This is a genomic window from Rhodococcus sp. W8901, assembly GCF_013348805.1.
In the GTDB taxonomy this organism is placed as follows: domain Bacteria; phylum Actinomycetota; class Actinomycetes; order Mycobacteriales; family Mycobacteriaceae; genus Prescottella.
Map to the genome: position 1 here is coordinate 2,396,186 of NZ_CP054690.1, position 55,419 is coordinate 2,451,604.

Below are 55,419 nucleotides of genomic sequence, written 5' to 3' on the forward strand. Positions count from 1 at the left end.
CCGCCCCGCCGGTGCGGCCGCGCTCGGCGACCTGGCATCGCCCGGGCCCACACCGCTCGAGCGAGTCGGCGACGTACGTCTCGGCCCCACCAGCACGCCCGGCGGTCCGGTGCCGGTCGGCGGATCCACCCTCGTCACCGGCGGCGCGGTGAGCGCCGACGGCACCGTCGCCGCGCTGCGCACCTACACCGACGTCTACCTGTACTCGGCACCCGACGGCGATCTGGTGCGGGCGCTCACCGCCACCACACCGGTGCGGGTGGCGTTGCCGAACCAGCCGCAGGGCGAGGCGATCGCGTTCACGCCGGACGGCGACCTGCTCGCGGGTTCCGAGTCGGCCGGTGGCCCGCTGCCCCCGGTTCAGATCCTGAGGGGCGCAACGGAACTGGCGCGCAGCAGCAGCTGGTCCGGTGGCTCGGTGTCACTGTCGGCGTCGGAGGGGCACGGCCAGGACCCGGCCCAGGCCTCCGGTGAGACCACCGAGAAGCCCTCGGCTCCCCGGTGGTCCACGGCGGTCCTCGGCGTCGGCGCGCTGGTCGCGGGACTTGCGACGTTCGCTCTGGTGCGGCGCCGGTCCCGCTCGTAGCGGCCCCGCCGGTCAGGAATTCCTGATCAGGTCGGCGCAGCGTTCGCCGATGAGCATCGTGGTGATGTTCGGGTTCACCGCGACGATCTTCGGCATCACCGAGGCGTCCGCCACCCGCAGGCCCTGCACGCCCTTGACCCGCAACTGAGGGTCGAGCGGAGAGTCCGCGTCGGGCCCCATCCGGACCGTACCCACCGGGTGGTAGACGGTGTTGTGGGTGCGCCGGATGTAGTCGGCGATCTGTTCGTCGGTCTGGACATCGGTGCCGGGGAACAACTCCCGGCCCGCCCATTCGGCCATGGCCGGCTGGGCGACGATCTCCCGGGCCCGGCGGATGCCCTGGATCATGATGTTCATGTCGTAGGGGTCGGTGAAGTACCGCGGATCCACCTTCGGCTTGTCCCGGAAGTCGATGCTGCGCAATCTGACCGTGCCCCGGGATCGGGCGTGGGTGACGTTGGGTGTGAGGCAGAAGGCGTTCTCCGACGTCGGATAGCCCTGCCGCACGGTGTGCATGTCGAACGGGACGCTGCCGTAGTGGAACATCAAATCGGGGCGGTCCAGGTTCTCCTGGGTAGGGGAGAAGATGCCGATCTCCCACCACTGGGTCGATCGGGTCACCATGGGCTGCTTTGCCTCCCACTGGATCACGCCTTCGGGATGGTCCTGCAGGTTGCTGCCCACACCGGGGGGGTCGACGAGCACCTCGATGCCCATCTCCCGTAGGTGCTCGGCGGGGCCGACACCCGAGAGCATCAGCAGCTTGGGGGAGTCGATCGCGCCCGCCGACAGGATCACCTCGCGGCGCGCCGTGATTCGCCGCGAATGGATGCCGTCCTTCAACAGCACATCCACGCCGACGCACCGGCCGTCCTCGATCGGCACCTTCTTCGCCCAGTGATCGGTGAGGACCGTCAGGTTCTCCCGGTCGAGGATCGGGTGCAGGTACGACACCGATGACGACGAACGCACGCCGTCCTCGCGCCCATTGATCTGGAAGAAGTTGGCGCCGTTGACGATCGTCTCGCCCTCGTTGAACGTTGCGCGGGGGATACCGGCCTGCTCGCACGCGTCGAGGATCGCGACACCGCACGGGTCGTTCGGTGGGACGTCGCGCAGCACCGGCCGTCGTGGCCGTGGTGGTCGCCGGGTCGCGAGTTGTTCTCCAGGCGCTTGACGAGTGGGAAGATCGCCTCGGCCTCCCAGCCGGTGCAGCCGAGGTTGCCGGCCCACTCGTCGAGATCCTCGCGCGGCGGCCAGAACGCGATGCACGAATTGTGCGACGAGCACCCACCGAGCACCCGCGCCCGGGCGTGCCGCATGAACGAGTTGCCGTGTTCCTGGGGCTCGATGAGATAGTCCCAGTCGTAACCGGATTCGAGCAGCGCCATCCAGTCCTCGAGGATCAGGATCTCGTCGAGCCCGACGTCGCTGGGCCCCGCCTCGATCAGCGCGACCGTCACCGAGGGGTCCTCGCTCAGCCGCGCCGCGACCGCGGCGCCCGCCGACCCGCCACCGACGACAACGTAGTCGTACTCGTGCTCCTGCTGGGACGTCATGCTCACTCCTTCTCCGATCTCCGATCGCTCCGAGCTCCGGTCCGTGAACCACCCGCTCACCGGGAGCGATGTTCTGATAGACGTGCTTGGCCTCGCGGTACTCGTCGAGGCCCGTGGGTCCGAGTTCGCGGCCGAAGCCGGACTCACCGAAGCCACCCCACTCCGCCTGCGGGAGGTAGGGGTGGAAGTCGTTGATCCACACCGTGCCTGCGCGCATCCGGTTCGCGACCCGCTGCGCCCGGCCGGCGTCCTGCGTCAACACCGCACCGGCCAGGCCGTAACGCGTGTCGTTGGCGATCCGCACCGCGTCCTCCTCGTCGGTGAACGTCTCCACGGTCACGACCGGACCGAAGCCCTCGTCGACGACGACGGACATGCCCTGCCGGACGCCGTCGAGCACGGTCGGCAGGTAGTAGTAGCCGCTCTCCAAATCACCGGAGCCCCACTCGCCGCCGCAGCGCAGCACGGCGCCCTCCTCGACCCCCCCTGCGGACGTATGCGCTGACCTTGTCGCGGTGGGGGTTGGCGGCCACCCACCGTCCGGTGGGTGGCCGCCAACCCTTTCGGCGGTCGACTTGTCGATCGACGGTGGGGAAGAGGCCGGAACCGCTGTAGCCCCTTTTCGCTCGGACCGGGCACTCGGTATGGATGTGATTCGGGTGGCGAGTCCAGGTGCGGTGGTGTATCGGCGCAGGCGGTAGCTCTACTATTGGCCAACTGTGACGAGTACAGAGGACCACGCGCAACGCGCGCCCGAACGGGAAGCCGGCACCGGGATGTTCGGATGGGCGCTGCACGGCGACGGCCGACGGATCAGCGACGGCGCGGTGGTCGCACCGCACGAGCGGCTGTCGTGGCCGCGCACCATCGGCATCGGGATGCAGCATGTGATCGCGATGTTCGGCGCCACCCTGCTGGTGCCGACGATCACCGGCTTCCCGGTCACGACGACGCTGCTGTTCTCCGGCATCGGCACCGCGCTGTTCCTCATCATCACGCGCGGGCGGATCCCGAGTTACCTCGGTTCGTCGTTCGCGTTCATCGCGCCGCTGACCGCGGCCGCCGGTGACGGGCCCGCCGCGCAGCTCGGCGGCGTCCTCGCCGCCGGTGTCGTGCTGATGCTCGTCGGCCTGGCGGTGAAGTTGATCGGCGCCCGCGTGATCGACGCGGTCATGCCGCCGGTGGTGACCGGCGCCGTGGTCGCGCTGATCGGCCTCAACCTGGCGCCCACCGCGGCCGGGTCGTTCCAGGCGCAGCCGTTGATCGCCGCGGTGACGCTCCTCGGCATCCTCCTCGCCACGGTGATCGGGCCGGGCATCATCGGTCGCCTGGGCATCCTCATCGGCGTCGTGATCGGCTGGGTGTTCGCCGCGATCACGGGCGGGCTCGCGGACGACCGCGTGGACGCGCTGCGTGAGGCCGCGTGGTTCGGTGTGCCGCACCTGCGCGGTCCGTCGTTCGATCTGTCCGTCATCCTGCTCGCTCTGCCGGTCGTGATCGTCCTGATCGCCGAGAACGTCGGCCACGTGAAGGCGGTCGCCGCGATGACGGGCCGCTCGCTCGACGACCTGGCCGGGAACGCCCTGTTCGCGGACGGTCTGGCAACCACCCTCGCCGGCGCCGGCGGCGGATCCGGAACCACGACGTACGCCGAGAACATCGGGGTCATGGCCGCGACCCGGGTGTACTCGACCGCGGCGTACTGGGTCGCGGCGGCGACCGCGATCGTCCTGTCCTTCTCGCCCAAGTTCGGCGCGCTCGTGTTCACCGTGCCCGACGGCGTGATCGGCGGCGCCACGATGGTGCTGTACGGCCTCATCGGCGTGCTCGGTGTCCGGATCTGGATGGACGCCAAGGTGGACTTCACCGATCCCGTCAACCTCACCGTCGTGGCGACCGCCCTCGTCGCCGGGATCGGCAACCTCACCCTGTCGATCGGTTCCGTCGAACTCGGTGGCATCGCGTGGGGCTCGGTCGGCATCCTGGTCGCCTACCCGCTGATGCGCCGGCTGAACTCGATGCGCCGCGCATAGAGGTCGCGCACGATTCGTGATCTGCGCCACGCGGTCACGAATCGTGCTCGTCTCGGTCATGGATCGACGTTGATCTTCGCTTTACGGTCATGTCGAGGAAGTAGGTCTGCTGCTGCGTGCCCGCGGCCGCCGGCAGATCGCCGTACATCTCGACATGAGGAGACGCAGTGGAACGCACCCTGTTCGAACCGGAGCACGAACTGTTCCGGGAGTCCTACCGCAAGTTCCTCGATCAGCACGTCGCGCCCTTCCACGATCAGTGGGAGGAGCAGAACATCGTCGACCGATCGGTGTGGATCGAGGCCGGCAAGCAGGGCTTCCTCGGTATGGCGGTGCCCGAGGAGTGCGGCGGCGGGGGAGTCGAGGACTTCCGGTACAACGCGATCGTCACCGAGGAGACCACCCGCGGCGGTTACAGCGGTGTCGGCTTCATGCTCCACAACGACGTCGTCGCGCCGTACCTGATCAAGCTCGCCAACGAGGAACAGAAGCAGCGCTGGCTGCCCGGGTTCTGCTCCGGCGAACTCATCACCGCGATCGCGATGACCGAGCCCGGCACCGGGTCCGACCTGCAGAACATCAAAACCCGCGCCGTCAAGGACGGCGATCACTGGATCCTCAACGGCGCCAAGACCTTCATCACGAACGGCATCAACGCCGACGTCGTGATCGTCGTCGCGTGCACCGATCCCGACAAGGGTGCGCAGGGCTTCTCTTTGCTCGTCGTCGAACGCGGCATGGAGGGCTTCGAGCGGGGACGCAACCTCGACAAGATCGGTCTCAAGGCCCAGGACACCGCGGAACTGAGCTTCACCGACGTCCGGGTGCCGGCCGAGAACCTCCTCGGCGAGGAGGGCATGGGCTTCATCTACCTGATGCAGAACCTGCCGCAGGAGCGCCTGTCGATCGCGGTCGTGGCGGCCGCCGCGATGGAATCCTGCCTCGACATGACGATCCAGTACTGCCGTGACCGCAAGGCGTTCGGCAAGTCGATCGGGAGCTTCCAGAACACGCGGTTCGTGCTCGCCGAACTCGCCACCGAGACGACGGCCGTGCGGATCCTGGTGGACAAGTTCATCGAACAGCTCAACGCGGGCACACTCACCGTCCAGGAAGCCGCAATGGCGAAGTGGTGGACCACGGAGGCGCAGGTCAAGCTGATCGACCGGTGCCTGCAGCTGCACGGCGGCTACGGCTACATGCGCGAGTATCCGATCGCCAAGGCGTACATGGACTCTCGGGTCCAGACGATCTACGGCGGCACCACCGAGATCATGAAGGAGATCATCGGTCGCGGACTGAACCTCGGCTGACCCGCACTTCTCGCTCCTCACGACGACAGGGGCCGCGGCACCCAGTGCCGCGGCCCCTGTCGTCGTAACGGGTCAGAGCTTGCGCATCACGGTGACGACCTTGCCGAGGATCGCGGCGTCGTTGCCGGGAATGGGGTCGAACAGGGGGTTGTGCGGCATGAGCCACACATCCTTGCCGGTGTGCTTGAAGGTCTTGACGGTCGCCTCACCGTCGATCATCGCGGCGACGATGTCGCCGTTCTCCGCGACGTTCTGCTGCCGCACGACCACCCAGTCGCCGTCGCAGATCGCAGCGTCGATCATGGACTCGCCGACCACCTTGAGTAGGAAGAGCGATCCCTGCCCGACCAGTTCGCGGGGTAGCGGGAAGACGTCCTCGACGGCTTCCTCGGCCAGGATCGGGCCGCCGGCCGCGATGCGTCCGAGCACCGGCACGAACGTAGGGGCCGGCAGTTCGTCGGTGGACTTCATGGCCGCGGATGCACTCGGCGTCGACCGCGTGTCGTCCAGGCCGTCGAGCGTGTCCAGTCCCCGGACATCGACCGCACGGGGCCGGTTCGGGTCGCGCCGCAGGAAGCCCTTGCGCTCGAGTGTGCGCAGCTGGTGCGCGACGGACGACGTGGACGTGAGGCCGACCGCGTCGCCGATCTCGCGGATGCTCGGCGGGTAACCGCGCTCGGCGACCGACGTCCGGATGACCTCGAGGACGTTGCGCTGACGGTCGGTGAGCTGGCCGGCGTCGAGTCCCGTGCCCAGCCCGGCGGCGGCCTGGGCGTCGTCGGGCGACGTGCGTCCGGACTTGCCGGAGGAACTCGAGCTGTCGTCCTTCATGGCGCGTGGCCTCCTTCGCGGCTCCAGCGGCTCGCGGGCTGAGTCGGTGAGTGTCTGTGTGTTCTGCCACGAATCTATCCCGATCACCCCACTACTTCAAACATCTGTTCGACCTGTGTCGTCGAAACTACTGACTTTGTCGCAGCCGCGTGGTAGAAATCGAATATGTGTTCTATCGAACGCATGATCGAACACGGTTTGCTCGGATTGCTCGCGACGTGTCCGGAGGAAGCGCCACACGTCCGGTTCGCGCTCTGTCCGACTAGTGAAACGGCTCGACGACTGGCTGGGAGGTTCGGATGGGTATCGCACTTTCGGGGAATGGATCGGTCGGTCGGACGCCGACGGGCCGCCGGGACGTCTACATGCGGGCGGATTCGTCCGGCGTGATCATCGACCGTGGCACCGTGCGGGAGTACCGCCCGGCGCGCATCCGGCCCGTGGACTCGCGGCGTCCGGTTGCCGGTCTCATGCACTACGACGCCGTGCCGCGGTACGGCTCGCGCGGATCTCGGGTCTCGGTCACCTCCCACCCGTCACACGATCAGCGCCGCCCGCGGCCACGATTCGCAGGTCTGTCGGCGATCGTCGCGACCGTCGTCGTCACCGTCGGCATCGTCGTGGGGCTGGATGCGCTCGCGAACTTGGCCGCCGGGGAGTCGGGGGCGACCGACACGGTGCAGGTGCAGGGAACAGAGTCGTTCGTGAGGTGACCGGGCTCCGGTCGCGAATGGAGGAGGCGTTCGATCATGGTGCTGCCGGCACGATCGGATTCGGCGCTGATCCGCCTGGGTACCCGGGAGTCGCTGTCGGTATGGGTGGGGCGGGTATCCTCGAATCCTGTCAGTCACACCACATCGCGTGGTCGCGTCGATATCGTGTCTCCCCTGCGTGAGTCGGTCCTGCTGGAACCGGCATCGGTCGAGAAGCGGCGCAGCGGCCACGATGGCTACGAAGGAATCACCATGCACTGCCCGTTCTGCCGGCATCCCGATTCGCGCGTGGTCGATTCCCGAGAGGCCGACGAGGGCGCGGCGATCCGTCGTCGACGCTCGTGCCCGGAGTGCGGCCGCCGATTCACCACCGTCGAGACGGCCGTGTTGGCCGTAGTCAAGCGAAGTGGCGTCACCGAGCCGTTCAGTCGGGAGAAGGTGGTCCAGGGTGTGCGCCGCGCGTGCCAGGGCCGCCAGGTCGACAACGACGCGTTGAACCTGCTGGCCCAGCAGGTCGAAGACGCAGTCCGCGCGTCAGGGTCGCCCGAGATCCCCAGCCACGAGGTCGGATTGGCCATCCTCGGTCCGCTGCGTGACCTCGACGAGGTGGCGTACCTGCGTTTCGCGTCTGTGTACCGCTCCTTCAGTTCCGCGGAGGACTTCGAGCGCGAGATCAAGGACCTGCGCGCCCACCGCGAAAGCCGCACCGCCGAGCTCGCCGACGCGGAGTCCGTCACCGAGTGACTCCGGCCGGCAGGCCGCCGGGTGAGCGCGCTACCGCCGGATCCCGTCGATCGACTTGAGTACCCGCTTCTCCGACACGGGAATCGCGGTGCCCAGTGACTGTGCGAACAGGCTCACCCGCAACTCCTCGATCTTCCACAGGACCTCGTTGACGTCGTCGTCTCCTCGGCGCTCCTCCGGCAGGGCCGAGAGCATCCGGTCGTAGGCGGAGTACACGCGATCGAGGACATCCATCCCCGCCTGGTCGCGTTGCGCGCTGCCGGGCAGCGACTCGAGCCGCAGCGACGCCGCCGCCAGGTACCGCGGCAGGTCCTTGAGTCGCCGGGAGCCGAGTTCGGTCACGAACCCGGGGAACAGCAACGACTCTCGCTGCTCGCGCACGTCGTCCGCGGCCTCGCCGACGGATCGTTCGAGGATCACCGACAGACGATGTGCCTCTGCGAGCGCAGGAAGCAGCAGGTGAAGCAGCCGCGCGACACGGGTGGCGAGCTGCGCGCGGACCTTCCCGGTCAACGTCTCGAACGCGGCGGGATCGAGCACGGGGCCGCCGTTCTCGGCGATCAGCTCGTCGACCGCGCACGCGCGACAGTCCTCGAGGAGCGCGTCGAAGCTGCCGTCCGGGTTCTGGCCGAGCGCGAGACGGTCGGCGTTGCTCATCCCGTTGGTCACCGACTTGGCCTGCGTCGGAACAGCGTTCAACAGCAGCCGGCGGGTGCCGGCCCGCATGGCGGCGCGCTGCGCGGCCGGCGTGGTGAGCACCCGCACCGCGACGCCGGAGTCCTCCGGCACCAGCGCCGGGTAGCCGGTCACCTTCTGGCCGCCCAGGGTCCGGGTCACCGACGACGGCAGCGTGCCCAGGGTCTGCGCGGTCCAGACCGGTGCCGGGGCCCGTTCTGTGGTCGAGGCGGCCTTGGCGACCTCCACCTCGACCCGCGGTGCCAGGGACCGGCGCAGCGCGGCCAGGCTCTTGTCCTTGCCGAGGACCTTGCCCTTCTCGTCCACCGCCGCGAACGTCATCCGCAGGTGCGGCGGCAGCGACGCTACGTCGAAGTCCGTCGGGTCGATCCGGCACGAACCGAGCCGCGACAGCTCGCGCGCCATCGCGTGGATCAGGGACTCGGATCGCGGTTTGACGGCGGCGAGCGCGGCCGCGGCGAAGTCCGGGGCCGGCACCACCTGGCGGCGGAGTTGTTTCGGCAGCGTCTTGATCAGTGCGGTGACCAGCTCGGTGCGCATGCCGGGCACCAGCCAGTCGAATCCCACCGGGCGCAGGCCCGCGAGCAGCGCCACCGGTATCCGCGCGGTGACGCCGTCGTCCTCGGTGCCGGGCTCGAACTGGTACGTCAAGGGGAACTGGATGTCGCCCTGACGCCACGCGTCGGGGTAGTCGCCCTCGAGTACTGCGGCGGAGTCGGCGTTGACCACCGTGGCGGTGGTGAAGTTCAGCAGATTCGGATCCGAGCGTCGCGCCTGCTTCCACCACGTGTCGAAGTGCTTGGCGGACACCGCCTCCGGACCGACCCGCTGGTCGTAGAACTCGAACAGCGTCTCGTCGTCGACGAGGATGTCGCGTCGTCGGGCCCGGTGTTCGAGTTCCTCGACGTCGTCGAGCAGCGCGCGGTTGGCGTGGAAGAACTTGTTCTGTGTCTGCCACTCGCCCTGCACCAGTGCGTGCCGGATGAACAACTCCCGCGATGCCTCGGGGTCGATCGTGCTGTAGGTGACGGGTCGTCCGGTGACGAGCGGGACGCCGTAGAGGGTGACCCGCTCGTACGCCATCGCACACGCCCGTTTGGTGGACCAGTGCGGCTCCGAGTACGTGCGCTTGACGAGGTGTGGGGCCAGCTTCTCGGCCCACTCGGGTTCGATGCGGGCGGCCATCCGCGCCCACAGTCGCGACGTCTCGACCAGTTCGGACGCCATCACCCAGCGCGGCGGCTTCTTGAACAGGCCGGAGCCGGGGAAGATCGCGAACCGGCTGCCGCGGGCGCCGAGGAAGTCGCGCTTGTCGCCCTCGCGCAGCCCGATGTGCGAGAGCAGGCCCGCGAGCAGCGACTGGTGGATCGACGTCTCGGACGCCGTCGCGGCGTCCGGGCCGCCGGAATCGCCCGGCTCCCAGCCGAGTCCGCGGGTGATCTGACGGAGCTGGCCGTGCAGGTCCTGCCACTCGCGGATCCGCAGCCAGTGGAGGAACTCGTTGCGGCACATCTTCCGGAACTGGTTGGAGCTGAGCTCTTTCCGCTGTTCGCGCAGGTACTCCCACAGCTTGAGGTAGGCGAGGAAGTCGGAGTTCTCGACGGCGAAGCGGGCGTGCTTCTCGTCGGCGGCCTGCTGGAACTCGGCGGGGCGCTCGCGGACGTCCTGGATGGACAGCGCGGACACGATCACCAGCATCTCGCGCAGGCAGCCGTTGCGGTGCGCCTCGACCAGCATGCGCGCCATCCGCGGATCGACCGGCAACTGGGCCAGTTCGCGGCCGGTCGCGGTGAGCTGCGGGCCGACGGGCTTGTCCCGGGCTGTCTCGGCGTCGGTCTCGGTGTCGGCGTCGACGCGGCGCTGACCGGGTCCGGCGATGGCGCCGAGTTCCTCGAGCAGCGCGACGCCGTCACGGATCGCCCGCGGATCCGGTGCCTCGACGAACGGGAACGCCTCGATCTCGCCGAGCCCGAGGGCGGTCATCTGCAGGACCACCGACGCCAGGTTGGTGCGCAGGATCTCCGGCTCGGTGAACGCGGGCCGCGACTCGAAGTCGTCCTCCGCGTAGAGGCGGATGCAGATTCCGTCCGCGACCCGACCGCATCGTCCGGCGCGCTGGCGGGCCGACGCCTGCGAGATCGGTTCGATCGGCAGGCGCTGCACCTTGGTGCGGACCGAATAGCGCGAGATGCGGGCCGTGCCCGGGTCGATGACGTAACGGATGCCGGGCACCGTCAGCGACGTCTCGGCGACGTTGGTGGACAGCACCACGCGCCGCCCGGTGTGCGGGGAGAACACCCGGTGCTGTTCCGCGGCGGACAGCCGGGCGTACAGCGGCAGGATCTCGGTGTTGCGGTACTTGCGGTCCCGCAGGGCGTCCGCGGTGTCGCGGATCTCGCGTTCGCCCGACAGGAAGACCAGGATGTCGCCGTCACCCTCGGCGGCGAGTTCCTCGACGGCCTCGCACACCGCGTCGACGGGGTCGCGGTCGAAGGTCTGCTCGCCCACCTCGACGGTGAGCGGGCGGTAGCGCATCTCCACCGGGAACGTCCGGCCCGACACCTCGACGATGGGTGCCGGCACGCCGTCCACCGCGAAGTGTTCGGCGAACCGCTCCGGGTCGATAGTGGCCGAGGTGATGATCACCTTGAGGTCGGGGCGCCGGGGGAGCAGCTGCTTGAGGTAGCCCAGGATGAAGTCGATGTTGAGGCTGCGCTCGTGGGCCTCGTCGATGATCAGCGTGTCGTACCGGCGCAGCATCCGGTCGCGCTGGATCTCGGCGAGCAGGATGCCGTCGGTCATCAGTTTGACCAGCGTCGAGTCGGACACCTGGTCGGTGAAGCGGACGGTGTAGCCCACGGTGTCGCCCAGTTCGCGTCCCACCTCCTCGGCGATCCGCTCGGCGACCGTGCGGGCGGCCAGGCGGCGAGGCTGGGTGTGCCCGATCATGCCGCGGATGCCGCGGCCCAGTTCCATGCAGATCTTCGGGATCTGGGTGGTCTTGCCGGAACCCGTCTCGCCGGCGACGATCACCACCTGGTGCGATGCGATCGCGGCGGCGATGTCCTCGCGGCGCTGCGTGACCGGCAGCGCTTCCGGGTACGTGATCGGCGGGACCTGCGCCCGGCGGCCCTCGACGCGCAGCTCGGCGGCGGAGATCTCGTCGGCGAGTGCGGCGAGCGCGGACGGGGACTTGGCGCGGTCGAGGCGTCGGCGAAGCCGGTGCTCGTCGCGGAGGGTGAGGGCACCGAGCCGCTTCCTCGCCTCGCGGCGATCGAACCCGGTCTCGGCTGCTGATGGTGTTGTCGACATGCTCCGCACAGCCTATCGAAGCGTGCAACGGCAATTCCGGCTGGAACCGCCCGGGGCGTGCGAACATACGCGCATGACCGCCGTCACACCGGGTCCCGCGATCCGGCGGACCCACCCGATCGTTCGCGTGCTGCGGATCGTGTTCGCCGCCCTCGGCATCGTCGCGCTCGCGTGGATTCCGCTCCGCAACATCGACGAACCGACCTTCTCCGTCGCGAACTACTTCAGCTACTTCACGATCCTGAGCAATGTTCTCGCGGCGATCGTGCTGCTGGTGGGTGCGGTCCGTGACCCGCAGGACACCCGATGGCAGCTGGTTCGCGGCGCGGCGACGGTCTACATGGTGATCACCGGCATCATCTATGCGGTCCTGCTCGCGAACGTCGACGTCATGCTGCAGGACCGGTGGATCAACGACACCCTCCACCGGATCCTGCCGCTGGTGCTGTTCCTCGACTGGATCGTCAACCCGCCGCGGGTCCGGATCACCGATCTGCAGTCGCTGAGCTGGCTCGCGTTCCCCGTCGTCTACGGGGTGTACACCCTGATCCGGGGACCGATCGTGGACTGGTATCCGTACCCGTTCCTCGATCCGCGCGAGCAGGGATATCTCCAGCTCGCCGTCGGCCTGGTCGTGCTGCTCGTGGCGATGACCCTGATGGCGCTCGCGGTCAACGCCGCCGGACGATTGGGCCGGCGGTGGCGCGGTCTCGGCGGCGACGAGCCCGATCCGGTTTCCGTGGCATAGTCGCGGAAAGCGGCACACGACCGGCAAGCACGATCGAAGGGGTAGAGCGCGGATGAGTGGAGCACTGTGGCACGGGTTCGCCGACATGGGGGCGGTACAGCGCGACGGCGCGTTCGTCGTCACCCGCGGTGAGGGCGCGTACATCTGGGACGACGCGGGGACCCGCTACCTCGACGCCACCGCGGGACTGTGGTTCACCAACGTCGGGCACGGCCGCACCGAGATCGCCGACGCCGTCGCCGCGCAGCTGTCGAAGATCGCGCACTTCTCCAACTTCGGCGACTTCACCTCCGACACCACGGTGGCCCTCGCGGAGCGTCTGGCCGCGATCGCGCCGGTCCCCGGTTCCAAGGTGTTCTTCACCTCGGGTGGCTCCGACTCGGTCGACTCCGCCGCGAAACTCGCCCGCCGGTACTGGACCGAGGTCGGCCGGCCGTCCAAGACGCTGATCGTGGGCCGGCAGAAGGCGTACCACGGCATGCACGTCGCGGGCACCGCACTGGCCGGGATCCCGGTCAACCGGGAAGGCTACGGCGACCTCATGGCCGACGCCCGCACCGTGGAGTGGGACGACGCGAAGGGACTGCTCGAGCTGATCGAGCGGGAGGGCGCCGACAAGATCGCGGCGTTCTTCTGTGAGCCGATCATCGGTGCCGGCGGCATCTACCTGCCGCCCGAGGGGTACCTGAGCGAGGTCCGCGAGATCTGCCGCGAACACGACATCCTGTTCGTCGTGGACGAGGTCGTCACCGGCTTCGGCCGGATCGGCGGGTCGTGGTTCGCCTCGACGCGTTTCGACCTGCAGCCGGACATGATCACCACCGCCAAGGGACTCACGTCGGGGTACGTGCCGATGGGTGCGGTGTTCGTCGCGCCGACCGTCGCGGAACCATTCTTTGGTGGGGGAGTGTGGTGGCGGCACGGGTACACCTACGGCGGCCACGCCGGGGCCGCGGCCGCGGCCATGGCCAATCTCGACATCGTCGAGCGCGAGGACCTTCTCGGGGAGTCGAAGCGGCTCGAGGCGTCGCTGCACGAGCATCTCGCCCCGCTCGCGGAACATCCCCGGGTGGCGGAGGTGCGCAGCGGCATCGGTGCCGTCGCTGCGGTCCAGCTGGTCGATCCCGCGGAGGCGTTGCCGTTCGTGAAGACGTTGCGCGAGTTCGGGATCTCCGGCCGCGCGGCCGGTCAGGGTGCGATGCAGTTCTCGCCGTCGTTCGTCATGACCGACGAGCAGGTCGCCGAGATGGCGGCCGGGGTCGCCAAAGCGCTCGGCTGATCCGGCTCAGCGGCGGCGCAGCACCCGCGACAGCCGTTGCCGCAGTGTCGGTTTCGTATCGACGAGTTCCACCACGGTCCGGTCCGCGGCCGCCGACGCCTGTGCGAAACGGGTGTGCAGGCGGTCGCGGACCTCGTCGGGTGTGTATGCGCGGCGCTGTCGTTCGGCTCGTACCGCCAGTGCGCCCGTGGCCGCGACCCCGAGGGCGCCGGCCAGTCCGAGGGCCTTCCACAGATGTCTGCTGTCGATGCGCATCGCTCTAGGCTAGGTGGATGACTCGGCGGATGCATCCATCACAGGTCAGCCTCGACGACGCGGTGGAAGCGACCCGCACGGGCGACATCTGGATCTTCCGCGGTCACACCGGCGCCGACCGCGCGATCCAGACCCTGACGAACAGTCCCGTCAACCACGTCGGCATGTCCGTCGTGCTCGACGACCTCCCGCCGCTGATGTGGCACGCGGAGCTCGGGCACTCGCTGCAGGACATGTGGACCGGGAAGTTCCAGCGCGGTGTCCAATTGCACGACCTGCGTGCCGCCGTTCAGGTGTGGGGTGCGCGCTACGGGCAGCGCGGCTGGCTGCGTCAGCTCGCCGGCCCCGTGACCCGTGAACAGGAGGACGCCCTGCTGCGGACGATCGCCCGCCTGGACGGCACCCCGTTCCCGTCGACGGCGAAGTTGGCGTCGCGTTGGTTCGGCGGCCGGCTGCCGTCGTTGCGGTCGCGCGGCGGCGACCGCGAATCGGGTGCGGGTCTGGAGAGCGCCTACTGCGCGGAGGTGGTGGCGTCGACGTTCGAGGCGATGGGCCTGCTGACCGGCGATCGCAGGACCAATTGGTACGACCCGGGCCGATTCTGGAGCGGCGACCGACTGCCGCTCGCGCACGGTGTCGAACTGGGGGACGAGATCGAGGTGCTACTCAGTGCCGCCGATCTCGCGGCGGGGGACCTCAGCCGCGGCTGATCCGTGTGACCCACGGCACGAATTGACTATGACGGTAATCACATAACGAGTGGATAACGACCGGTCTGCCGAGTTGCGGACACGCCGAGGGGTTCTGCGGAAACGTCGCCGACGGCCTCCGTTACCTGGACGTTCGTACCGAAATTGCGGACCGTGACCTTTTCGTGACCATCCCCTAGCGTCGTGTCCGGCTCGAAACAAACGAGCCACGCCGGTCCGCCGCTGCACGATCCTGCCCCGCGGTCCGGACACCCGAAACCTTCGAGGGGGCAGGGGTGAGGCGGATGGAACTCCGCCCGACACGGTCGGCGCGAGAGCGCCGTCTCACCCGCAGGAGCGGAGAGGATTCACCCGTATGACCAGCTTCACGATCAAGCGCGCCCTGGGCGCAGTCGTTGCCACCGGCGCCGTCGTCGCCATCCCGCTGGCGATCGGAACCGGTACCGCATCGGCTGCCGGCAGCCACGACTGGTCCGGTGTCGCCGAGTGCGAGTCGTCCGGCAACTGGGCGGCCAACACCGGCAACGGCTACTACGGCGGCCTGCAGTTCTCCCAGAGCACCTGGGAGGCATACGGCGGCACCGGTAGCGCCAGCAACGCTAGCCAGGCCGAGCAGATCCGCGTCGCCGAGAACGTTCTCGACGGCCAGGGCGTCGGCGCATGGCCCGTGTGCGGCCAGTACCTCACCGGCGGCAGCACCCCGGGTGGCTCGGTCGAGTCCATCGCTCAGCCCGCCCCGGCTCCGGTCGTGTCGCAGGCCCCCGTCCAGCAGCAGGTGAACGACTGGGCGCAAACCCTGCCCGCCGGTGTCGGCTCCTACGTCGTCCAGCTCGGTGACACGCTGTCGCAGATCGCCGCGAACCACGGTGTCTCGCTGGCGAACCTTGCCGGCCAGGTCGCCAACCCCGATCTGATCTTCCCGGGGCAGACGCTCTCCCTCTGATCGGTCTCGTACCGAACTGCTCACAGAGCTCGCAGCCCCGCCGGTGTCCCCCTCCCGGCGGGGCTGTGTCATGTTGCGGGACTTGCTGGTGCTCGCCACCTCGCTCGGCGCCGGTGCTGCCGACGCGACACCGTGGAAGTTCGGTCCCGTCTATCGAGGCGAGTTCTCGGGGGAGGGGGCTGAGTACCTGTGCAACAAGGCGCTGCTGCTCGAGAAGGCCTACCGGGCGGTCGTCATCGAGCCCTGTGCATACGATCCGGCCGAGGGCGTGTGGTACCGCGTGGTGTTCGCCCCCGAGACGGCCGGCTTCGGTAGCAGCAGCTGATCGCTCGGTCAGGCGTTCGCGTTCGGTGTTCGGCTGAACCACGACACGCTCGCGCCGTTGTCGAACGACGTGAGGTCCGTGCGCGTGAAGGCCGTCGGACGGAACGGGCCCGCGAAGGCCGGTAGTCCGGCGCCGCCCACCACCGGGTAGCTCTTCACGATCAGTTCGTCGATCTCGGGTAGTAACGCGCCGGCGAGTTGACCGCCGCCGGCGAGCCAGATGTCGAGCCCGTCCTCGGCCTTGAGTTTGCGGACTGCCTCGACCGGATCGGTCGACACGAGCTCCACCGCCGGGTCGGGGATCGTCCCGAGCGTCGTCGAGACCACGAGTTGGCGCAGGTGGGCGTACGGACTGGTGATGCCGACGGCGAGCGCGGGCTCGTAGGTGCCGCGCCCCATGATGATCGTGTCGAACGCGCGATTGGGTGCGTCCTGGAGTCCCGCCTGGGGGCGGATGTGTGTCGGCACTGTCTCGGGGTAGCGCTCGTTGATCCACGCGGCCATCGAATCGGAGAGCGGGTAGAAGTCGACCTCGCCGCCGGGCCCGGCGATGTATCCGTCCAGGGAGACCGCGACGTAGTACACGAGCTTACGCATATACAACTCCGTCCGTAGTACTCTGAGTGAAGTGGTGTAAAAGTTAGTACTACAGATGGAGTGGTGTCAAGGTGCGGCGAAATCCGGAGCGGCGAGCGGCGTTGGTCGACGGCGCGATCGAGGTCCTGGCGCGGGAGGGTGCCCGCGGACTCACCTTCCGTGCGGTCGACGCGGAGGCGCAGGTGCCGGCGGGTACCGCGTCGAACTACTTCGCCAACCGGGACGACCTGCTGACCCAGGCGGGGGCGCGGATCTACGAGCGGCTCAAGCCCGACGACGCGACGATGGACCTGAGTCTGCGTGGGGCGCACGACCGCGAGCACCTCACGGCGTTGATGAAGGAGACGGTGGGACGGGTGGCGGCTTTCCGCACCGGGTTTCTCGCGCTGCTCGAACTCCGGTTGGAGGCGACCCGACGGCCCGATCTGCGCGCAGTCCTCACCGAACGCGTCCGTCAGGATCTCGACTTCAACATCGCCAACCACGTCGAGTCGGACATGCCGGGGGACCCGACGACCGTGACGCTGCTCTACATGGCGTTGAACTGGCTGATCGTCGATCGACTCACGTTGCCGGAGTTGTTCTCGGACAAGGAGATCGACGACCTCGTCGATGCCGCCGTCGATCGGGTGCTGCCACGGTGACCGGTGCGCGGCTCAGGCCGTGATCGTGCGTTCGGGTCGTACCCGGCCGCCGACCTCGACCCAGCCGTCGTCGCCGAACGTGGTTCGGATCTGGGAGCCCCGTCCCTGCTTGATGAGAAGTGAGCGACGCAGGTGGGCCGTGATGTGGACTGCGGCCGAGCCGGTGGCCTCGTCCTCGGGCACGCCGAGCCCGGGGGCGAACATCCGGGATCGGATCCGGCCCTCGAATTCGTCCTCCCACGCCCAGACGTAGTGGTGGCCGGCGGCGAAGTCGTGGGCGTGGGCCGCGAGGACGTCCGCGACGTCCGGCATCGGGTACAACGCGAAATCGGGTGCCCAATCGGCCTGCGCGCGTACCCAGGTCGCGCCGTGTCGCTCGCACGTGGCGACCCGGCCGGCGGGCACGTCGAGAGCGTCGACGCCCCGGCCCTGCTCGTCGAGCCACCACGACAGGCCGACGGTGGGATGTCCGGCGAAGGGGAGTTCGGCGGCCGGAGTGAAGATCTGCGCCCGGGCGGCGTCCGCCCCCGGGGCGGGGAGGTCGACGAAGATGGTCTCGCTGAACCCGAGGTGTTTCGCGAGTGCCTGCCGTTCGGAGAGATCCACGGAAGCGGCGTCGACGATGCCCAACGGGTTCCCGTGCTTACCGTCGGGGTCGGTGAAGACGCGGACGACGTGGACCTCGATTGCCATGGGGCCCAGATTAACTCCGGAGACGACGGAAGGCCCGGTACGCGACGTGAGTCGTGTACCGGGCCTTCCGTCGAACGGGGACCGATCAGGCGAGCGTCTCGCTCGCGACGACGGCCTGGGCGACACCCTGGAGAGTCGCGGCGACCTTGACGGCCTCCCAGACCTGCTCCTTGGTGAGGCCTTCCTTGCGCACGACGGCGTCGTGGGCGGCGGTGCAGTCATGGCAGCCGTTGATCGTCGACACGGCCAGCGACCACAGCTCGAAGTCGGCCTTCTCGACACCGGGGTTGCCGATGATGTTCATGCGAAGACCCATGCGCACCTGGGCGAACTCGTCACCGAGGAAGCTCTTGGCGCGGTAGGCGACGTTGTTCATACCCATGATCGATGCGGCACCGAGGGCGGCGTTGTACGCCTCCGCCGACAGCACGTCGGCGGCCTCGTCCGCGATCTCCTTCAGCACGGTCGCCGACTTGGTGGCGGCCGCGCAGGCGAGGAAGGTGCCCCACAGCTGCTGCTCGTTGAGCTCCGTCGAGCGAGCGAGGGAGCTCAGGTTGAGCTTGAGATCCTTGGCGTACTCGGGAAGCGAGTTCTTGAGGTTCTCGACCGACATGGGTCAGACACCCTCGGTCATGAGAGCGCCCGCGTCGATGGTCGGGTCACCCTTCTTCCAGTTGCAGGCGCACAGCTCGTCGGACTGCAGGGCGTCGAGGACGCGCAGGACCTCGTCGACGTTGCGGCCCACGGAACCGGCCGTGACGGACACGAACTGGATCTCGTTGTTCGGGTCGATGATGAAGGTGGCGCGGTCCGCGACGCCGTCGGCGTTCAGGACGCCGGTGGCCTCGGCCAGCTCACGCTTGAGGTCCGAGAGCATCGGGAAGGGGAGGGTCTTGAGGTCTTCGTGCTGTGCACGCCACTGGAAGTGGACGAACTCGTTGTCGACCGAGGCGCCGAGGACCTGGGCGTCGCGGTCCGCGAACTCGTCGTTCAGCTTGCCGAACGCGGCGATCTCGGTGGGGCACACGAACGTGAAGTCCTTGGGCCAGAAGAAGACGACGCGCCACTTGCCGGCGTAGTCGTCGCTGGTGACGGTGGTGAAGTAGTCGTCGGGCTGCTTGGCGTCGACCTTGGACAGATCGCCACCGATCACGGCGGTCAGGTTGTATGCCGGGAACTGGTCGCCGATGGTCAGCAGAGCCATGTGTCGTCCTCCTACTTGATTTGTGAACATCTGTATGCGCAGGCCACGCACCGTGGATCGGTGGTGGGCGCTACCTCGAGCGGGTCTGCGGTGGCTCTCGTTCGAGGCTCCGTGTCCTGCGCTCTTCGGTATGACTCCATAGTGCCCGAAACCTTTCAAAAGGTAAAGGTGATAGGTGGCACTACACTGATAGGTATGGCTGATGGGACTTATCAACCGACACTGTCACAGCTGCGTGCCTTTGTCGCGGTGGCGGAGTATCGCCACTTCGGCACGGCCGCAGCGCGTTTGAGTGTGAGCCAACCCACACTGTCGCAGGCGCTGGCGTCCCTCGAGAACGGTCTCGGAGTTCAGCTGATCGAACGCAGCACCCGGCGTGTCCTGGTGACGGCGGCGGGGGAGCAGTTGCTGACCCAGGCCAAACTGATCCTCGACGCCGCCGACGGATTCGTCGCCGCGGCCGCCGGGGTCGGCGACAAGTTGGTCGGGCCGCTGCGCCTCGGACTGATCCCCACCGTCGCGCCCTACGTGCTGCCGGCGTTGCTGCCGGCGCTCCGCGCGAAGTTCCCGGCCCTGGTGCCGCAGGTGATCGAGGACCAGACGGCGCGACTGCTCGACGCGCTCCGCACCGGCGCCATCGACGTCGCGGTGCTGGCGCTGCCGTCGGAGGCTCCGGGGCTGATCGAGATTCCGTTGTATCGAGAGGATTTCGTCGTCGTGTTGCCGAGGGAACACCCGTTCGCCGGCCGCGACGACCTGCCACTCGACGTCCTCGACGAACTACCGCTGCTACTCCTCGACGAGGGGCACTGCCTGCGCGATCAAACGTTGGATCTGTGCCGGTCCGTCGACGCACACCCGCTGTCCGGCGACACCCGGGCCACCTCGCTCGCGACCGTCGTGCAGTGCGTCGCAGGCGGATTGGGGGTCACCCTGGTCCCGGACTCGGCGGTACCCGTCGAGACCCGGCGCGGCGACCTCGCCACGGCGCGGTTCGCGGCACCGACCCCCGGCCGGACCATCGGACTGGTGTTCCGCGTCTCGAGCGGGCGCGCGGACGGCTACCGGCAGCTCGCCGAGTTGCTTCGGGACGCCGCTCCGGCGGGAGCGGTGACGGCGGCGTCGTGACGCGGGCGGGCCCTCAGCGGCGCTTGCGCCCGCCCGGCTTCGCCTTGCTGCCGGGCTTGCCGCGCCGCGAATCCTTGGCGCGTGCCTTGCCGGACGTGGGCGCGGACTGCTTCGCGGTGCGCGGCGCAGCCGCCCGGGGCGCCTTGTCCTTGGTCCGCGGCGTCTCGTGCGGGTTGGGTCCGCGCGAGCTGTTGGCGGTGCGTCCGCGGACGATGCCGATGAACTCCTCGACCAGTTCGGTCGTGCGGTCGGTGACCCAAGACAGTGCAACCTCCGACTCGGGCGCGCCTGCCACCGGCCGGTACGTCAGATCCTTGCGGTGGTGCAGCCGGGCGAGGGACTGGGGCACGACCAGGACGCCGACGCCCGCGGCGACCAACTCGATCGCGTCGCCGGTCGAGGCGGGACGGTCCAGGGCGGGCCGACCGGGCAGCTGATCCCAGGTGATCGGGGTGTCCAGCGGATCCAGCACCAGTTCCTCGGCGAGGTCGGACAGCGCGATCTCGTCCGCGGCGGTGAACACGTGGTCCTTCGGCACCACCACGACGGGCGTCTCGGCGTACAGCGTGATGGCGCTCAGGCCGTCGCGGTCGATCGGCAGCCGCACGAGCGCCGCATCCGCGCGATCCTCCCGCAGGGCCGCGGTCGACTCGGCGGCGGTCGACGCCACCAGCTCGAGCGGGGTGTCGGTGATGCGTTCGTTCCAGATGCGGACCCACTTGGCGGGGGTGACGCCGGGGACGTACGCGAGCCGGAACGGTCGGGGATCAGTCGCCTCTGTCACTCGGCAAGGCTACCTGCAGCGGTGGGTGCAGCCGCGCAGCGCGTGCTCGTTACCCTTGACGTATGACGTCGCAGAAGACCCCCCAGACGATGAAGCCCGCAACCGCGGCGAAGAAGCTGGGTGTGTACCTCCAGGCCACCCCCGCCGAGTTCCAGGACGGCGTGGTGACCCGCGACGAGCTCAGCGAGTGGCAGACCAACCCGCCGGCATGGCTGACCGAACTGCGCGCCAACGGTCCGCACCCGCGTCCCGTCGTCGCCGCCAAGCTGGGTGTGTCGATCTCCGGCCTCACCCGCGGTGGCATCGAGGACGCCCTCACCACCGAGCAGATCGAGGCGCTCCTGGCCGATCAGCCCGACTGGCTCGTCGCCGAGCGCGCCAACCTCGTCGAGGTCCGCAAGGAAGAGAAGCGGGTCAAGGAACTGCAGGCCGTGCGGCGCGAGGAGTCCAACCGCAAGCCGCGCAGCGCCGGTCCGTTCAAGCCGAACGCGTAGGGCGTCTCGTCGGGCTGTTGCTGCGCTCGCCTCTCGGCGGATGTCGCAGTAACAGCCCGACGTCGTCTTCGGACCGGTCAGGTGTTCGAGGGGACGGACGGTGCGGAGGTGTGGCGCCACTGGTCGCGAAGCGACCGCTCCCGTCCGAGCATCCGGGACTGCGCGACGACGCCGGCGACGACGAGCGCGACGTACATCGCGTACCACCACCAGTCGTCGGAGATGGTCGTCGTGAGTGACGCGTGGTCGAAGTCGGCCGTGTCGACGGCCCCGGCGAGCAGCATCACGCCGCCCACCATTGCGACCGCACCGCCGAGGACGCTGACGACCACGAGCAACACCGCGGGCAGATCGACGGCGAGCGTGAGGACTGCCAGCGCCACACCGAGGATCACGCCCACCAGGACGACAACCCAGTTCCAGGTCACGCCGACCGCCACCATCGCGGCCGTGCCGAGAGCGAATCCGACGGACGCCATCGCCAACGTCACCGCCACCGCGTAGTACAGGTAGGCCAGCACGGCGAAGAGCAGCGCCACCAGGATGCCGACGATCCAACCCAGTGCGGTGGCGAAGTAGCCGTCACCGGTGATCGCGGAGACCAGGCCGGCGCCCAGGTTCAAACCCGCGAACGCACCCCAGAGCGCGATCACGAACCGCATGGCGGCCGTACCGCTGAAACAGAACACCGCACCGACGGCGATGGCCAGGATCCCGATCACGATGTCAGACATGCCGAAACCGTACCGCTGCAGTCTGCTTCGTCGGGCTGTTACTGCGCGCGACACTCGGTCGATGACGCAGTAACCGCCCGGAGTTCGCCCGGATCAGCCCTCCGCGACCTCGAACTCGTCGAAGACCACCTCACCGGCCGCGTCGGATTCGGCGAGGTTGACCTCGGCGAGCAGCGCCCAACCATGGTCGCCCTGCGGGTCTTCGAGGACCTGCCGGACCCGCCACAGTGTCGGTTCGACGGTCACCTGGAACAGCTGGGGGCCGCGTGCCGACGGTCCGGTCCCGATCTCCTCGTACTCGTCGAAGTACAGCTCGAGCAGGTCGGCCCAGTCGTCGGCGTCCAGACCGTCGCCGAGTTCGGCGAGCTGGTCCCAGCGCCGGCGTGACGCCAGTTCGACGCGACGGAACATCGCGTTGCGCACCATGACCTTGAACGCGCGGGTGTTCGCGGTGATGGGGCGCGGGATGTCGGCGCCGAACGCGACCTGCTGGTCGTCGGACTCGGCGCCCGGATTGGTGAGCTGCTCCCACTCGTCGAGGAGGCTCGAATCGACCTGGCGGATCAGCTCACCCAGCCACTCGGTGAGGTCCTCGAGTTCCTCGGTGCGGGCCTCCGCCGGAACCGTCTGCCGCAGCGCGCGATACGCGTCGGCGAGGTACCGCAGGACCAGGCCCTCGGAACGGGCGAGGCCGTAGTGGCTCACCAGTTCGGCGAACGTCATCGACCGTTCCACCATGTCGCGGACGACGGACTTGGGGGAGAGGGCGAATTCGCTCATCCACGGATGACCGGCGCGGTAGATCTCGAAGGCCGGGAACAGCAGATCCGCCAACGGCTTCGGCCAGGTGATCTCCTCGAGCAGCTCCATGCGCTCCTCGTACTCGATCCCGTCGGCCTTCATCTCCGCGACGGCCTCGCCGCGTGCCGCGTGCTGCTGTGCCATCAGGATCTGTCGCGGGTCGTCGAGCGTCGACTCGATGATCGATACGACATCGAGTGCATAGGTGTGCGATTCGACGTCGAGCAGTTCGAGCGATGCGAGCGCGAACGGCGACAGTGGTTGATTGAGGGCGAAGTCGCGCTGCAGATCCACCGTCAGCCGCGCCATCCGGCCGTACTCGTCGGGCTCGTCGAGTTGCTGGACGATCCCGGCCTGCAGCAGGCCGCGGTACAGCGAGATCGTCTTGAGGATGTGTTTGCGCTGCGCCGGCCGCGACTCGTGGTTGTCCTCGAGAAGATGCCGCATCGCCTGGAAACAGTTGCCGGGGCGCGCGATCACGTTCAGGAGCATCGAATTGCTCACCGAGAAGCGAGAACTCAGCGGCTCCGGTGAGGCGACGATCAACTTGTCGAAGGTGCCCTCGCCCCACGACACGAAACCCTCGGGTGCCTTCTTGCGCTGTACCTTCCGACGCTTCTTCGGGTCGTCGCCGGCCTTTGCGAGGGCACGCACGTTCTCGATCTCGTGCTCGGGCGCCTGCACGACGACGGTGCCCATCGTGTCGTAGCCGGCGCGACCGGCGCGACCGGCGATCTGGTGGAACTCGCGGGCCCGCAGCTGGCGGGTGCGGGTGCCGTCGTACTTGGTGAGGCCGGTCAGCAGCACCGTGCGGATGGGCACGTTGATGCCCACGCCGAGTGTGTCGGTGCCGCAGATGACCTTGAGCAGGCCGTCCTGCGCGAGCCGTTCGATGAGCCGGCGGTACTTCGGCAGCATGCCGGCGTGGTGCACGCCGATGCCGTGACGGACCAGCCGCGACAGCGTCTTGCCGAAGCCGGTGGTGAAGCGGAAAGCCCCGATGGCCTCGGCGATCGCGTCCTTCTCGGCGCGCGTGCAGAGGTTCACGCTGGTGAGGGCCTGCGCCCGCTCGAGCGCGGCGGCCTGCGTGAAGTGCACGACGTACACCGGCGCCTGATGGGTCGTGACGAGCTCCTCGATCTCCTCGCCGATCGGCGTCTGCGAGTACGAGAAGTGCAGCGGCACCGGGCGCTCCGAGCCCGACACCTCCGTGGTGGGCCGGCCGGTGCGGCGGGTGAGGTCCGCACACAGGTGGCTCACGTCGCCGAGCGTCGCCGACATAAGCAGGAACTGCGCCTGCGGGAGCTCGATCAGCGGCACCTGCCACGCCCAGCCGCGGTCCGGCTCGGAGTAGAAGTGGAACTCGTCCATCACGACCTGGCCGATGTCCGAGCCCGGTCCCTCACGCAACGCGAGGTTCGCGACGATCTCGGCGGTCGCGCAGATGATCGGCGCCGACGAGTTCACCGACGCGTCGCCGGTCATCATGCCGACGTTGTCGGCCCCGAACACGTCGCACAACGCGAAGAACTTCTCGCTGACCAGCGCCTTGATCGGCGCGGTGTAGAACGTTCGCCGGCCCCCGCCGTTCCGCCATGCAGCGAGCGCGAAGAAGTGGGCACCGAGCGCCACCATCGACTTTCCGGAACCCGTGGGCGTGGCGAGGATGACGTTGGCCCCGGAGACCAACTCCATGAGCGCCTCTTCCTGCGCGGGGTACAGCTGCAGGCCGCGATCGCTCGTCCACGACGTGAACGCGTCGAACAGTGCGTCGGCATCTACGCCGTGGGGGTCGACGGTTTCGGGGAGAAGATCGGGAAGCAGCACCGTTACAGGCTAGAGCCTTGCCGAGCAGTACCGGGCTTCCGGACCCGGGACGCCGCCGCGATCGAGTTTCAGGTGGCGCTGCGTTCGTCGGAGCCCATCGCGTCGAGCACCGCCATGCGGGTCGCGGGAGCGCCGGTGATGGTGCCCTCACCGACGCCGTCGGTCAGCAGGTTCCGCCAGCGGGTCTCGTCGAACTCCAGCGGTGCGGTCGACTCGAGGAAGTTCTCGACCACACCGAGGAAGCGGAGCGGGTCGTCGCGGAACGGGAAGTGACCGGCGTCCTCGAAGATCTCGAGGTGTGAGCCGGGCATCGCGGAATGCGCCAGATGTGCGTGGCTGACGGGGATCACCGAGTCGCGCGCGCCCCAGATCAGTTGCACCGGGAGGTTCTCGGTCAGATAGCACCGGTCGAGCATCGTGACCACCTGACCGCGCCAGTCGACCACCGAGCGCAACGTCCGCAGGTACGCCTCGTACGCCGTCGGATCTGGCAGGGCGCCGAGCACCCGGACCAGGTCGGGGGTGTCGTGCAGCATCGTGCCGGGACGCAGCGGCGACCCGTGGAGGCGGGAGACGACCTCGCCGATCGCGCGGACCGACGTCATCGCACCCGGAATGCGCAGCAGCTTGAGGGCCTCGTTGACCACCGGCATCGAGATCAGGCGCAGCAGCGGATGCACGTCCTTGGTGACACCGCCGGCCGACACCAGCACCAGACGGTCGACCATGTGTGGGAACTGGTAGGAGAACTGCATCGCGACGCCGCCGCCGAGCGAATGACCGACGACGGTGACCTTGTCGATATCCAGCACCGAGAGCAGATCGCGCATGCCGTTCGCGTAGGCGGCCACCGAATAGTCGGCGCGGGGCTTGTCGGAGCGCCCGTGGCCGAGGAGGTCCGGTGCGATCACCGTGTAGTTCTGAGCCAGGTGCGGGATGATCTCGCTCCACGTCGACGAGTTGTCGCCGATGCCGTGCAACAGGAGGACGGCCGGACCCGCGCCGGCCATGCGGAACGCGCGCCTGTACCCGTGGATGGTGCGGAACACGAGCCGCGGCTCGGTGTCCGGCACCGGGCGGAGCATTCGCGTGCGGGAGTCGCTCATATCGCCTCCTGAAGCTGCTGCCCGGCACGCGGGCACCGCTCAGATATCGATCGTCCGAGTATATCCGTGCACCGAGACGCTATGCGCCATATGAGTCGTCAGTGTGACTTCGGATAACGGAAGGGTTTCGTCGTCCACGATACCTGGACGAACGACCAAATGTTGGGTCGATCAAACCTCAGTTCTGATCGTCGTCCCCGGGTGCGTCGTCGTCGAGGCGGGCCTGCTCGGCGAGGAAGCGTTCGAACTCCGCGCCCAGTTCATCACCGCTCGGCAGGTCGTCGTCGCTCGCGAGGAGCGTCGACTGCTGTTCCTGGGCAGCGACGTACGAGTCGTACTGGTTCTCGAGCGCCCGGACCACCGACTGGACCTCCTCGTTCGACGCGATGTGCTCGTCGATCTGCTCGCGGACCCGAGCCGACGCCTCGCCGAGCGCGACGAGTGGCAGTTCGAGGTCGGCGATCTCCATGACGTTCTCGAGTAGCGTCTCCGCGGCGGCCGGATAGTCGGTTTGCGCGAGGTAGTGCGGAACGTGCACCGAGAAGCCCACGGACTCGTGGCCGTGCTGGCTCATCCGCAGTTCCAGCAGCGACGATGCGCTGCCGGGGACCTGGAGTTCGCCGGACCAGCGGTGATGATCCTTGATCAAGTCCTTGTTGGTCGAGTGCGCGGTCACGCTGAGCGGCCGCGTGTGCGGGATGGCCATCGGAATGGCATTGATCCCGACGGTCCGGCGCACGCCCAATTGCTCTGCGAGCAGGCGGACCGCCGTGGTGAACCGTTCCCAGCGCAGATCCGGCTCCATGCCGGCCAACAGCAGGAACGGCGTGCCCGCGGTGTCGCGCAGGGCGTACAGGTTGAGTTGAGGAGTCTCGAAGTCCGAGAAATGGTCTGCCTTGAACGTCATGGTCGGACGCCGCGATCGATAGTCGATGAGCTCGTCCACCGCGAACGACGCGACGAGTTCGGTTTCGAGGCTCTCGCGCAGGTGCTTGGTCGCCAGCTTCACCGCGTGCCCGGCATCGGAGAATCCCTCGAGACCGTGAACCAGGACCGGTCCCAGGCCGTCGGCCGACGACAGATGCGGTGCCGGGAACTCCAGCTCGTACATCTTCGACTGCTCGTCCATGACGGCTCCCTTCCTTCGAACTTCTGCTTCCAGTGTCCCTCACCGGCTCCCGCGTGCCGAAACCGGAGCGGGGGACCAGCGGCGGGGCGCTGCGGTGCCACTGTCGAACAAGATCATCGAATCTCGTCCCTCGAGGGCCAACACCGGGTCGGCCGCATTGATTCCCGGCCCCGGCGCGGCGACGCCTGTACCCGTCGCGATCGATGTTCACCTCGATCGCCGTTCGCGTGTGACAGGCTGTCCGCGCGGAACGAGAACGAGGCGGACACCCCGGCGCTGGGACGATGGAGGCTCGAGCATGTCGCAATGGAAGCGGATCGCCGCGGCGGTGCTGCTGGGGTCGGCTGTCCTGCTCACGGGCTGTTCGGAGGCGGTGACGGGAACTCCGCTGTCGGACGAGTCCGTCGCCGCCGATGCGCGGCCGTTGGGAGACCTCCTTCTCGACCCGGCTGCCTTCCCGCCGCAGTACCCGGCGGTCGTGCTTCCCCCGCAGGCAGTTTCGCAGGCTGCGCCCGACCTGACTGGCATCGCACCGGGCGCCAAGGTGGAACCGGCCGGCTGCAAGCCTCCCGTCCAGGACTACGGCCCCGACGGCACCGCAATGGTCGTGGGCACCGACAACGCCAACCGCTCGACGATCACGATCGAATTGATCCGGGTCGCCACGCCGCTCGTGGAGCTCGGAGCGCAGCTGTCCGAGTGCCCGGAGGTGACCGCCACCCGCAACGGGGTGGATTCGGTCGTCCGGACCACCCTCACTCCGCCCCCGCCGATCGATGCCGACGACACCCTCGCGCTGCGTCGTTCGGTGAGCTCGGGCCAGGGCGACCAGGCGGTGACACAGTCGATGCTCACCTTGATCGCGCAGGTCGACGACGTGCGGGTGCAGGCGACGTTCATGTCGTTCGGGGCAGATGCCGACACCGCCGCTCTCGACGAGCTGTTCACCGCGGCGGTACTGAAGGTCCACGCGGGCTGAGCCGCCGACGCTAACACGGCAAACCGACAGTCCTGTCTGTGCCCGGAGCCGTGAGCTCGGGGTTCTGCACAGGCGGCGGCGACATCCACAGGTCCACCGAATCCCCAGGTCGTGCCCCGGGCCGGGGGGCGCCCCGAGCGGCAGGGTCGGGGCATGACGACACCGGCCTTCTCACACGACTCGCCCCGCCCACACAACCCGGCTCTGTCCGGACACAGTGATCTCGGGACCCCGAACGCGGTCCGGATATCCGACCCCGGCGACCTCATCAGCGCCGTACCGGCCCTGCTGGGGTTTCACCCCCGCCGCTCACTGGTCGCGATCTGTCTCACCGGAACCAGCGTCGGCGCGGTGATGCGCCACGACCTCGTGCTCCACGATCCCGCTGGGGTGCACGGCGTGATGGAACTGGTCCTCGACCAGTTCGCGGCGGTGAGTATCCGGGAGGGTGCCGATCGGGTCCTCGTGGTCGTGGTGGACGATCGGATCCCACCCCGCGAGCGTTCGGGCGACCTGTGGCGGCACTCTGCGATCGTCGATCGTTTCCGGGAACTGTTGTGCGCCGGAGGAATCGAGTTGGCGGCCGCGCATCTCGTCCCGCGAATCGAAGCCGGCGTGCAGTGGCGGGACCTCGTGGGGCACAGCCGCGGCGTGCTGCCGGATCCCGCCGCATCCGAGGTGGCCGCGGCCCAGGTGTTCGGGGGTCGTGCGATCCGGGGGTCCCGTGAGGAGCTGGAAGCAGTGCTCGATCCGGTTCCGGCTGGCGAGCAGGCGTGCATCGCGGAGATCATCGACGCGGCGCGGGAGGCGAGTGTGCGGGGGTTCGCTCTGGCGCACACGGCGTCCGATCCCGCCGGCGTCGAACGTGCCCACCTCGAACGCGTCCTCGCGCGCATCGCAGCACTCGACTCGGGTGACGAGATCACGGCGCACGAGTGCGCGGATATGGCGCTCGCACTGGAGAATCCGCACATCCGGGACGCGCTGCTCGCGCTGACGATCGGGGAGCACGCCGACGCGGCCGAACAGATGTGGATTCATCTGGGCAGGTCGTTGCCCGATCCCGAGCGCGCCGAACCGCTCGCGTTGCTCGGCTACAGCTCGTACGTGCGCGGCGACGGTCCGATGGCGGGTGTCGCGCTGTGTGCCGCGCTCGCGGCCGATCCGTGTCATCGGCTCGCGAACCTGCTCGACGACGCCCTGCAGGCCGGGATCCGGCCGGATGCCCTGCGCGACCTCGCTGATCTCGGATACGAGGTGGCGCAGGACCTCGGCGTGCAGCTGCCGCCGCGGGGCGGGTTATCGCCGCGCGGCGTGTGACCGGTCTCCGAGCGCCTGCAGGTACGTCCATGCGTCGGCGACGATCTCGTCGAGATCGGTGTGCTCGGGCTTCCAGCCCAGCTCGTCGATCGCGCGGTCGCTCGATGCGATGAGGACCGCCGGATCACCGGCGCGGCGCGGCGCGTCCTCGGCGGTGATGGGGAGTCCCGTCACTCGTTCGCAGGCCGAAATGACCTCGCGGACAGTGAATCCTGCGCCGCTGCCGAGGTTGTAGATCCGGTGCCGTCCCGGCTCGGACGACTCGAGCGCCAGCAGGTGGGCCTCCGCGAGATCCAGTACGTGGATGTAGTCCCGCACCGCGGTGCCGTCCTTGGTCGGCCAGTCGGTTCCGAACACCGCGATCTTCTCGCGTTGACCGAGCGCGACCTGGAGCACGAGGGGGATGAGATGCGTTTCCACGACACGGTTCTCGCCCGCGCCCTTGTAGGCGCCCGCGACGTTGAAGTAGCGCAGGCTCGTCGCCGCGAGGGAATGCGCGTTCGCATACGACGTGATCGCATGGTCGATCGCGAGTTTCGTGGCGCCGTACGGGTTGGTCGGACGAGTCGGATCGTCCTCCGTGATCGGTGTCCGCTCGGGCTCGCCGTAGGTGGCGGCCGTGGACGAGAACACCAGACGTGGCGTACCGGAGACCCGCATCGCTTCGAGCAGTGCGAGCGTCGTGACGACATTGCCCTGCCAGTACTGCTCGGGGCGCTCGACCGACTCGCCGACGAGCGACTGCGCCGCGAAATGCAGCACACCGTCGAATCGAGGTGCGCTGTCGCCGGATCCGAGAACGGATCCGGCGACAGCAGCCACGTCGCCTTCGATGAAATCGGCGCCGACGGGAACCGCGTCGGCATTACCCGTCGACAGATCGTCGACGACGACCACCTCGTGGCCGCGCTCGAGCAGTACCGTGGCGCACACGCTGCCGACATAGCCGGCACCGCCGGTAACCAGAAGTCTCACCGTTCATCTCCTCTGGCACCGGCGTCGAACCGGCGAAGCGGTCTGTCAGACCTGCTTCACCTGGACGGCGTGGGCCATTTCCTCGGGAAGGTCGAATTCGTCGTGACCGGACACGGTGATCGTCACCGAGCCGGGTCGGGTCTCGACTGTAACCCGGGCATCGGGAACCACGCCCGCCTCACGGAGTTGGCCGATCAGTTCGGGATCGGACTGCACGTGCTCGGCGAGTCGCCGAACCACGACTGCGGTCGGCTTGCCCGGGGGCACGTCGGTGAGCCGGATCAGCGTCTCCGCGTTGCCTGCCGGGCGGTCCAGTCCCAGTTCGGCAAGCCCGGGAATCGGGTTACCGTACGGCGACGTCGTCGGGTTGTTCAGCACCTCGACGAGGCGCCGCTCGACGTCCTCGCTCATCACGTGCTCCCACCGGCAGGCCTCGGCATGCACCTGGTCCCAGTCGAGTCCGATGATGTCGACGAGCAACCGCTCGGCGAGACGGTGCTTGCGCATGACCGAGACCGCGAGGTTGCGGCCCTTCTCGGTCAACTCCAGATGACGGTCGCCTGCCACCTGGAGCAATCCGTCACGCTCCATGCGGGCAACCGTCTGGCTCACGGTCGGTCCGCTCTGCTCGAGCCGTTCGGCGATCCGCGCGCGGAGCGGGACGACGCCCTCTTCTTCCAAGTCGTAGATCGTCCGGAGATACATCTCCGTGGTGTCGACCAGATCCTTCACTCTTACACCCCTTCGTCCGGAGTGATTCTACCGGGCAAATCACGTTCCGGGTTCCGCTCGGGCGCCAGGCGCGTCCGGTCCGCCGTCGGGGCTCCGAACCGGTCCCGGACATGGCGCCTCGCGCCTGCCGTGCCGCGGCAAGTAACTTGGGTCCATGACCGCGTCGACAGGTCCCGTCGAGGGCATCTCAGCTTCCGCAAGCGACCGCGTCGTGGTGTGGAGCCCGGACTATCTCAGCTATCGCTGGAGTCCCCAGCATCCGATGAACCCGACCCGTCTCGAGCTGACGATGGATCTGGCGCACGGACTCGGGCTCGTCGAGGGCGCCGAGGTGGTGCGGCCCGACGCCGCCACGGACACCGACCTGCTCCGCATCCACACCCCCGCGTACATCGACGCGGTGAAGCTTGCCGGATCGGTTCAGGACGGCCCGCTGCCCGCGGAGGTCGAGACCCGGCACGGGCTGGGCACCGAGGACAACCCGGTCTTCCCCCGGATGCACGAGGCCAGCGCGATCCTGGCGGGCGGAACCCTGGCGGCGGCCGAGGCGATCGCATCCGGCCGCGCCCGGCGCGCGGTCAGCATCGGCGGCGGAATGCACCACGCGATGGCCGACTGGGCGTCGGGCTTCTGCGTCTACAACGACGCCGCGATCGCGATCTCGTGGTTGCTCGACAACGGATTCGACCGCATCGCGTACGTCGACATCGACGCGCACCACGGCGACGGCGTGCAGCATGCGTTCCTCGGTGACCCACGGGTGCTGACGGTCTCGATCCACCAGCACCCGGCGACCCTGTGGCCGAACACCGGCTGGTCCAGCGAGGTGGGGGCGGGCGCGGCCGAGGGCACCGCCATCAACCTCCCGGTGCTGCCCGGTACCGGCGATGCGCTGTGGCTGAGGGGATTCCACGCGGTGGTTCCCGCCGCGATCGCAGCCTTCCGCCCGCAGATCGTGATCAGTCAGTGTGGCGCAGACAACCATCGGGAGGACCCGCTGGCCGATCTCGCGCTGACCGTCGACGGGCAGCGGGCGGCGTACCTGGCGATGCGCGACCTCGCGGACAGATACGCGGAAGGGCGGTGGCTCGCGGTCGGCGGTGGCGGCTACGGCCTGATCCGTGTCGTGCCGAGGTCGTGGACGCATCTCATCGCCGCGGCGCTGGATCGCGAGATCGATCCCGCCACCACGATTCCCGACTCGTGGCGTGAGAAGGCACACTCCCTTGCACCGAGCGTCGATCTCCCGACGACGATGGGGGAGTCCGGCGACACCGCGTACATGCCGTGGGACGGACCCGGAGGTACGCCGGAAACGGGTGTCGCCTCGATGGACCGGGCCCTGACCCGAATCGACGCGGCAATCATCGCGACCCGCCGCGCCACGTTCCCACTGCTCGGACTCGATCCGGAGGATCCCCGTGACTGACGGCACCGCCAAAGACGCCAAGGAAGTCGATGTGGAACGGGCACGGAACTTCCCGCGCCACTGGCTGGCGGACGTGCTGGCCTCCGACGGCGGCGTCGTCCACCTGCGGCCGATCGTCCCCGACGACGCCGACAAGCTCGTCGAGTTCCACAGCAAGCTCTCCGAGCGCACCCGGTATCTGCGTTACTTCGGTCCGTACCCCACGATGTCCAAGCGCGACATCGTCAACTTCACCACCGTCGACCACCGCAACCGCGTCGCCTTCGTCGCGATCCTGGGTGACGAGATCATCGCGGTGGGCCGCTACGAGCGGTTGCTCGACGTGGGCGACGGCCGGTCCGCCGAAGTCGCGTTCGTCGTCGCGGACGCCCACCAGGGCCGCGGGCTCGGGCCGATCCTGCTCGAACACCTCGCCGGTGCGGCGGCGGAGAACGGTCTGAACATGTTCGTCGCGGAGGTGCTCGCGGAGAACCGGAACATGGTCTCGGTGTTCCGTGAGGCCGGATACCAGGTGAGCCGCAGCTTCGACGGCGGAGTGTTACGCCTCGAGTTCGCGATCGACCCAACCGAAGCGCTGCTGTCGGTGCGGAACTCCCGCGAGCGCGCTGCCGAGGCGCGCAGCGTCCGCAACGTCCTCAGCCCGCGGTCCGTCGCCGTCATCGGGGCGTCCACCGACAGCTCCAAGGTGGGCAACGCGGTGCTGGTGAACCTGTTGCGTGGCAACTTCTCCGGTCCGGTGTATCCGGTCAACGCCGAGCACCGGTCGGTCCGTGGCGTCCGGGCGTACCCGACGGTGCGCGACATCCCCGACGACGTCGACCTGGCAGTGGTCGCCGTGCCGGCGGAGTCCATCGACGCGGTGCTCGACGACTGCCTCGCGAAGGGCGTCAAGGCGCTGGTGGTGGTGTCGGCGGGATTCAGCGAGACCGGTCCGGACGGACGGCACTCCGAACGCCGGCTCGTGCACGCCGCGCGGGCGCACGGTATGCGGCTCATCGGCCCCAACGCGCTCGGCGTCGCCAACAACGACGTCGCCGTCTCGCTCAACGCGACGCTGGCCCCGGTGCTGCCCAATCCGGGCAAGGTCGGTTTCTTCTGCCAGTCCGGCGCCCTGGGCATCGCGATCCTCGACCAGGCCGCCAAACGTCAACTGGGACTGTCGACTTTCGTCTCCGCCGGCAATCGCGCCGACGTGTCCGGCAACGACCTGCTCCAGTACTGGGACACCGATCCCGACACCGAAGTGGTCCTGCTGTACCTGGAGAGCTTCGGCAATCCCCGCAAGTTCTCCCGGATCGCCCGGCGGGTGGCACGGAACAAGCCGATCGTCGCGGTCAAGAGCGGACGCCACGCGGTGCCCCCGGCGCTGGCGGCGACCGGTGTCGAGATGGACGATTCCATCGTGCGGTCGCTCTTCGAACAGGCCGGTGTCGTGCAGGTCGGGTCGATCTCCCAGCTGTTCGACTGCGCGATGCTCTTCGGATACCAGCCGCTGCCGGCCGGGCCGCGGGTCGCGGTGGTCGGCAACTCGACCGCCCTCGGGGTGCTCGCCTCCGATGCCGCGCGCCGCGAGGGGCTGCAGGTGGGGGAGCCGGTCGATCTCGGCGCGCAGGCGACTCCCGAGATGTTCGCCGGGGCCGTGTCGCGAGCACTCGCATCGTTCGACGTCGACGCCGTGATCGCGGTGTTCGCGCCGCCGGTCGCGGTGCCCGTCGAGCCGTACGCGCAGGCCCTGCGTGAGGCCGTGATCGGCGCCGACAAGCCGATTCTCACCACGTTCCTGGCGACCGAGGGCATCCCCGACGTCCTGGCGGTGCGCGGTCCGGACGGGCATCCGACGCGCGGCTCGGTGCCGTCGTTCCCCGGCCCGGAACGTGCCGCGTTGGCATTGGCGCGGGCCTGGCGGTACTCCGCGTGGCGTGGACGTCCGGTGTCGAAGGTGGTGCGCCCCAACGGGATCGACCCGGACCGCGCGAAGCGGCTGATCGACGGTTGGCTGGGGGAGTCGAACGGGCGGTGGCTGTCGGACTTCGAGGCGGCGCAACTGCTCGAGTGCTACGGGGTGCACGTGGTGGAGTTCCGCGCGGCGACCACCGAGGACGAGGCGGTCGAGGCGGCGGACGAACTCGGCTACCCGGTCGCGGTAAAGGCGACCGGTGAACAGTGGCGGCACCGCCCCGACCTCGGAGGCGTGCGGCTGGACCTGGTGGGACCGGACTCCGTGCGGTTGGCGTACCGCGATCTTGCGGCCGCGTCCGGTGAGCCCCTGTTGCACGTGCAGAAGATGGCGACCAAGGGCATCGGCTGTGTCGTCGGGGTCCAGGACGACCCGTCGTTCGGCTCGCTCATCTCGTTCGGGCTGGCCGGCGTGATCTCCGATCTACTGGGGGACCGCGCCTACCGAGTACTGCCACTGACCGAGGACGAGGCCACCGAGCTGATCGACGCGCCCAAGGCCGCACCCCTGCTGTCGGGCTACCGCAGCGCGGTCCCGGTCAACAAGAAGGCCCTCGTCGATCTCGTGCAGCGGGTGTCCGCCCTCGCCGACGACCTGCCGGAGGTTCGTTCGCTCGCGTGCGAACCGGTGCTCGCGTCGGCGCAGGGTGCCGAGGTGACCGATGCCCGGGTGCGGATCGGACCGGAGCCGAGCATGGCGGATCTGGGTCCGCGGCGACTGCGGGAGTGGTGAACCGGACCGGGAACCGCAGGAACCCGGCCGGGAAATGCGAAAACCCGGCCGGTCGTGGCCCCCGAGGGGGGAGGGGGCACGACCGGCCGGGAGGCGCGGGAGAGCGTTCGGGTCAGCTGGCGTACGAGCGCAGTCGATCGGCACGCTCACCCTGGCGGAGCTTGCCCATCACCTCGCGCTCGATCTGGCGCACCCGCTCGCGCGAGAGGCCGAACAGTTTGCCGATCTGGTCGAGCGTGCGGGGCTGGCCGTCGTCGAGGCCGTAACGCAGCCGGATCACCTGCTGCTCGCGTTCGTCGAGCGTCGCGAGGACGCTGCGGACGTCGCTGTGCAGCAGCCCGGCGATGACGGCGTTCTCCGCGGACGTCGCCTCGGAGTCCTCGATGAAGTCGCCCAGCGGCGCTTCCTCGTCGTTGCCGACCGGCATGTCCAGGCTCACCGGGTCGCGGCTGTGATCGAGCAGGTCCGCGATCTTGTGCTCGGGGATGCCCGACTCCTGCGACAGCTCCTCGTCGGTGGCCTCGCGGCCCAGCTGCTGGTGCAGTTCGCGCTTGATGCGGGCGAGCTTGTTGACCTGCTCGACGAGGTGGACGGGCAGGCGGATGGTGCGGCTCTGATCTGCCATGCCGCGAGTGATGGCCTGACGGATCCACCACGTCGCGTACGTCGAGAACTTGAAGCCCTTCGCGTAGTCGAACTTCTCCATCGCACGGATCAGACCGAGGTTGCCCTCCTGGATGAGGTCCAGTAACGGCATGCCGCGTCCGGTGTACCGCTTCGCCAGCGACACCACGAGACGCAGGTTCGCCTCGAGCAGGTGGCGCCGGGCGGCCTCGCCGTCACGGACGATCGTGGCGAGGTCCCGCTTCTTGACGGCCGTGAGGCGCTTCTTGGTCTCCAGCACGTGCTTGGCATAGAGCCCAGCTTCGATCCGCCGCGCCAGGTCGACTTCGTCTGCAGCGGTCAGCAGTGCTGTCCGGCCGATCCCGTTCAGGTAGACGCGAACGAGATCCGCGGCCGGGCTCTGGCTGTCCAGATCGGAATCGGCGGTGCGGGGTCGAGTGGTGCTGGGGCTTGTCATGACGTGCCTCCTCGTCGGGGTGTCTCATATGCCTCAACGCTCCGACGGCCTGGGAAAGTTCCCGAACGGATTCACCTCTGCGGCCCGTGACCTGCGCGTTCCGGGTGCCTCCCCTGAGAAGTTCCTGAGAAGGTACCCGCCCGGGAACGCGCGTCAGGCGGGCTCGATCAGCCCGTGACGCACAAGCGAATGGACCAGCGGTACTGCCGTGGCCGTCAGCGACTCCTCGTCCTCACCGTGCGCGAAGGCGAGCAGCGTGATGAGCTCTTCCAACGCCAGTCCGTCGTCACGCATTCCCGCGAGCAGTGCCGCTGTGAGATCGTCCACCTCGTGCTGCCACTGCGGTCCGTTGCCGCGATGCACGCGCGCCACCACCTGATCCCAGCCGTCCTCGCCCGGTAGGTACACCCGCTCGAGGGCGGTGTCGGGCCGGACCGCGAACCGCGCCGACAGGACATCGTGCTCCCGCAGCCACGCGAGACGCTCGAAGTAGGCGATTGCCTCGTCGCCGAGTGGGTCGGTGAAGCCGTGGCGCAGGTCCTCGCACAGGATGTCCGACGGCTCGTCCGTGCGCCGGAGATAGACGAAGCCGAACCCCACGCCCTCGACGTCGGCCTGCTCCAGGTGGTCGAGCCATCTCTGGGCACGGGCCTGCACGGCCGGGTCACGAGGGTCACCGCCGCCGTCGCGCAGCCACGTGCCGACGTAGAGCGCGGGATCGGCGACGTCGCGCTGGACGATCCAGGCATCGATCCCGTGTGCCGGCAGCCACGAGGCGATCCGGTGTCGCCAGTCCTCGCCATCCACGTGCAGCCACGACGCCAGCAGCGCCGCCGTCCCACCGGTGTTCAGGTACTCCGCCGACCGGGAGATCATCAGCTCGCTCGCCTCGTCCAGGTCCAGGCCCGAGTCGCGGTAGCTGTTGACGACGCGGGCCTCGCTCACGACGAACGGCGGATTCGCGACCACCTGGTCGAACGTCCGGCCCTCGACCGGCTCGAACCACGAGCCCTCGAGGAGCTCGAAGTCGAGGCCGTTGAGCGCGGCGGTCGCCGCGGTCAGATCCAGTGCCCGCGGGTTGATGTCGGTGGCGGTGACCGTGCCCGAATAGTCCGCGGCGCGCAGGGCCTGGATGCCGCAGCCGGTGCCCACGTCGAGCACGGTGCCCACCGGACGGGTGGGGGTCCCCTGCAGCAGAGACAGCGACGCGTGACCGACACCGATGACGTGGTCGTCGGCGGTCGGTCGGGCGCGCATCGAGCCGTCGAGATCCGACAGCACCCACCGGTTCCCCGTGCCGAGGTCGAGGGGGCGGAGGTCGAGTTCGGCGCGCACCGTCTCGCCGGTGCGCGAGAGCAGGCCGGCCGCGACCGCGTCGTCCAGCGCGAGTGGTGCGAGCGCGGACGCGACGTCGGCCGCATCGCAGTCGTCGCACAGGAGGAACAGTCGAACGAGCTGTCCCAGGTCGCCGCCGTTCGCGGTGGCGCGGCGGACCGGCACCGGTTCGTGCCGGTCGAGCGCGGCGTGGGCGTCGGCACCGAGAAGATCGAGAATCGAGTCGGTGTCGTACGCGCAGCGCGTCAGCGCTTCTCGGAGCGGGCCGCAGATGGAGAGCAGGAGGTCACGGGTCACGCGAGCATTGTTGCAGCCGTCATCGCACGCTTACCGGACCGGACGAGCGCGGCCGCTCAACCCTCGATCGTGCGGTGTTGCCTGGACTCGAGCGCATGCGCTGCGTCGCGGTGGTCGTACCTGCTCGGCTCGTCCTTCGACCGCGGCGGCCTGTCGTTCGCGATCAGGACCGCGATCCAGGGCAGCGGGATGGAGAGGGCGATGATGCCCACCGAGATCCAGGCGTTCCCGAACATTCCGTACGCGATCGCCGCGAGTATCAGCGCCGGGAACCGGAACGACATGATCGTCAGGTACTTCCGGACACGCGCCCGGTGCTGATCTTCGATGGACTGCGCAGCCTCGGTGATCAGAGCCGGGTTGCGGGGTGTGCCGCTCTCGGCCGACTCGTCGAACCCCGATGTTCTTGCCATGGGTTCCACTGTTCCACTCTCGCGAAGCAATTGCACATGCGGTTGCGGCATTATTGGGATGTGAGCACTTTGACGAAGGAACGTCCCGACACCACCACCGACGAGACGACCGACGACGACACCCCGAAATTCTTCCATTACGTGAAGAAGAACAAGATCGCCGAAAGCGCGGTGATGGGAACCCACGTCGTCGCGTTGTGTGGCGAGGTGTTTCCGGTCACCAAGTCCGCGAAGCCGGGTTCGCCGGTGTGCCCCGAGTGCAAGAAGATCTACGAGGGATTGCGCAAGGGCGACTGAGCGTCCGTGTCGTCGGTGGGCGCGTCGGACTCCGGTGCGTCCACCGATCCGCAGCCCTGGGACTGGGGCTCGGACTCGCATTCGGATCCGGACTGTGATCGATCCGACGTGAACCGGATCGGTCCGGTCGCGAGCCGTCGCGTCAGATTCGTCACAGGGCCGGCGTCCTCCGACGCATCGATCGCGGCCTGCGCGGCGATCCAGTCACGCACCTGCTCCATGCGGGTGGCCCGCGCCGGCCAGAACTCCTGGATCGTGGCGTTGAACTCGGCACCGAGCACGACGGCGAAGCCGAGGAAGAACGTGAAGAGCAGGAAGGCGATGGGCGTCGCGAGCGCGCCGTAGGTGTATCCGGTGCCGGCCACCGCGCTCAGATACCAGCGCAGAATCGTGCTGGCGGCCATGAAGAACACGCCGGCGAGTAGTGCACCGCCGAGCAGTCGATGCCACGGAAGCGATCTCGGCAGTGCCACCTTGTAGAGGGTGGTCAGGCCGACGATCAGGAGCAGACCGACCGCGGGGTAGTAGAACGCGTCCACCATCTCCGTCCCGACCGTGTGCCAGGACTCGGGGAGCGCGCGGCCGATCATCGTCGGCCCCAGTGCGACCAGTGGCAGCGTGAAGACGGCGAGGACGAGGAAGCCGACGTAGAGCAGCAACGCGAACACCCGCTGCCACACCGGGTGCCGGGCGTCCTGTTGGCCGTGTGCCTCGACGATCGAGTCGACGAACGTCGAGATTGCCGACGAACCCGCCCACAGCGACAGCAGGAAGCCCACCGAGATGATCTCCGGGCGGCCTCGCCCGAGGACATCTCCGACGGTTGGCTGGATGATCTGGTCGACGACGTTCTCGCTGAACACGGTGTGGCTGAACGTGATGATCTTCGACTGGATGATCTCCACCGTGTTCGGGCCGAACCACCCGCCGACATAGCCGAGACTGCCCAGCAGTCCCAGCAGCAGCGGGGGTAGCGACAGGGTCTGCCAGAACGCCGCGGTGGCCGACTTGCCGAAGATCGAATCGTGCCAGGCCTTGGACGCCGTTCGCCCGACCACCTGGGCACACCGACGGAGTGGTCGGCGTTTCGTGGCGGGCGGCGTCTCACTCATGATGCTTCCAGGATTCCTGACAATGCGCCGGGATGCCCGGTGGGGCGCCGCCGTGTCGCCGTCGATTCTGCCACCCCGCCGCCGGGCGAGGTCTGTGCAGGATCACGTCCCCGGCCGCGCGGCTGATGCTGAATCGGTCGGTCCCGACCGCTAGGCTCCTCGGGGGTCGTCGCCCGAGGGCGTGGCCCCGAGACTGTGGTCGGGCAGCGGCCGAGAACCCCGTCAGCGAAGCAAGGAGTGGGAACAACTGTGCGAAGCCAGCGGCGAGGTGCGATGTGAGCGCTGAACCCGGAAGTGTCGAAACTGCACCAGCTCCCACCGGCTCCCTCCGAGCGTGGCAGCGGCGTGCCCTGACCAAATACCTGGCTACCAAACCCCGCGACTTCCTGGCCGTCGCGACGCCGGGCGCCGGCAAGACGACGTTCGCGCTGCGCGTGGCCTCGGAGTTGCTGCGTGACCGCACCGTCGACCAGATCACTGTCGTCGCGCCCACCGAGCACCTCAAGCACCAGTGGGCGGAGTCCGCGGCCCGCAACGGCATCGCTCTGGACTCGCACTTCTCGAACTCGACGGGGCAGACGTCGTCGGATTACCACGGTGTGGTCGTAACGTACGCGCAGGTCGCGTCGCACCCGTTCAAGCACCGCGTCCGGACCGAGGCGCGTCGGACACTGGTGATCCTGGACGAGATCCACCACGGCGGTGACGCGAAGAGCTGGGGTGACGCCATCCGGGAGGCGTACGGCGACGCGACACGCCGCCTGGCACTCACCGGTACCCCGTTCCGCAGCGACGACAGCGCGATCCCGTTCGTGAACTACGAGCCCGACAACGAGGGCCTGATGCGCTCGAAGGCGGATCACTCGTACGGCTACTCCGACGCCCTGGCCGACGGCGTCGTCCGTCCGGTGGTGTTCCTCGCCTACTCGGGGGAGGCTCGCTGGCGCAACAGCGCCGGCGAGGAATTCGCGGCCCGGCTCGGTGAGCCGCTCAGCGCCGAGCAGACGGCCCGCGCGTGGCGCACGGCGCTCGACCCCGCCGGAGACTGGATCCCGGCGGTCCTGGCGGCCGCCAACACCCGTCTCGGGCAGTTGCGCGCCGGCGGCATGCCCGACGCGGGTGGCCTGATCATCGCGACGGACCAGACGGTGGCCCGCGCGTACGCGAAGACCCTCGAGGCGATCACGGGTGAGGCGCCGGCGCTGGTGCTGTCGGACGACCCGACGGCGTCGAACCGGATCGCGGAGTTCGGCAAGAGCACGCAGGCGTGGATGGTTGCGGTACGCATGGTGTCCGAGGGCGTCGACGTGCCGCGGTTGGCGGTCGGCGTCTACGCCACGAGCGCGTCCACGCCGCTGTTCTTCGCGCAGGCCATCGGTCGGTTCGTGCGATCGCGGACCAAGGGCGAGACGGCGAGCGTGTTCCTGCCGTCCGTGCCGGTGCTACTGGACCTTGCGAGTCAGCTCGAGGCGCAGCGGGACCACATCCTCGGCAAGCCGCACCGTGAGAAGGACGGTCTCGACGACGACCTGCTCGCCGACGCGAACAAGCAGAAGGACGAGCCGGGCGAGGAGGAGAAGGCGTTCGTCTCGCTGGGCGCCGACGCCGAGCTGGACCAGGTGATCTACGACGGCTCCTCCTTCGGGACCGCGACGTTCTCCGGGTCCGACGAGGAGGCCGACTACCTCGGGCTGCCCGGACTGCTCGACGCCGAGCAGATGCGGGCGCTGCTGCGGCAGCGCCAGCAGAACCAGCTGGACAAGCCGGCCGCCGCTGCTGCGGCGGCTGCACCGCCGATCCCCGCGCCCCAGGTGGCCGAGCGGGTGGCGTCCGCGGGCCAGTTGGCGAACCTGCGCCGCGAACTCAATTCCCTGGTGGCGATGCACCACCACCGGACCGGTAAGCCGCACGGTGTCATTCACGGCGAACTGCGTCGCGTGTGTGGTGGTCCGCCGACGGCGATCGCGACCGTCGACCAGCTCACCGATCGCATCGCGACGCTCCGGCAGTGGTAGTGGTAGTGGTAGTTCGCTGGTAGTTCGTTCCGGAACGCCGAAGCGGGTGACCACCGATGGTGGTCACCCGCTTCGGGAACTGGGGACGGACGAGCGTCCGCCCGGAGGGCTGACGCGCTAGACGGTCGCCGCGGATGATTCCGAGTCGCTCACGATGGTGGCGTTCATCTCACGAAGACGATCTGCATGCTCGTTGGCGTGGTGCTGGCAGAAGAGAAGCTCTCCTCCACTCGCGAGCACAGCGCGCACGCGGGCTCCTGCGCTGCACCGGTCGCACCGGTCAGCAGCGGTCAACGGGGGGCTGGTCAGTGTTCCGGGCATGACTCCTCCGAACTGGCTGTGGGGTGGTACCCACTGCCTGGGGTCTTCCGCCGCGTCGGGGGTGACGCGGTAGGTCCACTCTGTCAGACGTTCGACTTGATCGGGTTGTTCCCGATACTTCCTCGGTGTGTCCTCACTAACACCCACCGTCCTGAACTCGCACTATGCGTTTCGGGACGATTCGGGTGTTCGCTGACAGCTGAGCGCTGCTCTATCGTTCGGGGCCTCGGCGGCGGAAAGGACGACACATGTCGACACCGGATCAGTCGGAGCAGTTCGCGGGCGGGTCCCTGCTCCACATGTGCAGCAGGGACGAATGGGCGACAGCGCAGCGCCTCGGCGAGCGCGTACCGCCCGGCTTCGACGCGGACGGCTTCGTGCACCTGTCGACGCCCGCGCAGGTGCACCTCCCCGCGAACCGGCTCTTCGCGGGCCGCCGGGATCTGGTGCTGCTGAGCCTCGATCCCGACCGGCTCGGGGCGCAGGTGCGTTGGGAGCCCGGCGTGCCGTCCGACCCCGCCTCGATGCGCTTCCCGCACCTGTACGGGCCGCTGCCGGTCGCCGCGGTCGTCGAGGTGACCGACTACCTCCCGGACGACGCCGGAGTGTTTCCGCCGATCGGTTAGCCGTCGGTAGGTGTGTTGGCGCTACCGTTGAGCCATGAACGTGGAAGTGACCCCGCTGCCCGGTATCGGAGTTCGTAAGGATTTCGCGCTCGCGATGGGCCGACGCATCGGTGTGGTCACCCACCGCGACGGTCGTACCGAGCTGATCGTCTCCAAACTCGACGACCCGGATGCGTGCATGGCTTCGATTCCGCTCGAATCCGATGAAGCGTCGGTGCTGGCCAATCTGCTCGGGGCGCCGCAGCTCGTCGCACAGCTGCGGGAGGAGCACCGGGATCTGCCCGGAATCAGCACCCGCCAGATGCCGATCACCGAGAACTCGCCGTGGGATGGCCGCACGCTCGGCGAGACCGCGATGCGGACCCGCACCGGGGTGTCCGTCGTCGCCGTGATGCGCGCCGGTCAGGTCGCGCCGTCGCCCAATCCCGACTTCACCTTCACGGAGGGCGACCTGCTGGTCGCGGTCGGAACGCAGGAGGGCCTCGATCACGCGGCCAAGATCCTCGCGCACGGCTGATCCCGGCTCGGCTACGCGCGCACGATGACCGGAACCTCCCTGGCACTCGTCGAACTCGGCGCTGTGTTCTTCGCGCTCGGTGTCCTCGGTCGACTCGCCGGCCGCATCGGCCTGTCACCCATCCCGCTCTATCTGATCGGCGGCCTGTGTTTCGGCCAGGGCGGATTCATCCAGCTCGGCGACATCGGCGAGTTCAGCCACCTCGCGAGCGAGATCGGCGTCGTGCTGCTGCTGTTGCTGCTCGGCCTCGAGTACACCGCAGCCGAGTTGGTGACCGGGCTGCGCCGGTCCTGGATGGCCGGCGTCGTCGACCTGGTCCTCAACGCGGTTCCCGGCGCGGTGATGGCACTGATGCTGGGCTGGGGGCTGGTCGGGGCGCTCGTGCTCGGCGGTGTGACCTACATCTCGTCGTCCGGCATCATTGCCAAGGTGCTCGGGGACCTGGGTCGTCTCGGCAACCGCGAGACGCCGATCGTGCTGTCGATCCTGGTGTTCGAGGACCTCGCGATGGCCGTCTACCTGCCGATCCTGACGGCGGTCCTGGCCGGCGTCAGCTTCCTCGGCGGGCTGCAGGCGGTCGGCGTCTCGTTCGCGGTCATCACCGCCGTGCTGCTGATCGCGCTGCGGTACGGGAACGTCGTCTCGGCCGTCGTCGACAGCCCGGACCGCGAGGTGTTCCTGCTCAAGCTGCTGGGTGCGGCACTGCTCGTCGCGGGGTTCGCGTCGTCGCTGCAGGTCTCCGCGGCGGTGGGCGCTTTCCTGCTCGGTATCGCGATCTCCGGCTCCACGGCGCGCAACGCGACCCGCCTGCTCGAACCGTTGCGGGACCTGTTCGCCGCGATGTTCTTCGTCGTGTTCGGCCTCAACACGGATCCGACGACGATCCCGCCCGTGCTGCTGCCCGCCATCGCTCTCGCCGTCGTGACGACCGCGACGAAGGTCCTCACCGGATGGTGGGCCGCCGGGCGGCAGGGAATCGGCGTGATGGGCCGGGCCCGCGCCGGAGCGGCGCTGATCGCGCGCGGAGAGTTCTCGATCGTCATCGCGGGTCTGGCCGTGTCCGCCGGTGCGGTGGAGGGCGAACTCGCGGCACTGGCAACCGCCTACGTGCTGCTGATGGCCGTGCTCGGTCCGGTCGGCGCGCGGGTCGCGGAACCGTTGGTCCGGCTGTGGCAGCGACCTCGACCGAACGAAGAAGGGGCCCCGAAGGACCCCTTCCTCACGAACTGACCAGTGCTAGGCCGGTGCTAGGCAGTGCTAGTCCAGGTAGTCGCGCAGCACCTGGGAACGCGACGGGTGGCGCAGCTTGGACATCGTCTTCGATTCGATCTGGCGGATCCGCTCCCGGGTCACGCCGTAGACCTGGCCGATTTCGTCTAAAGTCCGCGGCTGGCCGTCGGTGAGACCGAAGCGCAGACGCACCACGCCGGCCTCGCGCTCGGACAGCGTCTCGAGCACCGACTGCAGCTGATCCTGCAGCAGCGTGAAGCTGACCGCGTCGACGGCCACGACGGCCTCGGAGTCCTCGATGAAGTCGCCGAGCTGGCTGTCGCCCTCGTCGCCGATCGTCTGATCGAGGGAGATGGGCTCACGCGCGTACTGCTGGATCTCCAGCACCTTCTCCGGCGTGATGTCCATTTCCTTCGCGAGCTCCTCCGGGGTGGGCTCGCGGCCCAGGTCCTGGAGCAGCTCACGCTGGATGCGGCCGAGCTTGTTGATGACCTCGACCATGTGCACCGGGATACGGATGGTGCGGGCCTGGTCGGCCATCGCACGGGTGATGGCCTGACGGATCCACCACGTCGCGTACGTCGAGAACTTGTAACCCTTGGTGTAGTCGAACTTCTCGACCGCGCGGATCAGGCCCAGGTTGCCTTCCTGGATGAGGTCCAGGAACGCCATGCCGCGGCCCGTGTACCGCTTGGCCAGCGACACCACGAGGCGCAGGTTGGCCTCGAGCAGGTGGTTCTTGGCGCGGTTGCCGTCGCGGGTGATCCAGTTCATGTTGCGGCGATCGGCGGGGGAGGGCTTCTCGCCCTTCTCTGCCATCTCGGCCATCTTGAAGGTCGCGAACAGGCCGGCCTCGATGCGCTTGGCGAGCTCGACCTCCTCCTCCGCGTTGAGGAGCGCGACCTTGCCGATCTGCTTGAGGTACGCGCGCACCGAGTCGGCAGACGCGGTGAGCTCGGCGTCCTTGCGGGCCTGGCGGAGTGCCTCGGACTCCTCCTCGTCCCACACGAAGTCGCCGGACGCCTTGTCCTTCTCGGTGGGCTCGGCGGTCTCCTCGTCGTCTTCCTCGACGACGACGTCCTCGACCTCTTCCTCGACGAGTTCGCCGTCGGCGACGTCGAGATCGGCGATGTCGACGTCCTCGTCCTCGCCGATGTCGTCGCCGCCCTTGGCGGCCTTGGTGGTCGCCTTCTTGGTGGTCTTCTTCGCAGCCGTCTTCTTGGCGGCGGCCTTCTTCGCGGGCGCCTTCTTGGCGGCGGCCTTCTTGGCAGGCGCCTTCTTGGCGGCGGCCTTCTTCGCGGGAGCCTTCTTGGCGGCGGGCGCGCTACCGGTAGTGGCCTCGGCAGTGGATGCAGGGGTCGCTGATTCGGGTGTGGAATCGGCGGTCTGACGCGTATCGGTGGCTGCCACGTACGCCCTTTCGTGACGGTGTCGTGCGGCGTCACGCCAGAGTGGAATTCCGGCGGAGAGGTCTGTCGGGTTTCGCCGACTCACAGTCGGCCGCCATCCATTGTAACGACAGCTTTGAAATTGTTACGGAGCGATGCCCTTTTCCAGGCTGTTCTGCGTGGCCATGGCCGCGCCGACGATCCCCGCGGTGTTGAGGAGTGTGGCGGGAACGACGGGCGTGCGGTTCTCCAGACGGGGGATCCACTTCTCGTGTTTGCGGCTGATCCCGCCGCCCGCGATGAACAGGTCGGGCCACAACAGGTCCTCGAATCGGCACAGCACGCGGGTCACCTCGGCGGCCCACTCCTTGTACGACAGGGACTTGGTGTCCTTGACCGACGACGCGGCACGATGCTCGGCCTCCATGCCGTCGACCTCCATGTGGCCGAACTCCGTATTCGGGAGCAGGACGCCGTTGTGCAGGACTGCCGAACCGATGCCGGTGCCGAAGGTCAGCAGGACGACGACGCCGTCGACGTCCTTGCCGGCCCCGTACCGGTCCTCGGCCAGTCCGGCCGCATCGGCGTCGTTGAGCACCGTGACAGCGCGGCCGCCCAGCGCGGTCGAGAACAGCGTCCGCGCGTCCGTCCCGATCCACGACTCGTCGATGTTCGCGGCGGTCCGGGCGATGCCGTTCGTGACGACGCTGGGCAACGTGACACCGACCGGACCGTCCCAGCCTGCCCGTGCGGCGATCTCGGCGACGGTGGCCGCGACGGCATCCGGAGTCGACGGGTATGGGGTGGCGATCTTGATCCGTTCCTCGACGAGTTCACCGGTCTCGAGATCGACGAGTGCGCCCTTGATGCCACTGCCGCCGACGTCCACACCGAAGCCGCGAATTCCCACAATGGTCCCCTTCCGCCGAGATGACAGCCTGCGTCGAAACACTAGTTGGTTCCGCCGCGCTCGGTCCCGGGGATACGGGTGGTGGGTGTCTGTGGTCTGTGATGCGATACATCCATGCGCGCCACCGACAGTCCCACGGCTGAATCCAACTCCATCGATCCGGGCGTCCTCCGCCGCACGGCGATCGCGGTCGCCGAGGCCGCGGCAGCGCACGTGCGATCCCGCCGGCCGGAGGTGTTCGGCGTCATGGGCGCTGTGGTGCATGCGGGCGACGGCGACTCGGTGCAGTCCAAGAGCACGCCGACGGACCCGGTGACGATCGTCGACACGGAGACCGAGCAACTCATCCGGGCGCGCCTGGCGGACCTGCGCCCGCACGATGCCATCCTGGGCGAGGAGGGCGGTGGCGAGGAACACGGCGTGGCCGGCACCCGCTGGGTCCTCGATCCGATCGACGGCACCGTGAACTTCCTCTACGGCATCCCGGCGTACTCGGTGTCGGTCGCCGCGCAGGTCGACGGGGTGTCCGTCGCTGGTGCCGTCGTCGACGTCGCCGGGCGCGTGACCTACTCGGCCGCGCTCGGCGGGGGCGCCTCGTTCACCGACGCGGACGGCAACACCGGAACGCTCGCGTGCAACCCGGTGACCGAGGCGTCCTTGGCGCTGTTGGCGACCGGGTTCGGCTACGGCGCGCAGCGGCGCGCGGTGCAGGGCAGGCTGATCGGCGAACTGCTTCCCCGGGTCCGCGACATCCGACGGATCGGATCGGCCGCCCTCGACCTGTGCATGGTCGCGTCGGGTCGGGTGGATGCCCATTTCGAGCACGGGCTCAATCCGTGGGACTGGGCCGCGGGCGCACTCATCGCCAGCGAGGCCGGAGCCCGGGTGCACGTCCCGGCGCCCGACACGCGCAGTGCGGCGGGCGAAGTCGTGATCGCGATGGCGCCCGGCGTGGCCGACGATCTGGAGGCGGTCTTCCGGTCCGTGGGGTTGTTCGACCCGATCCCGTGATCGGTCGGACGGGTCAGCAGCGCGCGGTGCGGGCCGCTGCGAGCAGATCCGGGTCGAGCGGAGCCGGCTCGGTGCCCGCCGGCGGATCCTTCAGTGCGTTGAGGACCTCCGCCGCGTCAGCATTGGGATCGATCTGCTTCGCGAAGTAGGTTCCCAGCGCGAGATCGACGGTGTCGTCGGTGCGCGCGTCCTGGATCAACTCGGCGCACGGCGCGACGAGCCACAGCGCACTCGCGGCGGACAGTCCGTTCGGTCCGAACCGAATCTGCCCGTGGCACTGCAGGTTCTGGTCGACGTATACCGGGTCGTTCCCGACCTGGACGTCGGGTGCGCCCGCGAAACCGTAGTCACGCAGCTGGGTCGCGACGTCCGACGCCTGGCCGCGTTCGCCGTTGGCGTTGAACACGCGGACCTTGGTCGCGGACAGCGCCGCGGGTTCGACATCGAGGAGGGTGCTGCGCCCCACCTTCTCGCCGAGTGGTTGCGGCGGGGGGGCGTCGGCGGCCTTCGGTTTGACCGGCGGATTGCAGTCCACCGTGGTGGCGTACACCTCGGGCTTGGTGAAGATCTGGACCCAGACGACGACTCCGAGCAGCGCCAGCACCGAGATCAACGCGATCACGGGGACCGCGCGCCGGCGACGGAACGGACGGCCCTGACCGTCGGTCGAACTGCCATCGGTGATCAGTGAAACCACGGTGTATGTCGGCCTCTCCGTAGGCGAGCGCGGGCAGTGATCCCGCGAAAGGAAAAGAGTTGGTGTGGTTCCGGCCACCTTCTCGGGTGCCGCCGCCGTCCCGCTGCCCACTGTAGATCCCCGGCCGATCACCGTCCGGCACATGCCCCGTGCAGGAATGTCTCAGCTCGAGCAGTGGTTGGTGACGATTGACGGACAGTTTCCGGCAGTGTCCGGTTCGGTTGCCACTTTTCCTGATGCGTCGGCTATTGTCTGGCGGCCCCAGTCGTGAGAACACACGATTTCGAGAGGGTCCGGCGAGAACGGAAGGTGAGGTGTAGGTCATGTTTTCCGGAGGGCTTTTCGGGCACTTCCGGGCATCCTGCGGCGTTGTTAGTGCCACAGGAATGGATCTGCATCTCTGACGGTTCTCCAGGATCGCCCCACCCCCTGCCAGGGGACGGCGGCCCGGGCACCGGGGATACACGCAAGAGGACGAGGGGAAGAGGAAATGGCAACCGACTACGACGCACCCAGGCGATCGGAAACCGACGAGGTTTCGGAGGATTCGCTCGAAGAACTGAAGGCACGACGCAACGAGGCGCAGTCGGCAGTCGTCGACGTGGACGAGTCCGACACCGCGGAGTCGTTCGAACTCCCCGGCGCCGACCTGTCCGGCGAAGAACTGTCCGTGCGGGTGGTGCCCAAGCAGGCGGACGAGTTCACCTGCTCGAGCTGCTTCCTGGTTCACCACCGCAGCCGTCTCGCAAGCGAGGAGAACGGCGTCATGATCTGCATGGACTGCGCCGCCTGACGCGAGTCCTGAAGCAGACGGACTAGTCCTTCGGGGCTGTCCCGCGGCCGATGGCGGCCAGCAGTTCGGCTGGCCGCCTCGTGCTCACCAACCAGTAGGGCGTGGGGTCCTCGGGATCGTCGAGGACGATCAGCGCAGTCTGCTTGATCCAGGAACGATTCTGGACGTAGGCGGCCGGATCGAGCTGGCGCCCCATGGCCGCGCTCTTCGCCGACGGCGGAATGGTCGCGGTGCGGGAGATGGCGGAGAGCGGTAGATGCGCCCGACCCACCCGCACTTCACCGTCGGGGCCGTCGAACACCTCGATCCGGAGCCGCGACACCCACAGCAGGGCCCATACCGGGAACGGGAACAGCAGGACGTAGGGCAGCCAGGCGCGGACGCCCGGCGAACCCATATGGATCTCCGCGGCGAGCAGGCCTGCGATGAACAATCCAGCGGGCCACCACCACAACGGCACCCACAGACGCTCCGAATAGATCGGTGCTCGGGCATTGTCGGGCGTGGTCGCTGCGGGCTGAGACGATTCGGACACGTATTCCAGAGTAGTCTCGGTGCACGTGAGCGATCTTCCTGCCATTGCGCTGAAGCGCCTGGACCCCGGTATCCCCATTCCCCAGCGCGCGCACGCCGGCGATGCCGGTGTCGATCTGTGCACCACCACCGATGTCACGATCGAACCCGGACGCCGCGTCCTGGTCGGCACCGGCATCGCGGTCGCGTTGCCGATCGGCACGGTCGGTCTCATCCATCCGCGGTCCGGTCTGGCCGCGAAGGCCGGGCTCTCGGTCGTGAACACCCCGGGCACGATCGATGCCGGCTACCGCGGAGAGATCAAGGTCTGCCTGATCAATCACGACCTCGAGACGCCGATCGAACTGCGCCGCGGTGACCGTGTCGCGCAGCTGGTGGTGCAGAGGGTCGAACTGGTCGACTTCGTCGAGGTCGACTTCTTGGACGAAACTGTCCGCGGCGCAGGCGGTTACGGGTCCAGTGGCGGTCATGCGAGCCTCGTCGAGCACAATGCCGATCAGGATATCGACGGTACGGAAGGCCGCCCGCACGAGCTGACGCGGCTGCCGAGGGAAGGGGCCTGATCATGTTCGGACGTCGCAAGAAGAACGAAGCCGACCGGTCGGAGGCTACAGAGCCTGCGGATCTCGTCGACATCGAGGCTCAGGACGAGGATGCCGAGTTGGACGCGCCCGTCGGCACGCTCGACGGCGGCCCCTACGACGCGACCGATTTCGCGGAAGACGAGGAGCCGGCCGCGACGCGGCTCGATCTCGGCTCGGTCCTGCTGCCGATGCCCGAAGGCGCCCAGCTCCAGGTCGAGATGTCGCCCGAAGGTGCGCCGCAGGCGGTGCACCTGGTCACCGAGCACGGTCGCATCACCGTCTCCGCGTACGCGGCACCCAAGTCGCCGGGACAGTGGCGTGAGGTCGCGTCCGAGCTGGCCGAATCGCTGCGTACCGACAACGCGGAGGTCAGCATCGAGAGCGGCCCGTGGGGCCGCGAGGTGGCCGCGACCACCCCGAATGCCGACCTGCGTTTCATCGGTGTCGACGGGCACCGCTGGATGCTGCGGTGCGTGGTGGCCGGTCCCACCGGTGCGGTGGCAGCCGGCGGCCCGCTCGTCGCGATCGCCCGCGCCGTCCTGCTCGATACGGTCGTCAACCGTGGCGACGAGCCACACCCGGTGCGGACCCCGCTACCGGTGGTTCTGCCGCAGGTGCTCGTCGAACAGCTGATGGCGGCGCACCAGCAGCAGCTGGCGGCCCAACAGCAGGCACAGCTCGCGGCCATGGACCAGGCACACCAGCAGTCCCCGCAGCAGCCCCAGCCGGCGGCGCAGCAGCCTGCGCCGCCGTCCCCGAACGGGTCCGAGCCGCCACGTCGTGGCGAGTCCGGCTCGGCGATGCAGCAGCTCGGTCTCTAGCGCTCCGCGCTCAGCCGATCCGGGTGAGCGCGGCGACGCACGCCTGGCCGAGGACCCCCGGATCCTCGCCGATGTCCTGCAACGCGAGCTCGGTGAGGTCGGCGTTCGGGAGCGTCGCCGCCCACTCCTTCGCCACCGTCAACGGGTGGACGGCGTCATCGACTGCTGCGGCGATGCCCACAGGAAGCCTGATGCCGGCGAGCGTCGCCGGGTCCGGCGCGTGATACGCGGCGGCCTCCTCCAACGCGGACGGCAGATCGGGCCACTGGCGGCGCCAGGACCGGGCCAGTTCGTCGGCCAGCCAGGGCGGGCTCGACGCCGTCATTTCTGCGGTCACCGCCGCCAGTCCATGCGCGCGTAGTTGAGACGCGGTGAACGTGGCACTCGCGGCGGCCGGCGCGTCGTGGGGTGATCCGGTCCATGCCGGCAGCGCGGCCATCACCCCGCCGACGCTCTCGGGGTTCTCCGACGCCCACGCCAGGGCCACGGCGGCCCCGATCGAGACACCACCGACCAGGATCCGACCGTGTTCTCGCGCGGCTCGGTCCATCGCGTCGCGGTAGCTGTCGACAACCGCCCGTGGATCCGGTTCGACCGCCGTCGTCGTGACTCCGACCTGCATCAATGCGGGCCGGAAGGCACGGGCCGCGAAATCCGCATCCGACCCGGTCCCCGGGAGTACGACGGCCACTTCGGGCCATGTTCGTTGCTGCATGAATCGATCTTGCACTGCCCGGTTCGCGAGCGTTCAGGACGGCGGTGGGTTTCGGATCACTTTGGGGTTACAGTGGCCCTCGTACAGCCCTATCGCGCGGCGCGAAGATGCGCCGCCATTTGTCCAGGAGCACGCTATGGCCCCCGCCGCGGCAGGTTACTTTCGCCGGCTCACCCGCAGACTCACCGAGGACCTCGAGCAGTTGGATGCCGAGGAGATGGTGGAGACCGCGCAGGCATCGGGCGCCAAGCGCGCCTGTGACTGTGCGCGCGGCGAGGAGGTCACGATCTTCGGCCGCCTCCGCAGCGTCGAAGCGTGTCCGAAGTCCGCGAACGCCAGCGTCCAGGCCGAGTTCTTCGACGGCACCGACCCGGTCACGCTCGTCTGGATCGGCCGTCGACGGATTCCCGGCATCGAGCCGGGCAAGACGCTGATGGTGCGTGGCCGTATCGGCGACCGCGACGGTCAGAAGGTGATTTTCAATCCCTACTACGAACTCCGCGGCGATTCCTGATCCACCGCCGTTGCACTGCACCGCGGCTCGCCGTCGGCACCCGTCGACGGTCCGGTGCCGGACGGGCTTCGACGGCTCGCCGTCGGGATATGGCAGTCTCGTCGCGTGACCGAAACGAAGCAGCAGACGATCCTCGAACAGCTCGGTGGACTCAGCGGGCTGATCTACTCGACGCTGCCGGTCGTCGTGTTCGTGCCGGCGAACAGTCTGTGGGGCCTCGCCCCGGCCGTGTGGACCGCGCTCGGCGTGGCCGCGGCGATCCTGGTGTGGCGAATCGCCCGCCGCAGTCCCGTCCAGCCCGCGATCTCGGGTTTCCTCGGCGTCGGTGTCTGCGCGTTCATCGCCTACCGCACCGGTGACGCGAAGGGGTACTTCCTCTTCGGGATCTACACCAGCCTCGTGTATGCCGCTGCGTTCGTCGTGTCGATCCTGGTGCGGTGGCCGCTGGTCGGTGTGGTCTGGGGTTACCTCAACGGGCACCGCAACGCGTGGCGTGCCCACAAGGGCGCGGTGCGTGCGTACGACATCGCCACCGTCGCATGGGCGGCCGTCTTCGGCGCCCGGTATCTGGTCCAGTCCCAGCTCTACGACGCTGATCAGACGGGGTGGCTCGCGGTCGCACGGATCGGGATGGGCTGGCCCCTCACCGGCCTGGTGCTGCTCGTGACGATCTGGGCCGTCCGTCGCGCGGACCGACTCGTAGAGCCCGCGCCCGATCCGGCCGAACTCGAAGCCGCCGCCGACGGCCCTGCCGCCGACGCGTCAGATATCGATCGCGGCGCGTAGCTCGTCCTCGACCTCGACCGCCGCGACGAACAGCAACTCGTCGCCGCCCTCGACTGGGTCGTCGGGCTGGGGGACGATCACGCGTCCGCCGCGCAGGATCGTCACCAGGGCGACGTCGCGCGGGAGCTGAATCTTGCGCACCGGCTTGCCGGCGAGCGGGGTGTTGTCGGGCAGGGTGATCTCGACGAGGTTTGCCTGACCCTGGCGGAACGTCATCAGTCGAACCAGGTCACCCACCGTGACAGCCTCCTCGACGAGCGAGGCCAGCATGCGTGGTGTGGAGACTGCGACGTCGACACCCCACGACTCGTCGAACAGCCACTCGTTGCGGGGATCGTTGACGCGGGCGACGACTCGCCCCACCCCGAACTCCGTCTTCGCGAGCAGGCTCAGCACGATGTTGGCCTTGTCGTCGCCGGTGGCGGCGATCACGACATCGTAGGTCTCGAGCTGCGCGGCTTCGAGCAGGCTCAGTTCGCACGCATCAGCGTGGATCCACTCGGCCTGCGGAATCACCTCGGGCTCGACGTGCTCGAGCTTGCGTTCGAGCAGCATGACGTGGTGGTTGCTGCGGACGAGTTCGCGGGCGATGGAGCGGCCTACGGCGCCGGCTCCTGCGATGGCCACTCTCATCGGAGGTTTCCAATCGGGTAGTCGATCGAGAAGGGGGTCATTGACCGGTCTCGGGCTGTCAGTCGTCGGACGGCGGGGGATTACCGGCCAGAGCGACGGCCTCGGCGACGGTGCCCGACACCGCGGCAACGTACACCTGGTCCTGGGACTGGATGACGGTCTTGCGGTCGGGGAGGATGCCCGATCCGAAACGGATGATGAACGAGACCCGGGAGCTGGTCGCTGCTTCGAGTTCGGAGATGTTGCGGCCGACCCAGTCCTCGTGGAAGGGCAGTTCGGTCACGACCACCGTGCCGGACGGATCCCGCCACTTCGAGATCTGATCGTCCTGCGCGAGAGCGAGCATGAAGCGGTCGGTGGTCCACGGCACGGTTGCGATGGTCGGGATGCCCAGACGCTCGTACACCGCGGCGCGCTTGGCGTCGTAGATCCGGGCGACGACCCGCTCGACGCCGAACGTCTCGCGGGCCACCCGCGCGGAGATGATGTTCGAATTGTCGCCGGAGGACACCGCCGCGAATGCCTCGGCACGCTCGATGCCGGCACGGACCAGCACGTCGCGGTCGAATCCCATCCCGACGACGGTGTGCCCGGTGAAGTCCGATCCGAGTCGGAGGAACGAACTCGCGTCGCGGTCGATCACAGCCACCTCATGGCCGATCCGGCTCAGTGCGGTAGCGAGGGAGGAGCCGACTCGGCCACATCCCATGACTACTACGTACACCCGTCCACTCCGTTCATCGGATTCGCGCCCGTGCGGGGTGCCGCGGGCGTCGAATCGAACCGTACAGCGCGCGGGGGGAAGAGCAAGTTTCCACTGCCGGAAACGCCGACTTGGGCTCCTGGCTGCTGTGCATTCCCTCGGACGGCTTACGCTTTGGCAGTGTCGAAGGTTTCCACCGCTGCGAAGCGGCTGATTCTGGGCCGGCCGTTCCGGAGCGACAAGCTCGGGCACACGCTTCTGCCCAAGCGAATCGCGCTACCTGTTTTCGCCTCGGACGCGATGTCGTCGGTCGCCTATGCGCCGGAAGAGATCTTCCTGGTGCTGTCCGTCGCGGGCATCTCCGCCTACGCGTATGCGCCGTGGATCGGGCTGGCCGTCGCCGTCGTCATGGCCGTGGTCGTGGCCAGCTACCGGCAGAACGTGCACGCCTATCCGTCCGGTGGCGGTGACTACGAGGTCGCGACCACCAATCTGGGGCCCAATGCCGGTCTGACGGTGGGCAGCGCGCTGATGGTGGACTACGTGCTCACCGTGGCGGTGTCGATCTCGTCCGCGGCGTCGAACATCGGTTCGGCGGTGCCGTTCGTGGCGGAGCACAAGGTGCTGTTCGCGATCGCCGCGATCGTGCTGCTGACGGCGATGAACCTGCGGGGTCTGCGGGAGTCCGGCACCGCGTTCGCGATTCCGACGTACGCGTTCATCGTCGGCATGCTGATCATGCTCGGGTGGGGTTTCGCCCGGGTCTACATCTTCG

General features: G+C 68.5%; 56 protein-coding genes and 2 pseudogenes (2 of these 58 only partly in view). 29 read left to right on the forward strand and 29 right to left on the reverse strand.

The features are described 5' to 3' along the window. Window positions 1–586, forward strand: the 3' portion of a protein-coding gene (locus tag HUN07_RS11375) for a hypothetical protein (RefSeq protein WP_174914639.1). It extends 473 nt beyond the left edge of the window; only the last 586 of its 1,059 coding nucleotides appear in the window; its start codon lies beyond the left edge, outside the window; the stop codon is at window positions 584–586. A gap of 12 nt (window positions 587–598) precedes the next feature. Here the strand turns inward: HUN07_RS11375 and HUN07_RS27425 are convergent, their stop codons facing one another. The 3 genes and pseudogenes from HUN07_RS27425 to HUN07_RS26925 form a co-directional block, all read right to left on the reverse strand. Beyond that, on the reverse strand, window positions 599–1,303 hold the full coding sequence (locus HUN07_RS27425) for a GMC family oxidoreductase (protein WP_368077049.1): 705 nt from the start codon (window positions 1,301–1,303) through the stop codon (window positions 599–601). Next, a pseudogene (locus HUN07_RS27430) lies at window positions 1,301–2,145 on the reverse strand (GMC family oxidoreductase N-terminal domain-containing protein); the annotation flags it as partial. The pseudogene HUN07_RS27430 and the gene HUN07_RS27425, both read right to left, overlap by 3 nt. A gap of 139 nt (window positions 2,146–2,284) precedes the next feature. Continuing rightward, window positions 2,285–2,611 (reverse strand): annotated as a pseudogene (locus HUN07_RS26925) (aldehyde dehydrogenase family protein); the annotation flags it as partial. 310 nt (window positions 2,612–2,921) lie between these two features. On the opposite strand from HUN07_RS26925, the gene HUN07_RS11390 reads away from it, so the two are divergent. Beyond that, a complete protein-coding gene (locus HUN07_RS11390; RefSeq protein ID WP_114719865.1) occupies window positions 2,922–4,178 on the forward strand; it encodes a uracil-xanthine permease family protein in 1,257 nt (418 codons plus the stop codon). A gap of 167 nt (window positions 4,179–4,345) precedes the next feature. After that, window positions 4,346–5,491, forward strand: coding sequence for an acyl-CoA dehydrogenase family protein (locus HUN07_RS11395; RefSeq protein ID WP_174909754.1), 1,146 nt, complete (start codon window positions 4,346–4,348; stop codon window positions 5,489–5,491). A 72-nt stretch (window positions 5,492–5,563) separates the two neighbouring features. On the opposite strand, the gene lexA is transcribed toward HUN07_RS11395, so the two are convergent. Beyond that, entirely contained in the window at window positions 5,564–6,322 is a 759-nt protein-coding gene (gene lexA / locus HUN07_RS11400; RefSeq protein WP_114719869.1) for a transcriptional repressor LexA, read from the reverse strand. A gap of 299 nt (window positions 6,323–6,621) precedes the next feature. Between lexA and HUN07_RS11405 the strand changes: the two genes are divergently transcribed. Further along, window positions 6,622–7,035 (forward strand): hypothetical protein, encoded by a 414-nt coding sequence (locus tag HUN07_RS11405; RefSeq protein ID WP_114719871.1) that lies wholly within the window; start codon window positions 6,622–6,624, stop codon window positions 7,033–7,035. Window positions 7,036–7,287: 252 nt separating this feature from the next. After that, a complete protein-coding gene (gene nrdR, locus HUN07_RS11410; protein WP_114720036.1) occupies window positions 7,288–7,779 on the forward strand; it encodes a transcriptional regulator NrdR in 492 nt (163 codons plus the stop codon). A gap of 30 nt (window positions 7,780–7,809) precedes the next feature. Here nrdR and hrpA read toward each other — a convergent pair whose 3' ends face one another. Further along, on the reverse strand, window positions 7,810–11,787 hold the full coding sequence (hrpA, locus tag HUN07_RS11415; RefSeq protein ID WP_174909756.1) for an ATP-dependent RNA helicase HrpA: 3,978 nt from the start codon (window positions 11,785–11,787) through the stop codon (window positions 7,810–7,812). Between the two features lie 73 nt (window positions 11,788–11,860). Between hrpA and HUN07_RS11420 the strand changes: the two genes are divergently transcribed. Together HUN07_RS11420 and HUN07_RS11425 are read left to right on the forward strand one after the other, a co-directional pair. Continuing rightward, window positions 11,861–12,535 (forward strand): Pr6Pr family membrane protein, encoded by a 675-nt coding sequence (locus HUN07_RS11420; protein ID WP_174909758.1) that lies wholly within the window; start codon window positions 11,861–11,863, stop codon window positions 12,533–12,535. Between the two features lie 52 nt (window positions 12,536–12,587). Then, window positions 12,588–13,814, forward strand: coding sequence for an aminotransferase family protein (locus HUN07_RS11425; protein ID WP_174909760.1), 1,227 nt, complete (start codon window positions 12,588–12,590; stop codon window positions 13,812–13,814). A 6-nt stretch (window positions 13,815–13,820) separates the two neighbouring features. On the opposite strand, the gene HUN07_RS11430 is transcribed toward HUN07_RS11425, so the two are convergent. Further along, window positions 13,821–14,069 (reverse strand): hypothetical protein, encoded by a 249-nt coding sequence (locus tag HUN07_RS11430; protein WP_114719879.1) that lies wholly within the window; start codon window positions 14,067–14,069, stop codon window positions 13,821–13,823. A 17-nt stretch (window positions 14,070–14,086) separates the two neighbouring features. Here HUN07_RS11430 and HUN07_RS11435 point away from each other — a divergent pair, with 17 nt between their 5' ends. The 3 genes from HUN07_RS11435 to HUN07_RS11445 all read left to right on the forward strand — a co-directional run bounded on the left by HUN07_RS11435 (window position 14,087) and on the right by HUN07_RS11445 (window position 16,047). Then, window positions 14,087–14,779: a hypothetical protein gene (locus HUN07_RS11435; RefSeq protein WP_114719881.1), complete on the forward strand. Its 693-nt coding sequence runs from the start codon at window positions 14,087–14,089 to the stop codon at window positions 14,777–14,779. A 355-nt stretch (window positions 14,780–15,134) separates the two neighbouring features. After that, the gene (locus tag HUN07_RS11440; protein WP_174909761.1) at window positions 15,135–15,722 is read left to right on the forward strand and encodes a LysM peptidoglycan-binding domain-containing protein; all 588 of its coding nucleotides are present in this window, start codon (window positions 15,135–15,137) and stop codon (window positions 15,720–15,722) included. A 70-nt stretch (window positions 15,723–15,792) separates the two neighbouring features. Beyond that, entirely contained in the window at window positions 15,793–16,047 is a 255-nt protein-coding gene (locus tag HUN07_RS11445) for a hypothetical protein (RefSeq protein ID WP_174909763.1), read from the forward strand. 8 nt (window positions 16,048–16,055) lie between these two features. Here HUN07_RS11445 and HUN07_RS11450 read toward each other — a convergent pair whose 3' ends face one another. Then, window positions 16,056–16,643, reverse strand: a complete 588-nt coding sequence (locus HUN07_RS11450; protein ID WP_174909765.1) for a dihydrofolate reductase family protein — start codon at window positions 16,641–16,643, stop codon at window positions 16,056–16,058. A 71-nt stretch (window positions 16,644–16,714) separates the two neighbouring features. Between HUN07_RS11450 and HUN07_RS11455 the strand changes: the two genes are divergently transcribed. After that, on the forward strand, window positions 16,715–17,287 hold the full coding sequence (locus tag HUN07_RS11455; protein ID WP_114719889.1) for a TetR/AcrR family transcriptional regulator: 573 nt from the start codon (window positions 16,715–16,717) through the stop codon (window positions 17,285–17,287). Window positions 17,288–17,299: 12 nt separating this feature from the next. Here the strand turns inward: HUN07_RS11455 and HUN07_RS11460 are convergent, their stop codons facing one another. From HUN07_RS11460 to HUN07_RS11470, 3 genes are all read right to left on the reverse strand, one after another. Next, window positions 17,300–17,980: a PhzF family phenazine biosynthesis protein gene (locus HUN07_RS11460; RefSeq protein WP_174909767.1), complete on the reverse strand. Its 681-nt coding sequence runs from the start codon at window positions 17,978–17,980 to the stop codon at window positions 17,300–17,302. A gap of 85 nt (window positions 17,981–18,065) precedes the next feature. Then, window positions 18,066–18,593 (reverse strand): carboxymuconolactone decarboxylase family protein, encoded by a 528-nt coding sequence (locus HUN07_RS11465; RefSeq protein WP_174909769.1) that lies wholly within the window; start codon window positions 18,591–18,593, stop codon window positions 18,066–18,068. Window positions 18,594–18,596: 3 nt separating this feature from the next. Then, window positions 18,597–19,184, reverse strand: a complete 588-nt coding sequence (locus HUN07_RS11470; RefSeq protein ID WP_114719895.1) for a peroxiredoxin — start codon at window positions 19,182–19,184, stop codon at window positions 18,597–18,599. Window positions 19,185–19,379: 195 nt separating this feature from the next. Here HUN07_RS11470 and HUN07_RS11475 point away from each other — a divergent pair, with 195 nt between their 5' ends. After that, window positions 19,380–20,312: a LysR substrate-binding domain-containing protein gene (locus HUN07_RS11475; RefSeq protein WP_174909771.1), complete on the forward strand. Its 933-nt coding sequence runs from the start codon at window positions 19,380–19,382 to the stop codon at window positions 20,310–20,312. A 13-nt stretch (window positions 20,313–20,325) separates the two neighbouring features. Here HUN07_RS11475 and HUN07_RS11480 read toward each other — a convergent pair whose 3' ends face one another. Then, complete coding sequence (locus HUN07_RS11480) at window positions 20,326–21,096, reverse strand: LysR substrate-binding domain-containing protein (protein ID WP_174909773.1); 771 nt, start codon at window positions 21,094–21,096, stop codon at window positions 20,326–20,328. A 62-nt stretch (window positions 21,097–21,158) separates the two neighbouring features. Between HUN07_RS11480 and HUN07_RS11485 the strand changes: the two genes are divergently transcribed. Further along, window positions 21,159–21,590: a DUF5997 family protein gene (locus HUN07_RS11485; protein ID WP_114719901.1), complete on the forward strand. Its 432-nt coding sequence runs from the start codon at window positions 21,159–21,161 to the stop codon at window positions 21,588–21,590. Window positions 21,591–21,667: 77 nt separating this feature from the next. Here the strand turns inward: HUN07_RS11485 and HUN07_RS11490 are convergent, their stop codons facing one another. From HUN07_RS11490 to HUN07_RS11505, 4 genes are all read right to left on the reverse strand, one after another. Beyond that, window positions 21,668–22,324, reverse strand: coding sequence for a DUF4203 domain-containing protein (locus HUN07_RS11490; RefSeq protein ID WP_114719903.1), 657 nt, complete (start codon window positions 22,322–22,324; stop codon window positions 21,668–21,670). A 93-nt stretch (window positions 22,325–22,417) separates the two neighbouring features. Continuing rightward, window positions 22,418–24,952, reverse strand: coding sequence for a DEAD/DEAH box helicase (locus tag HUN07_RS11495; protein WP_174909775.1), 2,535 nt, complete (start codon window positions 24,950–24,952; stop codon window positions 22,418–22,420). Between the two features lie 68 nt (window positions 24,953–25,020). Further along, window positions 25,021–26,058, reverse strand: a complete 1,038-nt coding sequence (locus HUN07_RS11500; RefSeq protein ID WP_174909777.1) for an alpha/beta fold hydrolase — start codon at window positions 26,056–26,058, stop codon at window positions 25,021–25,023. 178 nt (window positions 26,059–26,236) lie between these two features. Then, window positions 26,237–27,187: a proteasome assembly chaperone family protein gene (locus HUN07_RS11505; RefSeq protein WP_114719909.1), complete on the reverse strand. Its 951-nt coding sequence runs from the start codon at window positions 27,185–27,187 to the stop codon at window positions 26,237–26,239. A 298-nt stretch (window positions 27,188–27,485) separates the two neighbouring features. Here HUN07_RS11505 and HUN07_RS11510 point away from each other — a divergent pair, with 298 nt between their 5' ends. Both HUN07_RS11510 and HUN07_RS11515 read left to right on the forward strand, forming a co-directional pair. Next, window positions 27,486–28,166: a sensor domain-containing protein gene (locus tag HUN07_RS11510; RefSeq protein WP_174909778.1), complete on the forward strand. Its 681-nt coding sequence runs from the start codon at window positions 27,486–27,488 to the stop codon at window positions 28,164–28,166. A 153-nt stretch (window positions 28,167–28,319) separates the two neighbouring features. Further along, window positions 28,320–29,486, forward strand: coding sequence for a DUF4192 domain-containing protein (locus HUN07_RS11515; RefSeq protein WP_174909780.1), 1,167 nt, complete (start codon window positions 28,320–28,322; stop codon window positions 29,484–29,486). Here HUN07_RS11515 and galE read toward each other — a convergent pair. Continuing rightward, complete coding sequence (galE, locus tag HUN07_RS11520) at window positions 29,466–30,461, reverse strand: UDP-glucose 4-epimerase GalE (protein ID WP_174909782.1); 996 nt, start codon at window positions 30,459–30,461, stop codon at window positions 29,466–29,468. The two genes, HUN07_RS11515 and galE, sit on opposite strands and share 21 nt — an antisense overlap. 45 nt (window positions 30,462–30,506) lie before the next feature. After that, entirely contained in the window at window positions 30,507–31,193 is a 687-nt protein-coding gene (locus HUN07_RS11525; protein WP_114719917.1) for a metal-dependent transcriptional regulator, read from the reverse strand. A 154-nt stretch (window positions 31,194–31,347) separates the two neighbouring features. On the opposite strand from HUN07_RS11525, the gene HUN07_RS11530 reads away from it, so the two are divergent. Next, window positions 31,348–32,622 (forward strand): acetoin utilization protein AcuC, encoded by a 1,275-nt coding sequence (locus tag HUN07_RS11530; protein ID WP_114719919.1) that lies wholly within the window; start codon window positions 31,348–31,350, stop codon window positions 32,620–32,622. Then, window positions 32,615–35,311 (forward strand): bifunctional acetate--CoA ligase family protein/GNAT family N-acetyltransferase, encoded by a 2,697-nt coding sequence (locus HUN07_RS11535; protein ID WP_114719921.1) that lies wholly within the window; start codon window positions 32,615–32,617, stop codon window positions 35,309–35,311. The genes HUN07_RS11530 and HUN07_RS11535 overlap by 8 nt, the downstream gene beginning before the upstream one ends. A 112-nt stretch (window positions 35,312–35,423) precedes the next feature. Here HUN07_RS11535 and HUN07_RS11540 read toward each other — a convergent pair whose 3' ends face one another. The 3 genes from HUN07_RS11540 to HUN07_RS11550 form a co-directional block, all read right to left on the reverse strand. Beyond that, window positions 35,424–36,392 (reverse strand): sigma-70 family RNA polymerase sigma factor, encoded by a 969-nt coding sequence (locus HUN07_RS11540; RefSeq protein ID WP_114719924.1) that lies wholly within the window; start codon window positions 36,390–36,392, stop codon window positions 35,424–35,426. Window positions 36,393–36,545: 153 nt separating this feature from the next. Continuing rightward, a complete protein-coding gene (locus tag HUN07_RS11545; RefSeq protein WP_174909784.1) occupies window positions 36,546–38,024 on the reverse strand; it encodes a DUF7782 domain-containing protein in 1,479 nt (492 codons plus the stop codon). A 56-nt stretch (window positions 38,025–38,080) separates the two neighbouring features. Then, the gene (locus HUN07_RS11550; RefSeq protein WP_114719928.1) at window positions 38,081–38,437 is read right to left on the reverse strand and encodes a DUF3099 domain-containing protein; all 357 of its coding nucleotides are present in this window, start codon (window positions 38,435–38,437) and stop codon (window positions 38,081–38,083) included. 60 nt (window positions 38,438–38,497) lie between these two features. Between HUN07_RS11550 and HUN07_RS11555 the strand changes: the two genes are divergently transcribed. After that, window positions 38,498–38,734, forward strand: coding sequence for a DUF3039 domain-containing protein (locus tag HUN07_RS11555; RefSeq protein WP_114719930.1), 237 nt, complete (start codon window positions 38,498–38,500; stop codon window positions 38,732–38,734). Here the strand turns inward: HUN07_RS11555 and HUN07_RS11560 are convergent. Continuing rightward, window positions 38,707–39,846, reverse strand: coding sequence for a YihY/virulence factor BrkB family protein (locus HUN07_RS11560; RefSeq protein ID WP_174909785.1), 1,140 nt, complete (start codon window positions 39,844–39,846; stop codon window positions 38,707–38,709). The two genes, HUN07_RS11555 and HUN07_RS11560, sit on opposite strands and share 28 nt — an antisense overlap. Window positions 39,847–40,121: 275 nt before the next feature. Here HUN07_RS11560 and HUN07_RS11565 point away from each other — a divergent pair, with 275 nt between their 5' ends. Beyond that, window positions 40,122–41,861 carry a DEAD/DEAH box helicase gene (locus HUN07_RS11565; protein ID WP_174909787.1) on the forward strand — a complete coding sequence of 580 codons (1,740 nt, stop codon included), beginning with the start codon at window positions 40,122–40,124 and terminating at the stop codon, window positions 41,859–41,861. A gap of 117 nt (window positions 41,862–41,978) precedes the next feature. Here HUN07_RS11565 and HUN07_RS26930 read toward each other — a convergent pair whose 3' ends face one another. Then, on the reverse strand, window positions 41,979–42,182 hold the full coding sequence (locus HUN07_RS26930; protein WP_114719936.1) for a DUF7455 domain-containing protein: 204 nt from the start codon (window positions 42,180–42,182) through the stop codon (window positions 41,979–41,981). 248 nt (window positions 42,183–42,430) lie between these two features. Between HUN07_RS26930 and HUN07_RS11570 the strand changes: the two genes are divergently transcribed. From HUN07_RS11570 to HUN07_RS11580, 3 genes are read left to right on the forward strand one after another with little or no spacing between them, the layout of a single operon-like run. Beyond that, on the forward strand, window positions 42,431–42,808 hold the full coding sequence (locus tag HUN07_RS11570; protein ID WP_174909789.1) for a DUF952 domain-containing protein: 378 nt from the start codon (window positions 42,431–42,433) through the stop codon (window positions 42,806–42,808). 34 nt (window positions 42,809–42,842) lie between these two features. After that, window positions 42,843–43,325: a cation:proton antiporter regulatory subunit gene (locus HUN07_RS11575; RefSeq protein ID WP_174909791.1), complete on the forward strand. Its 483-nt coding sequence runs from the start codon at window positions 42,843–42,845 to the stop codon at window positions 43,323–43,325. A 24-nt stretch (window positions 43,326–43,349) separates the two neighbouring features. Next, window positions 43,350–44,555 (forward strand): cation:proton antiporter, encoded by a 1,206-nt coding sequence (locus tag HUN07_RS11580; RefSeq protein ID WP_174909793.1) that lies wholly within the window; start codon window positions 43,350–43,352, stop codon window positions 44,553–44,555. 27 nt (window positions 44,556–44,582) lie between these two features. On the opposite strand, the gene HUN07_RS11585 is transcribed toward HUN07_RS11580, so the two are convergent. Together HUN07_RS11585 and ppgK are read right to left on the reverse strand one after the other, a co-directional pair. Beyond that, window positions 44,583–45,965 (reverse strand): RNA polymerase sigma factor, encoded by a 1,383-nt coding sequence (locus HUN07_RS11585; protein ID WP_114719945.1) that lies wholly within the window; start codon window positions 45,963–45,965, stop codon window positions 44,583–44,585. Between the two features lie 123 nt (window positions 45,966–46,088). After that, complete coding sequence (gene ppgK / locus HUN07_RS11590; protein WP_441346818.1) at window positions 46,089–46,856, reverse strand: polyphosphate--glucose phosphotransferase; 768 nt, start codon at window positions 46,854–46,856, stop codon at window positions 46,089–46,091. 111 nt (window positions 46,857–46,967) lie between these two features. Here ppgK and HUN07_RS11595 point away from each other — a divergent pair, with 111 nt between their 5' ends. Continuing rightward, window positions 46,968–47,864 carry an inositol monophosphatase family protein gene (locus tag HUN07_RS11595; RefSeq protein WP_114719947.1) on the forward strand — a complete coding sequence of 299 codons (897 nt, stop codon included), beginning with the start codon at window positions 46,968–46,970 and terminating at the stop codon, window positions 47,862–47,864. Between the two features lie 13 nt (window positions 47,865–47,877). On the opposite strand, the gene cei is transcribed toward HUN07_RS11595, so the two are convergent. Then, window positions 47,878–48,561, reverse strand: a complete 684-nt coding sequence (gene cei / locus HUN07_RS11600; protein WP_174909797.1) for an envelope integrity protein Cei — start codon at window positions 48,559–48,561, stop codon at window positions 47,878–47,880. Between the two features lie 490 nt (window positions 48,562–49,051). On the opposite strand from cei, the gene HUN07_RS11605 reads away from it, so the two are divergent. After that, a complete protein-coding gene (locus tag HUN07_RS11605; RefSeq protein ID WP_031939713.1) occupies window positions 49,052–49,354 on the forward strand; it encodes a DUF4193 domain-containing protein in 303 nt (100 codons plus the stop codon). 22 nt (window positions 49,355–49,376) lie between these two features. Here the strand turns inward: HUN07_RS11605 and HUN07_RS11610 are convergent, their stop codons facing one another. Next, entirely contained in the window at window positions 49,377–49,889 is a 513-nt protein-coding gene (locus tag HUN07_RS11610; protein ID WP_114719951.1) for a DUF3093 domain-containing protein, read from the reverse strand. 19 nt (window positions 49,890–49,908) lie between these two features. On the opposite strand from HUN07_RS11610, the gene dut reads away from it, so the two are divergent. Further along, a complete protein-coding gene (gene dut / locus HUN07_RS11615; protein ID WP_174909799.1) occupies window positions 49,909–50,451 on the forward strand; it encodes a dUTP diphosphatase in 543 nt (180 codons plus the stop codon). Window positions 50,452–50,453: 2 nt separating this feature from the next. Further along, window positions 50,454–51,293, forward strand: coding sequence for a DUF3710 domain-containing protein (locus tag HUN07_RS11620; protein WP_174909800.1), 840 nt, complete (start codon window positions 50,454–50,456; stop codon window positions 51,291–51,293). Window positions 51,294–51,303: 10 nt separating this feature from the next. Here the strand turns inward: HUN07_RS11620 and HUN07_RS11625 are convergent, their stop codons facing one another. After that, a complete protein-coding gene (locus tag HUN07_RS11625; protein WP_114719957.1) occupies window positions 51,304–52,008 on the reverse strand; it encodes an alpha/beta fold hydrolase in 705 nt (234 codons plus the stop codon). Window positions 52,009–52,144: 136 nt separating this feature from the next. Between HUN07_RS11625 and HUN07_RS11630 the strand changes: the two genes are divergently transcribed. Together HUN07_RS11630 and HUN07_RS11635 are read left to right on the forward strand one after the other, a co-directional pair. Then, window positions 52,145–52,522, forward strand: a complete 378-nt coding sequence (locus tag HUN07_RS11630; protein ID WP_114719959.1) for an OB-fold nucleic acid binding domain-containing protein — start codon at window positions 52,145–52,147, stop codon at window positions 52,520–52,522. A gap of 105 nt (window positions 52,523–52,627) precedes the next feature. Beyond that, complete coding sequence (locus tag HUN07_RS11635; RefSeq protein WP_114719961.1) at window positions 52,628–53,308, forward strand: DUF3159 domain-containing protein; 681 nt, start codon at window positions 52,628–52,630, stop codon at window positions 53,306–53,308. Here the strand turns inward: HUN07_RS11635 and HUN07_RS11640 are convergent. Beyond that, the gene (locus tag HUN07_RS11640; protein ID WP_114719963.1) at window positions 53,285–53,941 is read right to left on the reverse strand and encodes a potassium channel family protein; all 657 of its coding nucleotides are present in this window, start codon (window positions 53,939–53,941) and stop codon (window positions 53,285–53,287) included. The two genes, HUN07_RS11635 and HUN07_RS11640, sit on opposite strands and share 24 nt — an antisense overlap. A 58-nt stretch (window positions 53,942–53,999) precedes the next feature. Beyond that, window positions 54,000–54,665, reverse strand: coding sequence for a potassium channel family protein (locus tag HUN07_RS11645; RefSeq protein WP_114719964.1), 666 nt, complete (start codon window positions 54,663–54,665; stop codon window positions 54,000–54,002). Window positions 54,666–54,824: 159 nt separating this feature from the next. On the opposite strand from HUN07_RS11645, the gene HUN07_RS11650 reads away from it, so the two are divergent. Beyond that, window positions 54,825–55,419, forward strand: partial view of an APC family permease gene (locus HUN07_RS11650; protein ID WP_174909802.1) — the 5' portion only. Its footprint extends 1,400 nt past the window's final position; 595 of the gene's 1,995 nt are visible here — the first part of the coding sequence; its start codon is at window positions 54,825–54,827; the stop codon falls past the right edge of the window.

What these genes read in the sequence shown, in the direction of transcription:
- HUN07_RS11430 (WP_114719879.1), bottom strand. Translation starts at nt 14,069, where the DNA reads ATGCGCATCGACAGCAGACATCTGTGGAAGGCCCTCGGACTGGCCGGC.
- HUN07_RS11570 (WP_174909789.1), top strand. Translation starts at nt 42,431, where the DNA reads ATGTCGACACCGGATCAGTCGGAGCAGTTCGCGGGCGGGTCCCTGCTC.
- HUN07_RS11500 (WP_174909777.1), bottom strand. Translation starts at nt 26,058, where the DNA reads ATGAGCGACTCCCGCACGCGAATGCTCCGCCCGGTGCCGGACACCGAG.
- HUN07_RS11510 (WP_174909778.1), top strand. Translation starts at nt 27,486, where the DNA reads ATGTCGCAATGGAAGCGGATCGCCGCGGCGGTGCTGCTGGGGTCGGCT.
- HUN07_RS11445 (WP_174909763.1), top strand. Translation starts at nt 15,793, where the DNA reads ATGTTGCGGGACTTGCTGGTGCTCGCCACCTCGCTCGGCGCCGGTGCT.
- hrpA (WP_174909756.1), bottom strand. Translation starts at nt 11,787, where the DNA reads ATGTCGACAACACCATCAGCAGCCGAGACCGGGTTCGATCGCCGCGAG.
- HUN07_RS11390 (WP_114719865.1), top strand. Translation starts at nt 2,922, where the DNA reads ATGTTCGGATGGGCGCTGCACGGCGACGGCCGACGGATCAGCGACGGC.
- HUN07_RS11490 (WP_114719903.1), bottom strand. Translation starts at nt 22,324, where the DNA reads ATGTCTGACATCGTGATCGGGATCCTGGCCATCGCCGTCGGTGCGGTG.
- HUN07_RS11515 (WP_174909780.1), top strand. Translation starts at nt 28,320, where the DNA reads ATGACGACACCGGCCTTCTCACACGACTCGCCCCGCCCACACAACCCG.
- nrdR (WP_114720036.1), top strand. Translation starts at nt 7,288, where the DNA reads ATGCACTGCCCGTTCTGCCGGCATCCCGATTCGCGCGTGGTCGATTCC.
- HUN07_RS11460 (WP_174909767.1), bottom strand. Translation starts at nt 17,980, where the DNA reads ATGGCAATCGAGGTCCACGTCGTCCGCGTCTTCACCGACCCCGACGGT.
- HUN07_RS11440 (WP_174909761.1), top strand. Translation starts at nt 15,135, where the DNA reads ATGACCAGCTTCACGATCAAGCGCGCCCTGGGCGCAGTCGTTGCCACC.
- lexA (WP_114719869.1), bottom strand. Translation starts at nt 6,322, where the DNA reads ATGAAGGACGACAGCTCGAGTTCCTCCGGCAAGTCCGGACGCACGTCG.
- HUN07_RS11420 (WP_174909758.1), top strand. Translation starts at nt 11,861, where the DNA reads ATGACCGCCGTCACACCGGGTCCCGCGATCCGGCGGACCCACCCGATC.
- HUN07_RS11560 (WP_174909785.1), bottom strand. Translation starts at nt 39,846, where the DNA reads ATGAGTGAGACGCCGCCCGCCACGAAACGCCGACCACTCCGTCGGTGT.
- HUN07_RS11485 (WP_114719901.1), top strand. Translation starts at nt 21,159, where the DNA reads ATGACGTCGCAGAAGACCCCCCAGACGATGAAGCCCGCAACCGCGGCG.
- HUN07_RS11530 (WP_114719919.1), top strand. Translation starts at nt 31,348, where the DNA reads ATGACCGCGTCGACAGGTCCCGTCGAGGGCATCTCAGCTTCCGCAAGC.
- HUN07_RS27425 (WP_368077049.1), bottom strand. Translation starts at nt 1,303, where the DNA reads ATGGGCATCGAGGTGCTCGTCGACCCCCCCGGTGTGGGCAGCAACCTG.
- HUN07_RS11605 (WP_031939713.1), top strand. Translation starts at nt 49,052, where the DNA reads ATGGCAACCGACTACGACGCACCCAGGCGATCGGAAACCGACGAGGTT.
- HUN07_RS11620 (WP_174909800.1), top strand. Translation starts at nt 50,454, where the DNA reads ATGTTCGGACGTCGCAAGAAGAACGAAGCCGACCGGTCGGAGGCTACA.
- HUN07_RS11465 (WP_174909769.1), bottom strand. Translation starts at nt 18,593, where the DNA reads ATGTCGGTCGAGAACCTCAAGAACTCGCTTCCCGAGTACGCCAAGGAT.
- HUN07_RS11450 (WP_174909765.1), bottom strand. Translation starts at nt 16,643, where the DNA reads ATGCGTAAGCTCGTGTACTACGTCGCGGTCTCCCTGGACGGATACATC.
- HUN07_RS11630 (WP_114719959.1), top strand. Translation starts at nt 52,145, where the DNA reads ATGGCCCCCGCCGCGGCAGGTTACTTTCGCCGGCTCACCCGCAGACTC.
- HUN07_RS11575 (WP_174909791.1), top strand. Translation starts at nt 42,843, where the DNA reads ATGAACGTGGAAGTGACCCCGCTGCCCGGTATCGGAGTTCGTAAGGAT.
- HUN07_RS11425 (WP_174909760.1), top strand. Translation starts at nt 12,588, where the DNA reads ATGAGTGGAGCACTGTGGCACGGGTTCGCCGACATGGGGGCGGTACAG.
- HUN07_RS11505 (WP_114719909.1), bottom strand. Translation starts at nt 27,187, where the DNA reads ATGGACGAGCAGTCGAAGATGTACGAGCTGGAGTTCCCGGCACCGCAT.
- HUN07_RS11435 (WP_114719881.1), top strand. Translation starts at nt 14,087, where the DNA reads ATGACTCGGCGGATGCATCCATCACAGGTCAGCCTCGACGACGCGGTG.
- HUN07_RS26930 (WP_114719936.1), bottom strand. Translation starts at nt 42,182, where the DNA reads ATGCCCGGAACACTGACCAGCCCCCCGTTGACCGCTGCTGACCGGTGC.
- HUN07_RS11640 (WP_114719963.1), bottom strand. Translation starts at nt 53,941, where the DNA reads ATGAGAGTGGCCATCGCAGGAGCCGGCGCCGTAGGCCGCTCCATCGCC.
- HUN07_RS11580 (WP_174909793.1), top strand. Translation starts at nt 43,350, where the DNA reads ATGACCGGAACCTCCCTGGCACTCGTCGAACTCGGCGCTGTGTTCTTC.
- HUN07_RS11540 (WP_114719924.1), bottom strand. Translation starts at nt 36,392, where the DNA reads ATGACAAGCCCCAGCACCACTCGACCCCGCACCGCCGATTCCGATCTG.
- HUN07_RS11475 (WP_174909771.1), top strand. Translation starts at nt 19,380, where the DNA reads ATGGCTGATGGGACTTATCAACCGACACTGTCACAGCTGCGTGCCTTT.
- HUN07_RS11470 (WP_114719895.1), bottom strand. Translation starts at nt 19,184, where the DNA reads ATGGCTCTGCTGACCATCGGCGACCAGTTCCCGGCATACAACCTGACC.
- HUN07_RS11405 (WP_114719871.1), top strand. Translation starts at nt 6,622, where the DNA reads ATGGGTATCGCACTTTCGGGGAATGGATCGGTCGGTCGGACGCCGACG.
- HUN07_RS11550 (WP_114719928.1), bottom strand. Translation starts at nt 38,437, where the DNA reads ATGGCAAGAACATCGGGGTTCGACGAGTCGGCCGAGAGCGGCACACCC.
- HUN07_RS11595 (WP_114719947.1), top strand. Translation starts at nt 46,968, where the DNA reads ATGCGCGCCACCGACAGTCCCACGGCTGAATCCAACTCCATCGATCCG.
- HUN07_RS11625 (WP_114719957.1), bottom strand. Translation starts at nt 52,008, where the DNA reads ATGCAGCAACGAACATGGCCCGAAGTGGCCGTCGTACTCCCGGGGACC.